This is a genomic window from Labilibaculum manganireducens (assembly GCF_002843385.1).
Lineage (GTDB): Bacteria > Bacteroidota > Bacteroidia > Bacteroidales > Marinifilaceae > Labilibaculum > Labilibaculum manganireducens.
The window spans coordinates 1-57671 of the sequence record NZ_MVDE01000024.1 but is presented as its reverse complement, the minus strand read 5'-3'; the positions used below and the strand labels follow the sequence as shown (position 1 = coordinate 57671).

At 36.5% G+C, this 57671-nt stretch carries 33 protein-coding genes and 7 tRNA genes (1 of these 40 running past the window's edge); 19 read left to right on the top strand and 21 right to left on the bottom strand.

The genetic code is table 11. From position 1 onward, the window contains the following. Positions 1 to 1034, top strand: the 3' portion of a protein-coding gene (locus BZG01_RS14825) for a PBP1 and LysM peptidoglycan-binding domain-containing protein (protein WP_101310620.1). The gene continues 907 nt to the left of window position 1, outside the view; the window shows 1034 of its 1941 coding nt (coding positions 908-1941); its start codon lies beyond the left edge, outside the window; its stop codon occupies positions 1032 to 1034. A 272-nt stretch (positions 1035 to 1306) separates the two neighbouring features. Further along, positions 1307 to 9928 carry a hemoblobin-interacting domain-containing protein gene (locus BZG01_RS14820; protein ID WP_101310619.1) on the top strand — a complete coding sequence of 2874 codons (8622 nt, stop codon included), beginning with the start codon at positions 1307 to 1309 and terminating at the stop codon, positions 9926 to 9928. A gap of 157 nt (positions 9929 to 10085) precedes the next feature. Here BZG01_RS14820 and rocD read toward each other — a convergent pair whose 3' ends face one another. From rocD to BZG01_RS14800, 4 genes are all read right to left on the bottom strand, one after another. After that, positions 10086 to 11318, bottom strand: a complete 1233-nt coding sequence (rocD, locus tag BZG01_RS14815; RefSeq protein ID WP_281256436.1) for an ornithine--oxo-acid transaminase — start codon at positions 11316 to 11318, stop codon at positions 10086 to 10088. Between the two features lie 226 nt (positions 11319 to 11544). Continuing rightward, the gene (locus BZG01_RS14810; protein ID WP_101310618.1) at positions 11545 to 13065 is read right to left on the bottom strand and encodes a PAS domain-containing hybrid sensor histidine kinase/response regulator; all 1521 of its coding nucleotides are present in this window, start codon (positions 13063 to 13065) and stop codon (positions 11545 to 11547) included. Between the two features lie 88 nt (positions 13066 to 13153). Then, a complete protein-coding gene (locus BZG01_RS14805; RefSeq protein ID WP_101310617.1) occupies positions 13154 to 15205 on the bottom strand; it encodes a vWA domain-containing protein in 2052 nt (683 codons plus the stop codon). A gap of 56 nt (positions 15206 to 15261) precedes the next feature. Then, positions 15262 to 17673, bottom strand: coding sequence for a TonB-dependent receptor (locus tag BZG01_RS14800; protein ID WP_101310616.1), 2412 nt, complete (start codon positions 17671 to 17673; stop codon positions 15262 to 15264). 184 nt (positions 17674 to 17857) lie between these two features. On the opposite strand from BZG01_RS14800, the gene BZG01_RS14795 reads away from it, so the two are divergent. From BZG01_RS14795 to BZG01_RS14780, 4 genes are all read left to right on the top strand, one after another. Continuing rightward, positions 17858 to 19090 (top strand): dipeptidase, encoded by a 1233-nt coding sequence (locus tag BZG01_RS14795; RefSeq protein ID WP_101310615.1) that lies wholly within the window; start codon positions 17858 to 17860, stop codon positions 19088 to 19090. Between the two features lie 78 nt (positions 19091 to 19168). Further along, a complete protein-coding gene (locus tag BZG01_RS14790; protein ID WP_218973123.1) occupies positions 19169 to 19594 on the top strand; it encodes an arsenate reductase/protein-tyrosine-phosphatase family protein in 426 nt (141 codons plus the stop codon). A gap of 467 nt (positions 19595 to 20061) precedes the next feature. Then, complete coding sequence (locus BZG01_RS14785; protein WP_101310613.1) at positions 20062 to 20502, top strand: hypothetical protein; 441 nt, start codon at positions 20062 to 20064, stop codon at positions 20500 to 20502. 200 nt (positions 20503 to 20702) lie between these two features. Then, positions 20703 to 21113 carry a secondary thiamine-phosphate synthase enzyme YjbQ gene (locus BZG01_RS14780; RefSeq protein ID WP_101310612.1) on the top strand — a complete coding sequence of 137 codons (411 nt, stop codon included), beginning with the start codon at positions 20703 to 20705 and terminating at the stop codon, positions 21111 to 21113. Between the two features lie 35 nt (positions 21114 to 21148). Here the strand turns inward: BZG01_RS14780 and BZG01_RS14775 are convergent, their stop codons facing one another. The 5 genes from BZG01_RS14775 to BZG01_RS14755 form a co-directional block, all read right to left on the bottom strand. Next, positions 21149 to 22921: an aminopeptidase P family protein gene (locus tag BZG01_RS14775; protein ID WP_101310611.1), complete on the bottom strand. Its 1773-nt coding sequence runs from the start codon at positions 22919 to 22921 to the stop codon at positions 21149 to 21151. Between the two features lie 152 nt (positions 22922 to 23073). Next, positions 23074 to 24135 carry a hypothetical protein gene (locus BZG01_RS14770; RefSeq protein WP_101310610.1) on the bottom strand — a complete coding sequence of 354 codons (1062 nt, stop codon included), beginning with the start codon at positions 24133 to 24135 and terminating at the stop codon, positions 23074 to 23076. 50 nt (positions 24136 to 24185) lie between these two features. Next, positions 24186 to 24731, bottom strand: a complete 546-nt coding sequence (locus tag BZG01_RS14765; RefSeq protein ID WP_101310609.1) for a hypothetical protein — start codon at positions 24729 to 24731, stop codon at positions 24186 to 24188. 114 nt (positions 24732 to 24845) lie between these two features. After that, positions 24846 to 25412, bottom strand: coding sequence for an RNA polymerase sigma factor (locus BZG01_RS14760; RefSeq protein ID WP_101310608.1), 567 nt, complete (start codon positions 25410 to 25412; stop codon positions 24846 to 24848). Positions 25413 to 25568: 156 nt separating this feature from the next. Next, a tRNA-Lys gene (locus tag BZG01_RS14755) sits at positions 25569 to 25641 on the bottom strand. A 176-nt stretch (positions 25642 to 25817) separates the two neighbouring features. Here BZG01_RS14755 and BZG01_RS14750 point away from each other — a divergent pair. Then, complete coding sequence (locus tag BZG01_RS14750) at positions 25818 to 27185, top strand: peroxiredoxin family protein (RefSeq protein WP_180327334.1); 1368 nt, start codon at positions 25818 to 25820, stop codon at positions 27183 to 27185. A gap of 30 nt (positions 27186 to 27215) precedes the next feature. Here the strand turns inward: BZG01_RS14750 and BZG01_RS14745 are convergent, their stop codons facing one another. Further along, on the bottom strand, positions 27216 to 31643 hold the full coding sequence (locus tag BZG01_RS14745) for a hybrid sensor histidine kinase/response regulator transcription factor (protein WP_101310606.1): 4428 nt from the start codon (positions 31641 to 31643) through the stop codon (positions 27216 to 27218). A gap of 295 nt (positions 31644 to 31938) precedes the next feature. On the opposite strand from BZG01_RS14745, the gene BZG01_RS14740 reads away from it, so the two are divergent. The 11 genes from BZG01_RS14740 (at position 31939) to BZG01_RS14690 (ending at position 50475) form a co-directional block, all read left to right on the top strand. Then, positions 31939 to 33537, top strand: a complete 1599-nt coding sequence (locus tag BZG01_RS14740) for a glycoside hydrolase family 28 protein (RefSeq protein WP_101310605.1) — start codon at positions 31939 to 31941, stop codon at positions 33535 to 33537. A 103-nt stretch (positions 33538 to 33640) separates the two neighbouring features. Next, positions 33641 to 34828 carry a glycoside hydrolase family 88/105 protein gene (locus BZG01_RS14735; protein WP_101310635.1) on the top strand — a complete coding sequence of 396 codons (1188 nt, stop codon included), beginning with the start codon at positions 33641 to 33643 and terminating at the stop codon, positions 34826 to 34828. Between the two features lie 278 nt (positions 34829 to 35106). Further along, positions 35107 to 38397: a SusC/RagA family TonB-linked outer membrane protein gene (locus BZG01_RS14730; protein ID WP_101310604.1), complete on the top strand. Its 3291-nt coding sequence runs from the start codon at positions 35107 to 35109 to the stop codon at positions 38395 to 38397. A 40-nt stretch (positions 38398 to 38437) separates the two neighbouring features. After that, positions 38438 to 40567, top strand: a complete 2130-nt coding sequence (locus BZG01_RS14725) for a RagB/SusD family nutrient uptake outer membrane protein (RefSeq protein WP_101310634.1) — start codon at positions 38438 to 38440, stop codon at positions 40565 to 40567. Between the two features lie 230 nt (positions 40568 to 40797). Then, positions 40798 to 41475, top strand: a complete 678-nt coding sequence (locus BZG01_RS14720; protein WP_101310603.1) for a LamG-like jellyroll fold domain-containing protein — start codon at positions 40798 to 40800, stop codon at positions 41473 to 41475. Positions 41476 to 41501: 26 nt separating this feature from the next. After that, positions 41502 to 43094, top strand: a complete 1593-nt coding sequence (locus BZG01_RS14715; RefSeq protein WP_101310602.1) for a pectate lyase — start codon at positions 41502 to 41504, stop codon at positions 43092 to 43094. 136 nt (positions 43095 to 43230) lie between these two features. Beyond that, positions 43231 to 44868 carry a glycoside hydrolase family 43 protein gene (locus tag BZG01_RS14710; protein WP_101310601.1) on the top strand — a complete coding sequence of 546 codons (1638 nt, stop codon included), beginning with the start codon at positions 43231 to 43233 and terminating at the stop codon, positions 44866 to 44868. A 258-nt stretch (positions 44869 to 45126) separates the two neighbouring features. Further along, a complete protein-coding gene (locus tag BZG01_RS14705) occupies positions 45127 to 45513 on the top strand; it encodes a cupin domain-containing protein (protein WP_101310600.1) in 387 nt (128 codons plus the stop codon). A gap of 29 nt (positions 45514 to 45542) precedes the next feature. Continuing rightward, complete coding sequence (locus BZG01_RS14700) at positions 45543 to 48020, top strand: glycoside hydrolase family 95 protein (protein WP_101310599.1); 2478 nt, start codon at positions 45543 to 45545, stop codon at positions 48018 to 48020. A gap of 193 nt (positions 48021 to 48213) precedes the next feature. Further along, positions 48214 to 49191: an alpha/beta hydrolase gene (locus BZG01_RS14695; RefSeq protein WP_180327333.1), complete on the top strand. Its 978-nt coding sequence runs from the start codon at positions 48214 to 48216 to the stop codon at positions 49189 to 49191. Positions 49192 to 49260: 69 nt separating this feature from the next. After that, positions 49261 to 50475 carry a pectinesterase family protein gene (locus tag BZG01_RS14690; RefSeq protein WP_101310597.1) on the top strand — a complete coding sequence of 405 codons (1215 nt, stop codon included), beginning with the start codon at positions 49261 to 49263 and terminating at the stop codon, positions 50473 to 50475. A gap of 155 nt (positions 50476 to 50630) precedes the next feature. On the opposite strand, the gene BZG01_RS14685 is transcribed toward BZG01_RS14690, so the two are convergent. Next, the gene (locus BZG01_RS14685) at positions 50631 to 52268 is read right to left on the bottom strand and encodes a UxaA family hydrolase (RefSeq protein ID WP_218973121.1); all 1638 of its coding nucleotides are present in this window, start codon (positions 52266 to 52268) and stop codon (positions 50631 to 50633) included. A 5-nt stretch (positions 52269 to 52273) separates the two neighbouring features. Beyond that, complete coding sequence (locus BZG01_RS14680) at positions 52274 to 53695, bottom strand: tagaturonate reductase (protein WP_101310595.1); 1422 nt, start codon at positions 53693 to 53695, stop codon at positions 52274 to 52276. Positions 53696 to 53878: 183 nt separating this feature from the next. Between BZG01_RS14680 and BZG01_RS14675 the strand changes: the two genes are divergently transcribed. Then, positions 53879 to 54913 (top strand): LacI family DNA-binding transcriptional regulator, encoded by a 1035-nt coding sequence (locus tag BZG01_RS14675; RefSeq protein WP_101310594.1) that lies wholly within the window; start codon positions 53879 to 53881, stop codon positions 54911 to 54913. Positions 54914 to 54988: 75 nt separating this feature from the next. Here BZG01_RS14675 and BZG01_RS14670 read toward each other — a convergent pair whose 3' ends face one another. The 9 genes from BZG01_RS14670 to BZG01_RS14635 form a co-directional block, all read right to left on the bottom strand. Beyond that, positions 54989 to 55549, bottom strand: coding sequence for a DUF2867 domain-containing protein (locus tag BZG01_RS14670; protein ID WP_101310593.1), 561 nt, complete (start codon positions 55547 to 55549; stop codon positions 54989 to 54991). A 287-nt stretch (positions 55550 to 55836) separates the two neighbouring features. Further along, positions 55837 to 56064: a Fic family protein gene (locus BZG01_RS14665; RefSeq protein ID WP_281256435.1), complete on the bottom strand. Its 228-nt coding sequence runs from the start codon at positions 56062 to 56064 to the stop codon at positions 55837 to 55839. A 57-nt stretch (positions 56065 to 56121) separates the two neighbouring features. Beyond that, a complete protein-coding gene (locus BZG01_RS22010) occupies positions 56122 to 56250 on the bottom strand; it encodes a hypothetical protein (RefSeq protein WP_281256434.1) in 129 nt (42 codons plus the stop codon). 364 nt (positions 56251 to 56614) lie between these two features. Continuing rightward, positions 56615 to 56687, bottom strand: a tRNA-Lys gene (locus tag BZG01_RS14660). A 35-nt stretch (positions 56688 to 56722) separates the two neighbouring features. Continuing rightward, positions 56723 to 56795: transfer RNA gene (locus BZG01_RS14655), tRNA-Lys, on the bottom strand. A 36-nt stretch (positions 56796 to 56831) separates the two neighbouring features. Beyond that, positions 56832 to 56904: transfer RNA gene (locus BZG01_RS14650), tRNA-Lys, on the bottom strand. A 35-nt stretch (positions 56905 to 56939) separates the two neighbouring features. Beyond that, a tRNA-Lys gene (locus tag BZG01_RS14645) sits at positions 56940 to 57012 on the bottom strand. 36 nt (positions 57013 to 57048) lie between these two features. Continuing rightward, positions 57049 to 57121: transfer RNA gene (locus tag BZG01_RS14640), tRNA-Lys, on the bottom strand. A gap of 35 nt (positions 57122 to 57156) precedes the next feature. After that, positions 57157 to 57229 (bottom strand) — tRNA-Lys (locus BZG01_RS14635). Between the last annotated feature and the right edge of the window lie 442 nt (positions 57230 to 57671).

The following is a 57671-nucleotide window of genomic DNA, read 5'->3' as shown; positions in this document are numbered from 1 at the left end:
TCATTCGTTTCTACCAAGGTATTCTTTTGGCTGTTGATTCTCTCCAAAAAGAGGGCTTATCGGTAGATCTTCATGTTTTTGATACCGAAAAAAGTCCTGAACGAGTTCAACGAATTATAGCTGGACTGCAGTATACTGAACTGGATTTTATGATAGGACCGGTATATCAAAATACATTCTCGATTGTGGCAGATTTTGCCCAAAAAAGACGAATCCCTGTTATTTCACCTCTTTCGCCAAAGAATTCAGAGCTCACAACAAATCCGTTCGTGATTCAATTGAATACTTCTATCCAGTCGATTTGTGGGAAGATATCCGATTTTGTTTGCTTCGAATTGGATACTAGAAATTTAGTCGTTGTTCATCCTGATCGTTATGAACATTTAAATGAATTCCAGTTGGTTACAGACATAGAACGGAATATGTTTGAAAAAGGAAAGTATTGGGAAAATGGTGATATGACTTATAAGAAGATTTCATTTGATGAATATGGACTTTTTGGAATTGAACGTATGCTGAGTGATACATGCGAAAATGTAATTTTGGTGCCTTCTACCAAACAGCCATATGTTGAAAATATCATTTCCAATTTAAATGTTTTAAGTCAGCGCTTTGATATTCGCTTAATGGGTTTTCCTGTATGGCAGCGATTTAATAGTTTGGATGCCGAGCTGTTCTACAATTTAAATCTAAGTGTAATAACTCCATACAATATTGATTATAAGGAGGCTAAAGTTGATTTGTTTGTTTCAGATTTTAGAGAGAAATTTAAATGTGAACCGAATGATTTTAGTTTTCGGGCATTTGATTTGTGTCGATATTTCTCCAAGGCTGTAAGTAGGTATGGGCATAGTTTTCCTGATCATTTGAATGAACTGAAATTGGATTTGTTACAATCAAATTACCATTTTAAAAGAGTAAATGCGTTTGGAGGACTCGAAAATCAGGGTGTTCATCTTGTAAATTATTCGCGGGATTTTAAGATAAGACATTCCATTCCTAAATTTCAAAATACTTTTAACGTATCAGAATAGGGTAATTAAATTTAAAATTGGGAGCCGAATCACTTAGATTCGGTTTTTTTTATCCGAATACGGATAAATCATCCACAATAGGATGTCTTTTTTTAATAGGGAGAAAAGTCGTGTATTTACTGACTTTTTTTTATTTGTTTGAGCTTTTATCCAATATCGTAGGTATGTGAGAATTTTCAGATTTGTCGTATAAGTCAGAATGTGAGCTTGTTGAGGGCTGTGGTACGCACTTTGGTTCTAACTATGTGTTAGTTATCTAAAGTCCTGTAATTATGAAAAAATATCTACTCTTGGGATTCCTATGGGTTACCTCAGTCATTATTGTACAAGCTCAAACTGCACCGCCAGTCTTAAATTCAGTATCGGGAGTTACGGTTGATAATCCTTTCACTTTGTTATTTACTGATGATGGTACATGGCAAAGTCTTATTTCTGAAATACGATATGGAGATGATGTTGTTGATCTGTCTGCTTACGATGCAGGTACAACTTCGGGAGAAATTGTTTTTACTCCTTCGGCAAGTGTTTATTTTCAAAATGACACAACCTTAAATATTACTATTGTAACAGATGGAACTTACTTTGATGGTGTATTTTCACAAACGATAGGCCATGGCGCTGCCACAAAATTTGTCATAACTACTCAGCCGGCTGCTCCGGCTTCCAATGGCGGAGTTTTGGGAACTCAGCCTGCTGTAAGCCTGCAGGATCAATTTAGTAATGCATGTACAAGCGATGGAACAAGTTCCGTGGGAGTTGTCGCCAGTGGGGCAAGTTGGATTTTGGGCGGAACAACGCCTCAAACAGCATCATCGGGAGTCGTGACTTTTTCTGGTTTAACAGGAAGTAGTGCTGTTGCTGTTACCGGAGCTGCAATCACTTTTTCGTTGGATGGATTTTCCTTGGTTTCCAATTCATTTGATATTCCTGTAAATGCTCATCCAGCACTTTCGGTGCCAACAGATGCTACTGTTGATTCTGATTTTAACATTACTTTTACGGATGATGCAACATGGCGAACCGGCATCAGTGAAATTCGATATGGCACCGATGTTCTTCCTGCTGGAGCCTATGATAAGACAAGTGCGGATGCGATCACCATTAAGCCGTCTCAGTCAGGATTTTTGCAGGTTTCAGGAACAAAGAATCTGACCATTGTATCCAGTGGATATGCAGATGCTGTTGAATCTTTGGAGATGAAGCATGGTGTTGCAACAAAGTTTGTTATAACTACTCAGCCGGCTGCTCCGGCTTCCAATGGCGGAGTTTTGGGAACACAGCCTGCTGTAAGCCTGCAGGATCAATTTAGTAATGCATGTACAAGCGATGGAACAAGTTCTGTGGGAGTTGTCGCCAGTGGGGCAAGTTGGATATTGGGCGGAACAACGCCTCAAACAGCATCATCGGGAGTCGTGACTTTTTCTGGTTTAACAGGGAGCAGCGCTGTTGCTGTTACCGGAGCTGCAATCACTTTTTCTTTGGATGGATTTTCCCTGATCTCCGATCCATTTGATATTCCAGTCAATGCTCATCCAGCACTTTCAGTGCCAACAGATGCTACTGTTGATTCTGATTTTGATATTACTTTTACAGATGATGCAACATGGAGAACCGGCATCAGTGAAATTCGATATGGCACCGATGTTCTTCCTGCTGGAGCCTATGATAAGACAAGTGCGGATGCGATCACCATTAAGCCGTCTCAGTCAGGATTTTTGCAAACTCCCGGAACAAAGAATCTGACCATTGTATCCAGTGGATATGCAGATGCTGTTGAATCTTTGGAAATTAAGCACGGCGCTGCAGCCAATATTGTAATGGTTACTCAACCAACAGCTCCGGCTTCCAATGGAGGTTTATTGGGAACACAGCCTGTGGTTAAATTGCAGGATCAGTATGGTAATGACTGTACGGGTGATGGTGCAACACAGGTAACTGCTGTTGCTGATGCTTCCGGAGATTGGATTTTGGGAGGGATAGGTACTACTGTTACTTCGGCAGGAGGAACTGCTTCGTTTTCCGGACTTACGGGAAGTAGTAATTTGGTTGTTAGTGGGGCATATTTGGTTTTTTCATCAGGGATTTTACCAACGCTTAATTCTGCTTCTTTTGATATTCCAGTGAATGCTCCTCCAACACTTACAGCAGCAACAGGAGCAACTGTTGATGATGTTTTTGAAATTTCATATACAGATGACTCAAGCTGGGAATCAAGTATTGATTCGATTCAATTTAATGGAACAACCATTTCGGCAAGTGCATATTCTTTAAATTCAACAACGAATAAAATTGTTTTTACACCTTCGGCAGATGTTTCACTGCAAACTGCTGTATCTGCCAGCTTGGATATTTTTGTTGACACTTACAGTCCCGCCAGTGTAACTCAAAATATAGGACATGGTGCAGCAACCAAAATTGTTGTACAAACAGAACCTGTACCGTCCGGTGTGAATGGAAGCTTATTTACAACACAGCCTGTTGTTGCTATTCAGGATCAATACAATAACATCTGTACTTCGAATAGCACTGTTTCCATTACTGCTGGTGAAAATGATCCAGTTAACTGGACTTTGGGTGGAACTCCAACGGGCACTGTTTCGTCTGGAGTATTAAATTACACCGACTTATCTGCCGGCAGCGATGCTGTAGTTACAGGAGCTTATATTTCTTTTACAGCATCCGGTTTAACAGGAGTAGCTTCGGCAACATTCAACCTGGGATTAAATTCACCTCCTGTATTATCAGCAGCTGCAGGTGTGACCGTTGATGGTGCATTTACGGTAACTTTTGTGGATGAAAACAGTTGGCAAAGTAAAATCAGTAGTATTAGCTATGATGGTGTTGAGATTGATGCTTCGGCCTACAATAAACTAACAAGTGGACAAATAATATTTGATCCGTCCTTATCAACTGCATTGCAAACTGCAGGAACACAAGATTTTGTTTTTATTGCTGCGGGATTCTCAAATGCAGCTTTATCACAAACGATCGGTCATGGTGTACCTACATCAATTAAAGTGAATGTTGAACCAACAGCACCAACAAGCAATGGTGGTTTATTGGTACAGCAACCAGTTGTTATTAGTCAGGATCAATATCTTAATCCATGCACTTTGGATAATGCAACAGCAATATCTGTTGTGAAGGGTGATGCGGGAAGCTGGTCATTGGGTGGCTCACCCAATCATACTTTAGCGGGAGGATCATTTACATATACAGATTTGTCGGCTACAAGTGATGCACCGGTTATTGGAGCCTATTTATCTTTTTCATCTGGTAGTTTTGCGGATGTTAATTCGGCAACTTTCGATATTCCTGTAAATGCTTCACCTGCTCTTTCTCCCGCAAATAATGCTACGGTTGATGGAGAATTTCAGATCACTTTTACAGATAATGCAACATGGAGGGGAAGTATAACTGATATTACATTTGATGGCAATTCTATTCCGGCAGCAGCCTATGATGCCACGAATGCTACCCGAATTATTTTTAAGCCTGTTGAATCAAATATATTACAAACTGCAGGCACAAAAGAAATCATTGTAATTTCCAGTGGATTTGCTAATGATACTTTAAGTCAGATGCTTGGGCATGGGGTTGCTGATGAGCTTTTCATGTTTACACAGCCAGTTGGTCCTTCGGGCAATGGAGGTCAGCTTACTGTCCAGCCAGTAGTTCAATTGCGGGATCAATACGCAAATATTTGTACTACGGATAATACAAGTACTATTTCGGAAACAACCAGCGGTGGAACATGGACGTTGGGAGGAACAAGTGGATTAACTGCCGGTTCAGGAGTATTTACTTATACAGATTTAACTGCAGGTAGTAGTGTTGAACTGACTACAGCCAGCATTACTTTTTCATCAGGAGCTTTAACCGATGTTGTATCTGCTGCATTTACAATTCCCTCTTTGGATTCATCACCAACACTGCTTGCTTCTTCAACAGCAACAGTAGATGCAGTTTTTGAAATAAGTTTTGGTGCAAATGCCACTTGGCAGCTTGCCATTGATTCGATTAAGTACAATGGGAATTTAATAGCAGCAAGTGCTTATGATAAAACTCAATCCGGGAAGATTATTTTCGATCCGGCATTAGATTCTGATTTACAGATTTCGGGAACAGCTGATATGATAGTTTATGCCGGAGGATATGAAAATGCCGGCGTATCTCAAGAAATTAAACACGGTGTTGCCAATGAAATAGTCGTAGTGCTTCAACCATCAGCTCCGGTTGAAAATGGAGCTTTATTGGCGAATCAACCAGTGTTAACACTTCGGGATCAGTATGCGAATGATTGTACGAGTGAAAATACAATTGAAATAACTGTGGCAAAAGGGGATGCAAATGTTTGGACTTTAGGAGGAACGTTGGTGAAAAAAGTAACCAATGGTTCAGTTAGTTTTACTGATCTGACAGCATCAAGTAATGCAGCTGTTACAGGAGCCTTTATTGCTTTTTCAACAACCGGATTAGCAACCGTAAATTCAAACACTTTTAACATTCCTGATTTAAGTGCTTCACCGGTATTAACTGCTGCAGATGCTGTTACCGTTGATTCAGATTTCGACATTACTTTTACTGATAATGCGGCCTGGAGAAGTCAGATTACTGAAATTAGATACGGAACTCAAGTGTTGCCGGCAGGAGCATACAATACTTCAACAGCAGGAGTAATAACATTTAAACCAGCTGAGTCAGCTGTTTTGCAGACTGCAGCCAGTGAATATATTTTTATTACTTCTACATCATTCCTGAAAGATTCTGTTCTGCAGGCAATTGGACATGGTGCAGCAAAATCTATTGCAATAACAACTCAACCACAACAACCTGCGAGAAATGCCGGTTTGCTGCAAACTCAACCAGGAATTAAAATACAAGATCAATATTTAAACGATTGTACTACGAACAGTGTACAAACAATTAATGCAAATGCAACAGGAGGAAGCTGGGTAGTAGAGGGAACTACTTCGTTAATGGTAACTAATGGGATTGTTGATTTTACCGATTTAACCGCCAGAAGTACGGATCTGGTATTTGATGCAACAATCACTTTTTCTGGCACAGGACTAACAAGCCAGGAGTCGGCGACATTTATTATTCCAGCACCTCTTATTGCTCCATCTCTTATTGCCTCAACAACTGCAACTGTTGATTCATTGTTTGATGTTACTTTTTCGGAAAATGCCGCCTGGCAGGGAGAAATTGATTCAATTTCTTACGGAGGAAACTTGCTGGCAACTGATGTCTATGACAAAAGTCAAGCAGGGAAACTAATTTTTGATCCTTCAAAAAGTACTGAATTGCAAGTGACTGGAACGAAAGAAGTTTTAGTTTATTCAAGAGGATATCAAAATACAGCAGTCAATCAGGAAATTAAACATGGTATTCCGGATACTGTTTTTATTGACAGACAGCCAACAGCACCCTTAGTGAATGGTGGTAATTTAGATACACAGCCAAGGGTTTCACTTCGGGATCAGTACAACAATAGTTGTTCAGGCAACAGTACATTTGAGATTTCTGTCGAAAATGGAGATGCACAGGCTTGGACATTAGGAGGAACTTTAACTCAAACTGTTTCATCAGGTGTGCTTACTTTTAGCGATTTAAGTGCTTCAAGTGAGACTGCAATTCCCGGAGCTTTTCTGAAATTTTCCGGTGCAGGAGTGGCTTCAGTGAACTCAGATCCTTTCGATATTGTAGAGCTGTTAAATCCGCCTACTATTAATCCTGCATTTCTTGTAACTGTTGATGCCGATTTTACATTAAACTTTTTTGCCATTGATGATGCATGGAAAAACAGCATTACGACCATCACCTACGAGGGAGATACCTTACCTTCTTCGGCTTATACGATAGATACGGAATCAATTACTTTTCATATTTCACAGGAAGCATTGCTGCAAAAAGCAGGAACATTCACTATTGCTATCCATTCTTTGGGTTATACGAATGTAATCGTGGAACAGGAGGTTGGGCACGGAGCAGTTGCAGGTATGGAGATAACCCAGCAACCCTTAGCTCCATTAACCAATGGTGATGCTCTTGATCAGCAACCTGTTTTGCAGTTTTTGGATCAGTATGCCAATGTATGCACTTCAGAAATTCAAAAGAGTATTGCTGTTGAAAAGAATGATACAGGAGACTGGAATTTGGCTGGAACTGTTGAGCAAACAGCAACAAATGGAATTGTTACATTTACTGATTTATCGGCCTACAGCACGGCTCCGGTAAGTGGTGCTGAATTGAAATTTATTGCTGCGGATTTAACTGCAGTTGTTTCTGCACCTTTTGATATTCCTGATGTTAGTAGTTCTCCGGTTCTAAGTGCTGCTATTGGTGCAACTGTTGATAATCCGTTTAAAATTACTTTTACTGAGGATTCTGTTTGGAGAAGCCGTATTAATGTAGTGACGGTTAACGACAGTGTATTGAGTGCTGCGAGTTATAATGCGGGTCAGGCCGGAGCGTTGGAGTTGATTCCTTCTGAATCGGAGTTTCTGCAAAAAAACGGATCGTTCCAGGTTATTGTGCAATCCCGTGGGTTTGCTCACGATACAGTTCAGCAGGAGATCAATCACGGTATAGCAGATAGTTTGCTGATCACAACTCAGCCATCAGATCCTGCAAATAATGGTGAATTATTATCGCAGCAACCTGTATTACAATTAAGTGATCAATACCTAAATAATTGTACTGCAGATAATCTTACGCAAGTAAATGTGGTTAAATATGATCAGAAAGCCTGGACTTTATCAGGAACTCTTCAAGCTCAATCGGTAAGTGGTGTAGTTAGTTTTACTGATTTAACTGCAACCAGTGAAATTGCTATCGACTCAGCTTACCTTCAGTTCTCATTTGATAAAGACACGGTGATTTCTGCTTTGTTTAAAATTCCTGTTCCGGTTATTGAGCTGACTGCAGCAGTAAATGTGACCGTGGATAATGAATTCACAATACAAGCAAGTGACAACGCCAGTTGGAGAGATTCAATATCGGCCATATCATTTGCAGGTGAAACTTTAGTTGATACTTCTTACTTGATCGAAGCCGGAGGTATTACTTTCTATCCAGATAGGGATTCGATATTACAGATTGCAAGAACAGACACATTAATTGTAATTGCCAATGGATATGCCAACGCTATAATTGAACAGGAAATTGGACATGGAATATCCACGGAGATGGTAATTGTGGATCAACCTATTGGTCCTGAGAATAATGGAGATACTCTCGCCAGACAACCCAAACTGCAGTTGATGGATCAATATAAAAACAATTGTGAAAAAGACAATGCAACTCAAATTTTGGCTTCTAAATATTCCAATGGTTTGGAGACAGACGTAGTGGATTTGTGGGATTTAGGTGGAACCAAAACCATAACTGCTGTTGGAGGTTTGGTAACTTATCTGAATTTGACTGCAACCAGTGAAAATCGGGTAGAAGGAGCGCGTTTGCTGTTTACTTCCGATGCATTGCCGAATGTTGTTTCTGATAGTTTTGATATTGTAATTCCACCACCGCCGGCTATTGTGGGAGCTGTTGATGCTACTATTGATGGAAGTTTCTTTGTGGAATTTACCGATAACAAAACATGGCGATCGCTGATTTTTGATATCCGATACGGAATAAGAAGTTTGGAGGGAAATTACGATATCTCTGAACCAGGGAAAATTACTTTTGATCCAACCGTGACTTCTATCCTTCAAAAATCAGGAGTTGATTCGATGTATATTTATTCGGGTAACTATGACACTGTGCGGTTTGAACAAACCATACATCACGGGAAATCGAAATACCTGGTAATTGTGAAAGAGCCATCTGCGCCACTCAAAAATGGAGAGCTGTTGCTCAGACAACCACAGCTTAAGTTGCAGGATCAGTTTCGAAATAATTGTGTTACCGATAATGAAACGCCTGTAGCTGTTAAAAAAGGTGACAATGGAGATTGGTCACTGGCGGGAACTTTTACTCAAATTGCTGTTGATGGTATGGTTAAGTATACAGATCTAACTGCAACAAGTGAAAGGGAGGTGGAAGGAGCGCGTTTGGTGTTTGAAGGTACAGGAATAATTCCTAAATTATCTCAGTCGTTTACAATTCCGGAACCGCAGGTCAATAGAGCAGGCGAAGCCAAAGCAAATCCTGAATTGGTTTGTTATGGTACCAGTTCAAGTATCACACTTGTTGGTTTTGATGGCCTTATTCAGTGGCAAAAGTACGATGAATTGAATGATATTTACGAAGATGTTGCCGGCGAAAATTCGGAAATTTTCATATCCGATGAAGTGGTACAAAATGCCAGATACAGAGCAATGGTTTCGAAAGATGGTTTTACAACTCAATACTCTAATTCTGTAAGTGTGAGTCCAATTGAGCCGCCTTTAGCCGATTTCACATTCAATATTGATTACAATCGGGTTGATTTTACAAACTTAAGTGTTAATGCAACAAATATAGTTTGGGATTTTGGTGATGGAATTATTAGCAGTGAATTTGAGCCAAGCCATTCCTTTGTTTTGGATAATGCAAATGGATCGGGATACGTGGTGAGCCTAACGGCCTCCAACGAAGCATGTCCTGATAGTAAAAAATCGCAACAGGTGTTCATTACAACTGGCATTGAGGATTTAATAGCAGAAACCGGAGTGGTGGTTTATCCAAATCCAAGTCGGGGAGAATTTTTCATCGAGATTTCAAATTCTGATCAGGATGGAATTTTGAGAATATTCGATCAGGCGGGGAAATTGGTTGCTGCCCGCAATATTGAGAATGGCCTTCGTGCAAATAGAATAGCTTTCGATCTGAAAAATCTGACGGGAGGTATCTATTTCTTAACCATTCAGTATCCTGATAAAGTTGTACGAACGAAACTGATTATTCAATAAAATAGAAACGGGCTTTCCAATTTGGAAAGCCCGCTTTTTTTAATCTAACAATCGGACCACTACTTGTCCGGTGATCGGACTACTGCTTGTCCAGTGATCGGACTACTGCTTGTCCGGTGATCGGAGTAATGCATAGAAAACTAATAGGTCAAATTGCTTATTCGAATTCAGCCATTGTTTTCTTAATGATATCAATAGCTTCTCTCAATTGTTCTTCGTTAATTGTCAATGGAGGAGCAAAACGGATAATATGACCATGAGTTGGTTTTGCAAGCATACCATTGTCGCGTAAGCGCATGCATACATCCCAAGCGGTTTTTCCATCTTTAGGCTTAATTACTATTGCGTTAAGCAATCCTTTTCCACGAACAAGTTCAATCATGTCTGATTTAACCGCTTGCAGTTCTTCACGGAATATTTTACCCATTGCTTCAGCATTTTCAGCTAATTTTTCTTCTTTAACAACGGTTAATGCCGCCATTGCTACTTCGCAGGCGATTGGGTTACCACCAAATGTAGAACCGTGCTCACCTGGTTTGATGCATAGCATGATTTCATCATCAGCTAATACTGCAGATACCGGCACAACACCACCTGAGATTGCTTTTCCAAGAATTAATACATCAGGACGAACACCTTCATGATCAACCGCTAATAATTTACCTGTTCTGGCAATACCGGTTTGAACTTCATCGGCAACAAATAGTACATTATTTGCTTTACAAAGATCTGATGCTTTTTTCAAGAAACCATCCTCAGGAACGTAAACTCCGGCTTCGCCTTGAATTGGTTCAACAAGGAATGCACATACATTTGGATCTTTCAATTCTTTTTCAAGAGCTTCAATGTCGTTGTAAGGAATTACAACAAAACCCGGCGTAAAAGGCCCAAAACCTTTGTATGAATCCGGATCGGTCGACATTGAAATTATAGTAATTGTACGTCCGTGGAAGTTCCCGTCGCATACAATAATTTTTGCTTCGTTGTCAGGAATACCTTTTACATCATATCCCCAGCGGCGCACTAATTTAAGTGCAGTTTCGTCGGCTTCGGCACCGGTATTCATTGGCAATACCTTGTCGTATCCAAAATATTTAGTTACAAATTCTTCGTATTTACCTAAGTTGTTGCTGTAAAAAGCGCGGGAGGTAAGAGTCAGTTTTTGAGCTTGTTCAATTAAAGCGTTCACAATCTTTGGATGACAGTGACCTTGATTAACGGCAGAATATGCAGACAAAAAATCAAAATATCTTTTCCCGTCAGTATCCCAAACATAAACACCTTCTCCACGTTCAAGAACTACTGGAAGTGGATGATAGTTGTGAGCACCAAATTTGGATTCCTTCTCCATGTAATCTTTCGCAGTCATGGATGTTGTTGCATTTGTCATAATTACAATGTTTAAAAGATTTGTTTGTTTGGATTGAGTTCTCGCAATCCAGTATGCCAAATTTGCAATTATTTTTTTATAAACCAATACTTTTGAGGTGTTTTTTAATCTCTCCAATAAAATTAATTTGAAAGAATACTCTTATCATAAGGTCATTTATTAAAATGTGTCTGATTTTATGATTAGGAGTTAGAGCTGTTCTCCCAATGAAAACAGTTAGTTTGATTTATGGGAGGAATTTTGCCATTGATTCCAGTAAATCTCCTTTTTTAATCGGTTTTGATAGGTGGTCGGAACAGCCTGCTTGAATTGATTTTTCTTTGTCCCCAATAAGTGCGTAGGCTGTTTGTGCAATAACAATTAGGTTAGGTCTTTTTTCTTTGATGATTGCAGTGGCCTCTAATCCATTGATTTGTGGTAGGTTAATATCCATTAATACAATGTTTATCTCAGGATTTTGCAGGCACGAATTAATTACTTCCTGTCCGTTTTTTGCCCATAGAATATTAATGTTTGTTCTTTGAAGATAAGCTTCAAGTATTTTAAAATTGGTGGTTTGATCTTCGGCAATAATAACGGTGTAGTTTTCCCAGTTGTAAGACTCCAGAGAGTGATCTTCTTCGTGCTGGTTGTCAGAAGTTAAGATGTTTGGAATTGTAAAGTTAATTGTTGTTCCTAAATTGTTTTCAGAAACAAACCAAATCTTTCCGCCTAGTAATTCCAGTTCCAATCGTGAAATATACATGCCTAAACCAGTGCCGCCATAATATTTTTGTCCTGATTCATCAACTTGTCTGAATCTTTTAAATACGCGGTTTTCATATTTGGAAGGAATACCAACTCCGGTATCGGTAACCGAAAAGTGAATTGTGTCTTTTATTATTTTGTAGGAACATGTAATGCTTCCTGTTTCTGTAAACTTTATTGCGTTGTGTATTAGGTTTTTAAATATACTTCTGATTTTAATCTGATCTGACTTTATCACATCGTTTGTGGAATCAAGATCAAAATTAAAAATTAGGTCAATATGTTCTTTGTTGTTTTCTTTCAGCAGGTTTAGGCTGTTCTCTTTTATGTCCAAAAGCATTTGGTTGAGATGAAAATTTCTCTTAATTGGTTTTGATACACGACTTTCAAGCATCGATACTTTTAATAGGTCTTCAATAATGCGCAGCAGTTGTAAGCCTGATGTTTTTATTGCGGTTGCAAATTTACTAACGTTGTCCTTTTCATTGCTTGTTTCCAATAGTTCAGAAAAACCAATAATCGAGTTTAAAGGTGTTCTTAGTTCATGGCTCATATTTGCCAAAAAAGAATTTTTTAGATTTTCGGCATCAAGAGCTTTGCTCCAGGCTTTTGCAATTTCAAACTCTTTTATTTTAGTTTCGGTAATATCTTGGAAAAGAACTTCTTCTATTAGGCCTTCCAGATTGTCATTATATACTTCTCCGGTTATTTTACCAAGTCTTAGTTCTCCATTTTTAAAAAATCGAAATTCAATCTCTATTGTTTGCTTTGCCATTTGCTGCAGTGAGACTAAAAAGAACTCGAGATCTTCAGGATGGATGTGTTTAATTAAATTTTGTCTGTTAGGTGTAAAGTTTGAGGTATCGTAGCCTAAAATAGAATAGGTGATGTTTGACCACCACATTTCATTTGAGTTATAAGTGTAGATCCAATAGCCAATACCTGCAATCCGATGAATTTTTTCTAGTTGCCTAATTTGTATAGAAGTATCAAGTTTCATGCTGATTAAATTAATTTAGTAATTATGTCAATGTTTGTACTGGTATTGTGTTTTGTAGTTGTTTGTTACGATGTGATATGCTGTAAGGTTATGATTGTTGTATTAAATTTATTCGATGCAACAAGCTTTCTGAAACAATAAGTAAAATACAAAGCAGAACAAAATGTTTCCAATATTGCTTTCCATTACTTTGTTCGTTATAAATGTCAGATAGTTTCATTTTTTCGGGAAAATTAAGCGAAATGGGCAATAATTGTGACTTTATTTGTGATTTTAGTTCATCTGGTGTGAAATATTCAGGATCTGATTCTGTTCTTGAGTAATTAAAAGAGCAGGAATATATTATTGAATCATTTCTGGATATCAAATAGTTATCGGCCAGAGTAATTTGTTCACGAGTGTAGAGAAGCGTTCCTTTATCAAAGTTATTTTCTTGATCGGGGATGATATCTGTCTGATTCTTTTTGTTGATGATATGAAACGATTCGTTGGATAAGTTATGCTCAAATGAATTGATTCTGACAGGCGTTTTGTTGCCCAAAGTGTAGTACAAAGAATGATTGTTACTACTGTTACGGGTTAAATTAATAACTGTAGGTACGAAAATTGGATGTGTAATTAAATTGGTCCATTCTGGGTTTAACTGCATGGTAAGCTGATAGAAATAACCGTTTCCATATTTTATTTTTAGTAATAGATTGTCGCCGGCCTGAGTCCGCCAAATATTCTCCGCTAAATTATTTTTTGACTGACCTAATTTGTAATGCTTGTAAATATCCGGTAGTCTGGCATCAGTCTTAATTTCTTTGAATACATTTTGGTAAAGCTCAGAGTTTAGTTCAATAATTGACAGCTTTTGTTTGCTTGAATCAATTTCTATTAATTGAGGAGCCGAAATTTCATCAAGGAATGCATTTACTGACTGATCAGGCTCACTGCTTGGAATAAACAGGACATGTCCTCCGTTAGACAGGTAATTTTTGATGGTTTGGCTGAAACCACTTTCAATTTCTTGAATTTCATTCAAAATAAGCAGTTGATAATTATCCAGATTTTCATTGAAAATACTGGATTTGTCATGGTTTTTAAATTCAAATGTTTCTGCGCCTGAAAATAATTTGTTCAGATATTTGTTGGGGTCATTCTGATTTATAGATACGATTTGAATCTTATCATTAATTGAATAAGAGAAATAGAATTTGTTGTCGTAGGTGATAGGAAAGTCACTGATTTCAACCATTCCCTGATAAATTCCTGATTTGTGATTTACATATTTCAGGCTGATAATTTTCTTTGAATTTTTATCAATATCAAAACTGGAAACCGATTTTGTACTGTCGTTGATACTTAGTTTAACAGGTATTTTTTGATAGTTTTGATTCGAAGTATTTACAACTCTGATAAAGAGTTCCTGACTTTGCTTTATTTGATGATAAGGCTTGTCAAACCAACAGGAATCAATTAGTAAATTATTTGATCGCTGTACCGAAAGAGGTAGGAAGGTGATAGAATTTGTACTGTCAACTTTTATGTTTTCAATATCGCTTTGCGTTTTTTGAAAATCGGAGAACACGTAGAGGTGGTAATTATTACCGGCATTATTAATTTGTATCTTCTTAATTTGTTCTGAAAGTAAAACGGGGATTGGCGAAGGGTTTATGTCCATAACCCTGGCTATCGCTTGTTGCTTGTTTAAATTTGAAGTGAAGGGGAAAAAATTATTACTGTAAATTCTAATTTTAGAATAGTTGGGGTAGCTGTTAATTAATTCGATAGCTTTATTTTTTGCTGCCTCTAATGCATTGCCACTTTCTGTTTCGGCATTCATACTAAATGAATTGTCGATATAAACCGTAAAGTATTCGTTTTGCTGCAGTCCCTTATTTTGATTGTTTTCGTTGGGGATGTAAGGTTGTGAAAAGGCAATAATAATGCAGGCCAAGGCAAGAAGTCTAAGCAGGAGAAGTAACCATTTTTTCACTTTCGACCGGCGCTTATTTTCAATATTCAGGTTTTTAAGAAACTTTAAATTGCTGAAATATATTTTCTTAAATCTCTTGAAATTAAAAAGATGTATAATAATAGGAAGTAGAAGGGCTAATAGAGCCCAAAGAACCTCTGGATGTAAAAAATGAAACATATTTAAGCTTTGTTTTTATCGTTACACTAAATTACTGATTGATGATAAGCTATTGGCTAGAATTTAGCAGTAAGCTTCAAGTTAATTTTTCTTGATGTAAGGTAATTTGGAATTGCATATTGATTCCCCGATACATCGTTAATCCATAAATAGGATATTGTATTATTTATATCCAAAACATTGAAAACTTCCAGACTTATCCACATCGATTTAAAATATTTTAATAAACCAGTTTTGTATTTGGTATTCTCATCGAGCAATATTTTCGAAAAACCCAAATCAATCCTTCTGTAATTAGGCATTCTAAAACTCTCACCATTCTTTCCTTTTTTAGGAGTCCAAACTGGTAGTTTTCCTCCGTAGAATAGACTTAAATGCATTTTATAGGATGGGTTGTTTGGTAAATAATCTTGAAAAAACATCGAGAAATTTACCCGTTCGTCTGTTGGTCTGGGTAAATAACCAAGTTCATCACCTATAATATCTTCTTCCGTTTTCATTATTGATAAACTCGCCCATGATTCAGTTCCCGGAACAAATTCACCATTAATTCTTACATCCAAACCTGTGGCATAACCTTTCGATTTTTTGTCACCATAGTATCGAATCCGAACATTTTCAATGTCATAAGGGGTTAATGATTTAAGATCTTTATAGTACAATTCGCTTGAGAATTTGAACGGGCGGTTCCAAGCTTTAAAGTAATATTCCTGACCTAAAACATAATGAATTGATTTTTGCAGATTCACATTGGTGCTAATCTGACCATTGTTAGTCAGCATTTCGCGGTACGACGGCGTTTGCTGGTAGTAACCGGTGGCAAAACGAAATTTAACTTTCTTTTCCCAGTTGGGAATGTAGTTGACAGATGCCCGGGGAGAGCAGAAGCTTTTAGTATTGTAATCCCAAAAATGATATCTCAGCCCTCCGGTTATCTGAAACTCTCCTTTGTTGTTTTGAAAAACATAGGTGCCTTGGGCAAATGAAGTGATGTGATTGCTGCTGATTTTATTAATTGCATTTTTCGTGTATGCAAGCGATACTTCAGAATCTGAAACGGGAATTGAATAACCTGCTGAATCCTGATATTGCCATTCGTTAATCTGATCATCAACTTCTTCATGTTTCCCGCCAATTCCCCATTGAATAAACAAATTATTTTTTTTGTGATCACCCTTTATATCAATTGTGCTCACTTTTTTACTCAGTTTATTTCTTGCGTGATCGATAAAAGTTCCTACACCCAGATTCTCTAAGCTTTCCGATGAACTTCCACCTTGCGATACAAATAAATCGCTGAGATAATATTGTCCCATAATATCGAAAGTTTCTTTTTCTGTAGTTTCATATCTGCTGGCTATAACACGGTACAAAGACTTGCTGTTCGGATGGAATTTTAATGTGAGTGCCTGAATATTAGTTTCGTATTTGTCCTTCTCCTTGCCATCGAAATAGATTTTAAGTTGTAGTGCCTCACTGATTGTTCCAAAAGATGTATTTCTGGTTTCAGGCTTAAAATTGTAATTGTTCCGGCTTAAACTTCCCCACAGATGCATGCTGAACGATGAGGAAAAACGATAATTTACCATTGCCTGAACATCTGTATAATTTGGTTTGTATTCCCCTTTTGTGTCCAAAGAATTTAGCAGATATGCATTTGTTTTGTATCGGATACCAGCTAAATAGGTTAGCTTGTTGTTTTTACTGCTGTTGGCAAAGTGAAAAGAACTCCCCAGCAAACTAGCTTCAGCAGAAGCTTCAAATTTATTTGGTGTTTTGTATTTTACATCCAAAACGGAAGAAAGCTTATCTCCGTATTTTGCATCATATCCTCCGGAAGAAAACTGAATGGATGAGACTAAATCGGGATTAATAACACTCAATCCTTCCTGCTGACCTGACCGAACCAAATTAGGACGGTAAATTTCTACCTCGTTAATGTATACAAGATTTTCATCGAAATTACCCCCTCGAACCGAATACTGAGAGCTTAATTCGTTATTGGAACTTACACCGGGCAGGGTTTTAATTATTTGTTCTACAGCACCATTTCCTGTTACAGGAAGTTGTTCCAGTTGCTTGGTGCTGATGCTAATGTTTTTATCCGTTATGGCTTTTTTTGAATCGACAGTAACCTCTCTTAACTGTTCCTGTTTTACCATTAATATAGGATTGAACAATTTTATTTCCCCAGGCTGTAATTGGAAATTTACCTCACTGTTTTGGTAACTAATGTGTGATATTTTTAAGGTAAATGTACTATTTGAGGGGACTTTAATGGAGTAATTTCCATTTGTATCGCTGATTGTAAATAGTGAAATCGGTTCAATTTGAATATGTGCGCCTGCAATTTCGTTCCGCTTGTTGTCAGTAATTTTTCCTTTAATAACAGCATTCTGCTGCGCTTTTAATTGTAAGGGAAGCAATAAGCAAAGTAAAAGAATTAATCGATATGTTGATTGAACCATAATGGTATACAGCCTGTTAAGTTCTGATGTCAGATAAAATATTGAGAATTACTAAAACACCAAGATACAAAGCAATTCTAAATAAAGGAATAGTTTCCATAAAATATAAAAAAATCAATATTCTACTTTTTTGTAGATTATGAGTTTATCTTTACAGATTATCTAACCCAAAATTGAATAAAATATGAAAAATATTTGTTGGACAGGTCTGTTTATTACCCTAATAACAGTTTTGTCATCCTGCGAAAGTCTGGATCAAAAAGCCACCAGGATTCACAATCATGCATTTACTGTTGATACCCATGTGGATACGCCGTATCAGTTGTTGGAAAAAGATTTTGATATTGCGGTTGCTCATCCTTATGTAAATGGAGGAAGTTGTGTTGATTTTCCGAGAATGAAAGAAGGTGGTTTGGATGGAATCTTTTTTGCTGCTTTTACTTTGCAAAGAGAAAGAACTCCGGAGAATATACTTGCTGCCCGTGCCAAAGCAGATGAATTGATAGATTCTGTTTATTCTGTTTGTCAGAAAAATAAGAATATAGCTGAGGTGGCATTGAGTGTTGAGGATGGTTATCGATTAGAGAAGGAAGGAAAAAGAGCTATCTATATTGGAATGGAGAATGGTTTTCCTTTGGGAAATGAAATTTCTGAAGTAGAAAGGTATTTTGAAAAAGGAGTTCGCTACATTACTTTGTGCCACACATCCAATAATGATATTTGTGATTCATCTACCGACAAAAATGGAGCTGAATTTAACGGATTGAGTGCTTTTGGAGAGCAAGTGGTTCCCAAAATGAATGATTTGGGAATAATAATTGATGTATCGCACATTTCGGACAGTTCATTTTTTGATGTTTTGAAACTTTCTAAAACTCCGGTTATCGCATCACATTCCTGCGCAAGAGCAGTATGCGATAATCCAAGAAACTTATCGGATAAGATGCTTAAGGCTTTGGCTAAAAATGGTGGTGTAATACAAATGTGCATTTTGGATGATTACGTTAAGGCTCCGGATACTACTACTATCGGCTATAAAAAGGAGATGGAACTACGGGTCAGGCATAAAAATTCAGGAAAAAGATCGATAGAGGAAGAAAATAAAATCTGGAACGAATGGCGTCAGATTCAAATTGATTATCCCAAGGATAAACCTACTGTGGCTGATGCTGTTAATCATATCGATCATATCGTGAATTTAATTGGAATTGATTATGTAGGAATAGGCACTGATTTTGATGGTGGAGGAGGCCTAAAAGATTGTGCCGATGTGAGCCAAATGATGAATATTACGAAAGAACTGTTGAGGAGAAACTATTCCGAAGAAGAAATTGCTAAAATTTGGGGTGGAAACTTTATGCGTGTTTTTAAGGAGGTAGAGGAATATGCCGGGAATAATAAAATGGCATTGAATTAGATTTCCTGCTGTTATGCAGCTTATTCTATTTGTGCACAAATTTTTAAATTTGTCATGAAAATATTAAAAAATTGAATGGTGAAGAAAGTATTGGTGTTAAGCGATAAAAATGTGGCCCGCTCGCAAATGGCTGAAAAGTGGCTGAACTATTATGGTAAAAGACATATAGAGGTATGGAGTGCAGGACTTGAAAAAGGATCTATTCAGGTATTGGCTCAAAAAGCAATGGCCGAAGCAATAATGGATATCCCTGAATATAAGTCGAAAGCACTTGATGAACTTAATCAGAATACTTTTGATTTTGTGTTGTGTTTCGATAAAGAAGTTGAAAATAAAGTTCCTGTACTCAATGGAAATCCTAAAGTTTTGTTGTTTGAACTGCCTGATCCAGCGAATGTGGAAGGAGAGGAAAATGTCAGATTACAAGCCTATAATGCAGTTTGCAATGCTGTAGATGATATCTGTTTTAGTTTTGTTCAGGATAATTTTCAGATTGTAGAATAGAATAGGACATTTTATTGATAAGTGATAAGAGTGTAGTTTTTTTGAATAGAGAAAGCGTAACGCAGATTTAAATATACAACGGGATTCAGAAATGAATCCCGTTTTTGTTTTCAGGCCTCCCTGTTTTGGCAGGTTTGGTTTCATCTCAACTTTATTTTTTATTTGTTGATTGTAGTTTTTGATGAGATTATTAATGAGTAGTATACGTGTAAGTTGTTGATTTGGTATTGTATGAATAGTGGTGGTGACTAATCTTTAATCTTGACAAGAGACTGTAAATTTCGTAAATTTAGATAAGATCAAATAAGAAGAACATACGCTTGTTAATCCTAAACGTGATATGATAGTTCATATTTATAATATGGTAAGAACCTTGTTCCATCAATTCAGATCACACTTCTCTTATACCTGCCCTTTACGAACTGTTTCAAACTAGTTTAAATTCTATTTATTAAAAGAAAACGAAAATGAAAAAAAACATTGGAGTTTGGTTAGATACCGAAAAAGCCTACATTATTACCATTGAGGATAATGGAGCCAGAGTTGATAAAATTGAATCAGAAATTGAATCCCGATTGCGTTTCAAGGGAGAAACAAAAGCTTATTCCCGTATGGGCAATCAGTTTATCAATCCTGCAACCAAAATAACACATAAAAGACGTCATCAATTGAAACATTATTTTGAAAGTATTACCGATCATTTATCCGACGCAGAAGAAATTTATCTGTTTGGTCCAGCCGAAACTAAGGTGCATCTTGCTAAACACATAAGCAAAGAGCCGGTTCTTAAAGACCGCATTCGTAAAATCGAGTCGGAAGATCATATGTCTGAAAAACAAATGATTGCCTGCGTTAAAAAAGTGTTCGATCAGAAGCCTATTAAGGTGAATGTTCGTATTCGTCATTAGTTGTTTAGTATAAGAATTATTAGGCAGTTCCTGTAATTGGATCGTTTAGAGCTCCGGTTATAGGAATCTGCTTTTTTTGAGGATTGTGCTGAATACACTATCTTGTGTTAAATTACAGTTGCCAATTTAATATCGGCAGTATCTTTATAAAAACGAATAGTTTAAAGGTTTTGATATTAATTTGGTACAATAACAAATCTATGATTCAACAATTGGAAATCACTTTACCGGCTTTTGGCAGGGGGTATCACCTTATCGATTCTGAGATTGCCGGGCACTTAAGCAATTTGCCAAAAACAGGAATCCTTCATTTATTTCTGAAACATACCTCAGTGGCCTTAAGTATAAATGAAAATGCCGATCCTTCGGTCCGTGATGATTTTGAATCGATCATGAACAAAATTGTGCCCGAAAACCAATCTTTCTATACTCATACTTTGGAAGGCTCAGACGATATGCCTGCACATGTGAAAACCTCGCTAATTGGTCAGGAACTTACAATTCCAATCACGAATCATCAGTTAAACATGGGAACCTGGCAAGGGATTTATCTTTGCGAGTTTAGAAATAGAGGTGGCAGAAGAAAGTTGGTTGTTACTATATATTCGTAAATGAAAAACGCCTCATAATTGAGGCGTTCCTTATTTTATATCGCTTTGGTTTTTTCTTTTAACCAGTTCTGATGACTTTCATCCAGTTCGGGAGACAATATATCGTAAACTTTCTGATGATAATTATTCAACCATTGTCTTTCTTCCGGAGTAAGAAGTTCGTAGATAATTCCTTTCGTTTCGAAATGGCACAAAGTGATCGTTTCAAAGCTTAGAAACTCACCAAATTGAGTGGTTTCTTCCTGACAGCATAGAATAAGATTTTCATGTCTGATGCCGTAGAATCCTTCGCGATAAAATCCTGGTTCATCAGAAGTTATCATTCCAGGTAATAAGGCCTGATCTTTAATTTCCTGTCGGATACTTTGCGGGCCTTCGTGAACATTCATAAAACATCCAACACCATGCCCGGTTCCGTGGCCGTAATTTTTACCTCTGTTCCATAATGCCTGACGAGCTAAAATATCCAGATTGCAGCCGCGCGTTCCTTTCGGAAATTTAGCCATTGCCAATTGAATCATTCCTTTTAAAACCAAAGTGAAATCAGTTTTTTCCTCTTCGTTTAGCTCGCCCATCGGAATGGTTCGGGTTATGTCTGTAGTACCATCCAAATATTGTCCGCCCGAATCAATAAGAAGCAGCCCTTCAGCTTTAATCTCCACATCCGATTCGGGTGTGGTAGAATAGTGAGGATGAGCACCGTGATCTTTGTACCCAACAATACTTCCAAAGCTTTCTCCTTTAAAATTTTTCTGAAGAGATCTGAATTCTTTCAGTTTACCCATTACCGTAAATTCGGTAATTTTAGTTTTGCCAATATTTTCTTCGAGCCAATAGTAGAATTGAGTAAGAGCAACTCCATCCTTCTTCATGGCATTTTTCATTCCGTCTGTTTCAACGTCATTTTTTATACTTTTCAGCAGTTGAGAAGGGTTTTCTCTTTCAACGATATTGGCACTTATCGAGTAAAATGCATTTAAATTGGTTCGGTTTACATCAAGCAGAACACTTGCAGATCCCGGAATTTTATCCAAGTCGTTAAATATCTGACCGTAATCTGCAATGTAAATCTCATCTTCGGTTAATTTTTGAATCAAATCATTGGAGATTTGATCTTCGCCCAAATAAAGAGTTGCCGATTCGATTCCTATTACGGCATAGGCCAAGGCAAGGGGATTGTAATCTATATCATTTCCTCTGATATTGAAGATCCAAGCCACGTCATCCAAGCTGCCCACAAAATGAAAATTGCATTCGCATTCTTTCATTTTTTTGCGGATTTGCAGCAATTTACTATATCTGGTTTGGCCGGAGTAGGAAACTTCATGATCGAAAATTGATTGGTTTGGCAATTTGGGACGACTTTCCCAGATTTCATTAACCAGATCGAATTCTTCAATGATATTAATGCCCAAATCACCTAATTTGTTTTTTAATTCTCTGGTTTGTGCCACAGAAAAACAAGTTCCGTCAAATCCAACATTCGGATTAATAGGTAGTTCGCCGGATAACCATTCGTTTTGAGTAGGAGTTCCTGCCGTTCCCATTTTAAAAAGCTCAATTCCACTTCCTGCTAATTGGGTCTCCGCTTGCAGAAAATATCTGGAATCTGTCCAAAGTCCAGCTTTTTCCTGGGTGATGATAAGTGTTCCTGCCGAGCCGGTAAATCCAGATAACCATTGACGGGTTGTCCATCTGTCTGGAACGTATTCACTCATATGAGGATCGGTACTGGTAATAATATAGGCATGAATATTTTTTTCATGCAATAAAGAACGCAAAGCGCTTACTCTCTCAGCAACAGTCATTTTTGGGTTTATAGTTGTTTACACGCTAAAATTACAATATTATGAATTATATCGGGTGAAAATCAGGTATATTTTTTACTGTTTTAGGTTCTTTTAATAAAAAAATCCCTCTTTGCCTGGCAAAGAGGGACGATGTATGACTTGTTGGTTAACTATTTAAGACTCACATTGCCGTACTGGCTGTTAATGATAACTTTTCCTTTTGGTGATGCAGACTTTCCTACAACAACTTTTAGTGAAGTTTCTGAGTTATTAACAATTTTTTGAATCACCTGAGCATCTTCAGGATAGCTTATGCCACAATATTTTGTTTCAGCGTCCAGTGTGTAGTTTGCTCCTTCTTCAATCGCAATTTTGCTGGCAACATATTGATTGTCAACTTTAATTGATTCAAATTCTTTAGAAACATTTTCAATTTTACAATTTCCGTAACGAAGATTCAATTCCAAATCCCGATTTACATTTTCAATTTTGAAATCGGAATATTGTCCCATTGTAACTATAAAAGTATTGGTGTTTACAATATCGAAAGCATCGTATTTACTATCAGCAAGAACGGTTTCATTGTTATCAAGATGTAATTTTGAGTAACGGCTAACCACAACCAAAGCCTTACTTGTACCAATATTCATTTTCGAATACTTAAGAGTTAATTTGGTTCGGTTGCACTCATTTATTGTTGCTTTAGCATAACTCAGATTAATAGTACTAACAGGTTTATCTTCCGGATAAAGAAAACTTTCGCCTTGAAGGTTTCCGTAGCTTAAATTAATATTTGCTTTCGCACGCAAAGTATTGATGTAAATGTTACCAAACTTATTTGAAATATCCAGCTTGACATATGCAGGCATAAATATTTCGTAATCGATACTGAATTTGTTACCTGTTTTGAATTGATGCGACATTTCGGTTACGGCGGTTATTTCATTCCCCGTTTTATTAAGTTTTATGTCGATACTCTTAAAGAGTAATTTGGCTTTTTCTTCACTCGAGGTTTCTAATGTGATGACAACATTAATGGATACGGAATCACGATCCCAATTTTTAATGTTAACATCGCCGTATTTGTTATTGATGCTGAATTCTGTGCCTTCTGCAGCAGAGAATACTTCTTTAATCTGTTTCTCGAAGTCATCTAATGCAAAGGCATTTGTTGTAAAAGCAAGAAGTACAACAAATAAGAGAGCGGAAAATTTGAATTTTAATGTCTTCATAGTCTTTTTATTTAGGGTGTATTTTTTTGTATTTTGTGATATTGTCTTAATTATACTGCTGTATTCAGGTTGTTTCTGTTTTGTTTTTTAATCAGATATAATTGTTCGATTATACGATTTAAAATACTCGTCTTCACCTGATAATATTCAATCATTGCCTGAATAATTCTATCGTCATCGGGATGCAATTTAAGTTCCTTTTTTAGCTGTGAATATCGTTCATCCATATCTTTTAATTCTTCACTCAGTATGCTTTGGTGCTGTTTCTTATCAAAACTGCCAAGTTGTTTAAGCATACCTAGCTGATTGTTGATGTTTGCAGTGTAAAATGCTTCAACTTCCTTGTATTCAGGTGATACTGCTCCCAAGCCTAAACGATCGCCCTGAATATTTCGAATCTGATATCCAACCAGTCCCGAAAAGATTACAAAAGTAATTATTACAGCCACTTTTAAAAAGTTTGGGATGCTTTCGAATGCATTTCTTTTCTTTTGATGGTTTAGTTTTTCAAGAAAATTTTCGAAATGACCATCCTGTGGTTCATAATCATCGAATTGATCTTTATGATCTCGTAAAATTTTTTCTAAGTCTTTCATACTTACAAATTTTCATTGATTGTAGTATGTAACCTTCTTTTCATTTTTATCTTCTTCAATTAATTAAGCTCAAAAATTGAGAGCTATTAATGTTTATAAAAGTAAGAGAAGGGTTCATAGCATTTTTTGGTTTTCTTTTTCCGAAATTATCTGAATCAGTTTTTTCTTTGCTCTTAGGAATTGTGATCGGGAAGTGGAGGAGGTAATGTTAAGAATACTTCCTATTTCTTCATGATCGTAGCCTTCAATTAAATACAGGTTCAGGATAATTCGATAGCCTGTTGGCAGCAGGTCTATTCCTTTTTTTAATATAGCAATTTGTTCTTCTGAATATTCAATGTTATGGTTATCTACTTCCTCTGATAATTTATACAGCTCACTGTCGATAGGAAATAATTCCACTTTTTTCTTTTTTAAACTATCCAAAGAACGGTTTACCACTATTCTTTTTAACCATGCACCAAAACTAACCTCTCCCTTGTATTTTTTAATGTTTCGGAATGCAGCAAGAAATGATTCCTGCATGATATCTTCAGCTTCCGCAACATCCTTTACTATCCGTAAAGATGAGTTATACATTGCTTTGTAGTATAACTTGTAGATTTTGAATTGGGCTTTGGGGTCATTTTTTCCGCAAAGCTCAATTAGGTCCTGGTGAATGTTCTTGTACAATGAGCTCATTAATCAATTTCTATTCTAATGACGAATGCGGAAATCATGCGTTGCATGTATATTGAAATTATTCCATTAAATATAAGCAAAATGTTTAAAGAAAGCAGGCTTTTGTTTATCGCTGTAAAATAGAAAAACCATCAAACTTATTTGACGGTTTATTTGTGATCCCTCTGGGGCTCGAACCCAGGACCCCATCATTAAAAGTGATGTGCTCTACCAGCTGAGCTAAGGAATCTTTTTATTTAGGATATTAAATTTACAATAAAATTTTAGAACGGGAAAAATTCATTTTAATTCAATGGTTAATCAAATTTGTTAATTAAATGGATGGGTTTGGCTATCCATAACAAGAATATGTACCTTTACGACACACTTTGGTACTTATATCATATAAACAGGAGCATGAGATTCATGAATAATAAAATTCTTGCATTTGTATTTTTGTTGATTTCGCAGACTGTATTTGGACAAATACAACTTAAATTAACTGTGCAGATGCCCGATTGTAAGCAGGAACAATTTCTGCTGGTGAGAGGCGATGAAGGTGGTTCATTTGTAGTGGGACAGGCAAAAGTAGGTGATAATGGAATCCTTTCTTTTTCGTGGGAAGGTAATTACGGTTTTTACAGACTTGCCGGTGAATTAGGAAATATTGATTTTCTGATTTCAAATCCTGACTTTCATTTTTCGCTGGATGGCAAGCCAGTGCTTGGAGAGCTTCGTTTTCCGGATAAGGATGAAAATAATCAGTTCCATTATTACCTCTCAGAATTTAATGTATTGAATCAAAAAATTGGAACTTTGAGGGAAACTCTGGTGAATTTAAATGAGAAAGATTCTTCCTATAAAGAATTGCACGCTCAATTTAAGCTGGTGCAAAAAGAGAAGAAGATATTATTGAAAGAATTATGGAGATCTCATATTGATTCATGGCCGGCGCGCATGGCTCTGGCCAAACAACAGTTGGAACCGGATTTAAAATTAAAAGGGAAGAATTACGATGACTATTATCAAAAGCATTTTTTTGATTATTTTGCCTTTTCAGATTCAGTATTGCAAGCTACACCTGTCTATTATGAAAAAATAGGGAAATACTTAAAAGCTAATTATATTGAAGATCTGATAAAAGCGGAAAATTATACGAAGATAAATGATGTGATAAGTAATCTGTTTTGGCTAACAGAACTGGATCCAAGCTCACAAAAATATCTGGCGAACTATTTAATGAACCGATACCCGGAACAAAAGCTTCCTGAAATATATCATTTGATTGTTGATGCATATAAGGTTCTGAATACCTGCGAATATGTAATGGGGAATAAAATCATACAAAACCGAATGCAAAATTCGCATGCAAATAACACAGGTTGGTTGGTTCCCGATGTAGAATTAAATCATTGCCTTGATGGCAAAATACAATCATTATCTGATGTTAACAGTGATTTAACGCTGCTGATAATTTGGTCGGGGAGTTGTGTTCACAGCAGAGAAATGCTGGAACGCATTAAGGATTTGTATCCTGAATATCATGAGTTGGGTTTAGAGGTTGTTGCCGTATCCTTAGATAGTGACCTTGGCTTTTGGAACGAAATGGTTTCGCAAAACTATTACCCTTGGATAAATGCCTGCGATACCGATGGATTAAACGGTACAACTGCAAATCTGTTTAATATTTACGTTACACCCAGCATGTTTCTAATCGATCCATCCTTAAAAACTGCAGCTGTACCTCAAACCTTCTTTCAATTGGAAAAAGAATTGGGCGAGTTTTTTAAGTAAATCCATCTTAGTTCTGTTTTGAATTATGAATTATTCTGTCCCTTCTGATTTGGATTTATTAATTTTCTTTAGTTTACTTGGCGGATAACCATATTGGGAGCTAAATTGTTTCGAGAAATATTTTACATCAGTATAGCCTATTTTATGGGCAACTTCGGAAACCGAAAAGCCTTTTTCTAAAAACTGCATGGCAATTTTCAGTTTAATTTCCCTAATAAATTCCAGAGGACTTAGTCCTGTTAAACCTTTAATTTTATTGTAAAATACAGTTCGGCTTACACAACAAAAGCCAGAGAGACTGTCAACACTTAATTCTGTTGCGTAATTTGTCTCTATGTATGTAACTAACTGTTTCAAAAAGTCTTCGTCTTTTGAGTTAACCTTTAATGTTTTTGGATCAATGGTTTTATTATCCCGGTATTTTGAAATAACCAATTTTCTTTGAGTAATCAATGTTTTTAGAACAGCCTTTAAGTAAGCCATTTGAAGCGGTTTTGTGATGTAAGCTTCTGCTCCCGTTTCAAAACCAGTAATTTTATCTTGTACATCTACTTTTGCGGTCATCATAACAATTGGTATGTGACAAGTAGTAAAATTTTCTTTTAACAGTCGTGTCATCTCAATGCCATCCATTTCCGGCATCATGATATCCGTAATAATAACATCGGGATTATGAATTTGTGCCAATCGAAGCCCTTCTTTTCCGTTATTTGCAACAATACATGAATACAGTGAAGACAGAGAATCTTTGGTATATGCCAAAATCTCTTCATTATCTTCAACAATAAGTATCACCTGATCATTTGTATTATCAGCACTGGTTTCTGTAACATTATTATCATCTTCTATTTCTACATGATGATAAATTGGTTGCTGGGATTCGTCGCTTATTGCCTGTATGTTAGGCGACTGCATTAATTTTTCTTTATCCAAAGGCATCGAAAAACAAAAAACGCTGCCTTCTCCCACTGTAGATGACAGTTCAATACTTCCATGATGCAGAACGGCCAGTTCGTGAGCTAATGACAATCCTATTCCTGTACCCGCGAAATCGTGGTTGCTGAGTATAGTGTATCGATTAAATATTTCGGAGATGTTCTTTTCCGGAATTCCAGGGCCTTCATCAGTAACAAAAACTTCAGCTTTATTTTTGGATGAATTAATTTTCACACTAACAATTACTTTTTTCCCTTTTGGTGTAAATTTGATAGCATTTGAAATTAGATTGTAAATTATTGAATCTAATTTTGACCGGTCTCCCCAAATGTTAATTGGTGTGCTTGAATTTTGAAATGAATAAAAAATTTGTTTGTGATTTGCTAAGGGGATGAAACTTTCAAAAATGTCTTTTGTGAATTCGTTCAGGTCTACTTCCTGTATTTTTAATTGCATTTTATTGTTCTGAACTTTTCTGAAGTCTAGTAATTGATTGACAAGCTGCAACATGCGTTTTGCATTTTTACGAATAATCCGCAGCTTTTTAGTTGGAGCAGCATCCAGATTGTCTTGCTGCAACAGGTCTTCAATAGGTCCTAGAATTAGTGTGAGAGGAGTTCGTATTTCGTGTGAAATATTTGTGAAGAACCTTAGTTTTAGTTCATTAATAGTTTTTTCAATGGTTAAATCATTGCGAAACTTATTCATTCGTTTAATTATATATCTACTGAAAATGATTAAACCAATAGAGAATAACAAATAAGCAAAAAATGCGAGTTTGGTTTGCCACCAAGCCGGTGAAATGATTATTCTTAATACACGCTCATTTTCATTCCAAAAACCGGTTCTGGTTGTGCTTTTCACCTTAAACTTATATTCCCCGGGAGCGAGGTTTGTATAAGTTGCTTTGGTTTGATTGCCAACATAATTCCAATCAGTATCAAAATTCTCCAGTAGATAGGCGTATTGATTTTTTTTCGGATCGGATAGGTTAAGAGCTGAATATTCAATACTGAAACTTGATTGACTGCTTAGTAATGTTATATCGTTCGTATATGAGATATTCTTTTTTAATGGAGATTTTGGTGCGCCAACAATTACATCTTTATTAAACAGCTGAAAATTAGTAAGTTCGATAAAGTTGGTCTGTTTAGATGGTTTTATTAACCCGGGCCGAACAACTTCTATTCCGTTTGAACCGCCAAATAGAATTCTTCCATCGGCTAACGTATAACAAGTATTTTCTGCGAAATTATTGAAAGCCAGTCCATTCGATTCATTATAGATTTGAATGCTTTTATTTGATTCGTCGTAGCGGCTTAATCCGTTTTCAGAACTAAACCACAAATGGTTTGAATTGTCTTCTTTAATTCCAAATATCACATCATTTGAGAGTCCTGACTCTGATGTTACGGATGAAAATTGAATTGTATCAACAATGGGTAAGCTTAGTTTATTAACACCTCCGCCAAAAGTGCCAAACCATACTTGTTTTTTAGAATCTTCAAAAACCTCAACTACATCATTGTAATTAATACTGTTTGGCTTCTCGGCAGAATAATAAAAGTTTTGAAAGATGATATTGTTTTGTTTCAGGTCATTGGCTTTTACCAGATTCAAACCAAATGAGGTGGCGACCCAAAGGTTGGAATCAGAATCACTGTAGATACATCTTACTAAATCGCTTGATAATTGACTGTTGCTTGTTGAATAGGATTGGAAGACTAAAGGCCTGGAATGATCGGTATTGGTTTTGCAGATTCCATTTCCAAATGTACCAATCCATATATTTCCCCTTTGATCCTGAGAAATCGAATAAATATTATTGCCTGCTAATGAGGTAGAATCCTTTGGATTATTCAGATATGAATTGAACTTGATTTTAGTATACTCTGCCGGATTATTTGGAATTGGAGTTTGGCTTATTAATAAACCTTTTCCTTTAGTTCCCAACCATAAATAATTCTGATGGTCGATAAAAATGCTATATATATTATCCTTATAAGGATCATTTTTTGTTGGGTGAAAGGACTGAATTGTGCTCAGTTTTTTTAAACTAGGTGAGTAGATATGCAAATCACCAGCTTTGGTACCAAACCAAATATAACCGTTTTTATCCTGACAAATGGAACGGACAACATTATCAGTAATTTGATTAAATTCAGGAATTGGTAGAATTTGTGTGAAAGCAGGATCCCGTTTAATTATTTTTTCAAGACCACCTTTGTATTGACCGGTTCCAAGCCACATCTGCCCGGATAAATCTTCCGTTATGCAGTGTACAATACTCGACGAGATGGAATTGGGATTTGAAGGATTGTTTTGATAGTGAATAAACTTGTCTTTTTCACTATTATAATATGTTAAAGCTCCTCCGTGCAGCCCAATCCATAAATTTGAATCCAGATCTTCATAAAACACATGTCGCTCCAGATCTGTTATAACTCTCTGGTTTTTAGTTGTCAGTTCGTAATATTTCGACTTAAGTGTGCTTAGTTCAATTTTGGTAATTCCAAATTCTGTTGCTGTTATCCAGACATTGTCTTTTTTATCAAAATAAACATTCAAAATTTCATCGCCATGAATTTTTAGTTTGGTCCATTTATTAGAGTCAGGGTTAAATGCTAATACACCCTTATTTACGAAAGTCGCTAAGATTATTCCATCTTTTGATTGATATAGATTGGAAATTTGATTTGACTCAAAGCCAGAGGTGTTGGACATGTCCAGAAATCTGAACGATGATTCATTTTTGTTGTACTTGATTATGCCGTGATTATCGGTACCAAGCCAAATCTCATCATTTAGTTCGATAGCCGAATTAAAGGAATAATTGATAAAAAGATGTTGAAAATTAAATATTCCGGCATTAAGATCCTTTTTTGTAAGAAGATTAACCCCCTTTTTTGTGCCCACCCAAACTGAAGAATCCTTACCCGAAACAATGAAGCGAACTTCTTTGTTTGTAATGCTGTATCTTCCTTTATCGCTGTGTTTTGATTGAGTGTAATTATTTAATTTGGAATTGTATTTTAAATAAAGGACACCTTCGTTTGTGGTACCTACCCAAATTTCTTCAGGAGAATACTGTAAAAAACAAGTTGCCATAGATTTTTTGGTACTTTTAATTTCAACGTATTCAGGTATGGTTTTAAATAATTCTAATTCCGGGTTCAGGTAATGATAGTATCCATCATAGGTTTTCATCCAGATAAAACCTTGGTAATCTTCCCATAGATCTATAACCCTATTGTTTGTAAAAACATTACTATCCCCTTTCTTGCTCTTGTAAATTTTAAATCGATAACCATCATAACGATTTAAACCATTCATTGTTCCAATCCATAAAAATCCTTTTCTGTCGCATAGTAAACTGGATATAGTATTTTGAGAAAGTCCATTTTCTGAATTAAAATGTTCAAACCTATAAATATCTTGAGATAAAGTACAAAGACTTTGCAAAAGAGAGAGGATTATAATTGTCAGTATTCTTAGTTGATGCATATGTTTTTTCTTATTCATACAAATATAATAATTTAATGAGTTTTTTTACATTTTTTAAGATTTAGGCAATAATTTCAATTTCATAATAGATTGATAGTGAGTGTGTAGATGATTTGTCTCCGTTGCGGTCTGATGATTTGACACCGTATTTTAGATAAAATGTAATCTATAAGTTTAAATAAAAGAACATATTTTGCAAACGTTGTAAATGCCCAATGTTTAGTCGCTCTGATAGAGAGGAAAAAGTTAAAGCTGACTATTGCAGGTCGTTTATAAATTGTATTTGAAATTAGTAAGTATTAAATTAATAAGTATGAAATTATTTTGTGTTTTTCTTCTTTTCGTTTCTCAATTAACTTTTGGGCAGAATAGTGTTGTGGATTTAAAAGATGCAGGTGCGGATAGTAAGGGTTTGGTAAACTGCTCGCCTATTATTAATAAAATTGTTGCAGAATTGAGTGAACAGGGAGGTGGAGAGATTTATATTCCATCAGGAGTTTATTTAAGCGGGCCAATAGAATTAAAAAGTAATATAACCCTTAATATAGGATCGGGAGCTGTTCTTAAATTTTCAGATGATTTTGATGCGTACCTTCCAATGATTGATTCAAGATGGGAAGGAGTTCGGGTGAGGAATTTTAAATCCTGTATTTATTCTCATAATGCAAATAATGTTACAATTAAGGGACGGGGCCTGATAGATGGCAATGGTAAGAAATGGTGGGATTTATGGTCACGCATAAGAGAAGGAGAGAAAACCAATACCAAATGGGAAGCAATATTTAAAAAGGAAAATGCAGAGATGCTTAAAACGAATGAATATCTGCAAAGCATGGGGAGTTTTTTGCGACCACCTTTATTTATGCCATATAATTGTACCAATGTAAGGGTAGAAGGGGTAACATTTACAAATCCACCCTTTTGGACCTTGATGCCTGTTTTTTCAGAAAATGTTACTATTGATGGAATTACAATATTGAATCCGGGAGACTCACCTAATACAGATGGAATTGATCCCTCATCATGCAGAAATGTAAGAATCAGTAACAGCCACATTAGTGTTGGTGATGACTGTATCGTAATTAAATCAGGCCGTGATGCTGATGGCCGTGATGCGAACAGACCAACAGAAAATATTACAATTTCAAATTGTACCATGCTTAACGGGCATGGAGGTGTTGTAATTGGCAGCGAAATGTCTGGCAGCGTGCGTAGGGTTGCTATTTCAAATTGCGTGTTTGAGGGAACCGACAGAGGTATCCGTATTAAAACCATGAGAGGAAGAGGTGGTGTTGTTGAGGATGTTCGGGTTTCAAATGTTATTATGCACAACATGTTAAGAGAAGGTGTGATGATTAATATGCATTATCATGAAACACCGGAGGAACCGGTTTCAGACCGAACTCCGGCTATTCGGAATGTGTATCTGTCAAATATTAGAATGACTAATGCTAATAAAGGCATTGCTATTTATGGATTGAAAGAACGTTCGGCTGAGCAAATAAGCTTTAACGATATTCAGATAGATGCGAAAACAGGTGTTACAGGTGATTACGCTTCTAATATTGATATGAAAAATATTCGCCTTTCTGTGAGTAATGGAAATGCAATTGAATTTAATCATTCGGAAAAAATACAGATCAGCGATCTAACCGTTTATAGTTTGTCCGCCGATGCATCGGTGATAAAGTTGGATAATTGCTCTGATATATTGGTTAATAATTGTTTTCAACCAACAGAATTGCCTGTTTTTATTGAAGGCAATCAGTCGGTAACAAATCTATTTGTAATAAATAATATTCTTTCAGGTGTAGATTTATTGGTTGAAGGTGATGTGCCGTTTTTGACAGAAAAAGGGAATATCATTAAGAGTGATATGGAAAAGAATACGCAAACTGCTGTGAAAAAATAAAACACTTATGAAACGTCCATGACAGGGATATTTTGACACACAGGGGGATGATTATTTCAGCATGGTAAGTTCCATATGGCAAATAAAAACAAATTATAATCATATGAAAAACATTTCATTTATAATCATCTTATTGGTTTTTGCCAGTTGTAAGTCTAAGCCATCTGCAACGGGAAATAATCAAAAGGAAGAGGTGCAAAAATGGTCAGTAAAAATGGCCGATGAGGTGATGAGGGAATCGGATAGCCTTATTCATTATTTAAATCCTAAAACTGTAAAATGGCAATACGATATTGCTTTTTTAGGACAGGCGATCGATCATTTAGGAGACATTGATTCAAAATATTCCCGTTATATGGAAGATTATGTGAATTATTTTGTCCAGGAAGATGGCGGTGTAAAAGGCTATAAAATAGAGGAGTATAATATTGACCGTATAAATCCAGCTAAGAATATTATTACTCTTTACAAAAGAACTGGTGAAGAAAAGTACCGCAAAGCACTTTACTCATTTGTAGAGCAAATGCAAAATCATCCAAAAACCAAAAGTGGTGGCTTTTGGCATAAGAAAGTCTATCCGAATCAAATGTGGTTGGATGGGATATATATGGCTTCTCCATTTTTAGCTCAATATGCAAAGGAATTCAATACTCCGGAACTATTTGATGAGGTATGCTTACAGATTGAATTAATCTATGAAAAAACTTTAGATGAAAAGACTGGCTTGTTATATCACGCTTATGATGAAAGTCGTGAACAGCGATGGAGTAATAAAGTAACAGGCTGTGCACCTAATTTTTGGAGCAGATCTATGGGGTGGTACGTTATGGCTATTGTTGATGTTTTAGATTATTTGCCTGAGAATCACAAGGATCGGGATAAGCTTATTGCGCTTCTTCAAAATAGTTGTGAAGCCTTGCTGAAGGTACGCGATAAAGATAGTGGGTTATGGTATCAGGTTCTTGATCAGGGTAACCGGGAGGGGAATTATCTGGAAGGTTCTGGTTCTGCAATGTTTTGCTACGCGTTTGCCAAAGGGGTATCCAAGGGATATCTTGATAAAGGATATCAGGACATAGCCAATTCTGTATTCGATTCTATTATTAAAAACCTTATTAGTACGGATGAAAATGGAAGAATAAAGATGAAGGATATTTGTGGAGGTTGCGGTTTGGGTGGCAATCCATACAGAGATGGTTCTTTTGAATATTATATTAGAGAGAAGAGGGTTGTAAATGATCCTAAAGGAATTGCACCTTTTATTTTGGCTGCAATTGAACTGAATAAATAACTGTGATTTTCACTTGTCTATGTCAATATTTAGACTGGGAAACAAGAGTATATGTGTATTATGAAAAAAAACGAACCTTAAACTGTTCGTTAGACCGTTGGCGCAAACGTTAGAGATTGACATAAAGAGCGTGGCAGGCAACCTGCAAAAAATGTTCTGATGTTTATTAAACTTAATTTGAGTAGGAATTGATAGCTCAAAAATGCTGTGAATATGAAATTTCTAATCTTAATCAAATATATTAAAGTGTATTCTAATTTTTTACTAAACTTATCTAAATGAAGAAAAATCTGAATAAAATTAGCAAACTTTTTATGCTGGGCTTTTTTGTGCTGCTATTTTGCAGTCTTGATAGCTATGGACAAAAAGTAACAGGAAAGGTTACTGATGGAACAAATTTTCCATTACCAGGAGTAACTGTTACAGTAAAAGGCAACCAAAGCCTTGGTACAATTACAGGTATTGATGGAATTTATTCAATAGAATTACCAAATGCTCAATCAGATGTACTTGTAGTTTCTTTTATCGGAATGGAGACACAAGAAATTCCAGTATCTGGAAGATCTGAAATTAATGTAGTGATGCAGGAAGCATTTACACAATTGGAAGAAATTGTGGCTATTGGTTATGGGGTTGTTAAAAAGAAAGATCTTACGGGGGCTGTAGCTTCGGTTAAAGGTGAAGATTTAGCAGCTATCTCTGTACCAGATGTTGCTCAGGCATTACAAGGTCGTTTGTTGGGGGTAAATGTGGTTAGTCAGGATGGGCGTCCTGGTGCTGACGTATCTATCAAAATTCGTGGAGGAGGTTCTATTACTCAATCCAACGATCCTCTATTTGTTGTTGATGGTTTTCCAGTAAGTTCTATTTCTGAAATTCCTGCAGATCAAATTGAATCTATTGATGTGTTAAAGGATGCATCTTCAACAGCAATTTATGGTGCCCGTGGAGCAAATGGTGTTATTCTGGTTACTACAAAAAAAGGTAAAGCAGGAAAGCTTCAAGTAACTTATAGCGGGTACACACAGGTTAAAAGTGTAGCAAAATCACTTGAAACTTTATCTGCACAGGAATATGTGAATCATACATGGGCTTATGCTACTGCTTACGGTGCTAGTTATGGAAGCGGAATAGCTGAATATTTCGGGTTAGGAAGTGCCAATGGTAATCATTATGCTGATTACGCTAATGTAAAGGCTCATAACTACACCGATGATGCCTTACGTACTGCATTTACTCAAAGTCATACTATTAGTTTGTCTGGTGGAACTGAAAAAACAAAAGTATTTGCTTCTGTTGGATATTTAAATGATGAAGGTATCAAGATTAATTCAGGTTATGAGCGTTCAAATGCTTCTTTCAAAATTGATCAGGAATTAGCTGAAAATTTAAAAGTAGATTTTGATCTTCGTTATTCAGAATCAGAATTAAGTGGAAAAGAAGGTAATACCAATGGTAGAGGGTCTCTAATTTCTTCAGCTTACTGGTTTCGTCCAATTGACAATCCATTAGGTGGTGTTGATTATACCGATGTTTCTTCCAGTTTTGGTAATGGTGATGCAAACATCGATGAAAGTAGTAATCCTATTGGTTTAATTAATGATATTACAAATATTACAAAATCACAAAACTTACGTGGATTTGCTGGATTAACATGGGAGATCATAAAAGGACTTAAAGCTCGTAGTGAGGTAGGATTTACCAGAGTTAATGATGAAAGTAATTACTACGAAGATGGATTGACCAATGGATATAAAACTGCAACCATAAAAAGAAAAGGCGCGGAAAGTTTTCGTTCAGTTACAACTCTGAATTATGAATTTAATTTAGGAGAATCAAATAAATTGTCTTTTTTGTTGGGTAATGAAATTTTAAAATCGAAATCTACTACTTTAGAAGTTAAAGGTAAGGGATATCCTGAAAATTTTGATTATAAGACAACAACAGGTTTAATTCAAACAGGTGAAACTTTAACTCCACTAAACACTGTTGGAACTCCTTCACATTCATTGTCTTTCTTTGGTCGTGCAAACTACTCATTAAAAGACAGATATCTTTTTACAGCTACAGTTCGTGCTGACGGTTCATCTAAATTTGCTTCAAACAATCGATGGGGATATTTCCCGGCAGTAGCTGCTGCATGGCGTATCTCTGATGAGCCTATGTTGGAAAGCACAAGGGATTGGTTAGATAACCTTAAATTAAGAGTATCTTATGGTGCTTCGGGCAGCGATAATATCAGCTCTTCATTATGGAAAGAAACATGGGAAAGTGGTAGCAGCAGTGATATTCATTATCCTATTAACGGTAGTATTGGATCTTATTACAAGCCATCAGGTCTTTATCCTAATCCAGACTTAAAATGGGAAACAACTGTTTCCAGAAACTTAGGTATTGACTATGGAATGTTCAACAACCGTATTTATGGGGTTGCTGAAGTTTATTGGAACACAACTAAAGACTTATTAATGGCTGTTCCAGTTGACAATACAACAGGATATTCTTACCAATACCAAAATTTTGGACAAACCTCAAATAAAGGGGTCGAGCTTTCTGTTGGAGTCGATATTATTCGTTCTGATGATTGGGATTTTGGAGTAAATCTTATCTACAACTATAACAAAAACAATATTGATAATCTTAAAAACACTGATCAATATCAATATGCTTCTAATTGGGCTTCGTCAGCTACTAAGCCTGCGTATGATTATGCACTTATTGAAGGCAAATCAGTAGGAGTGATTCGTGGTTATGTAAGTGAAGGATTCTATAAGGTTGATGATTTTAACTATGCAAATGGTATTTATACACTAAAAGACGGAATTGCTGATTTTGATACAGGTTTTACAGGAAGTTATCCAAATCCGTTTAATGTTGCCGATGGTCAGAATGCTTTCCCAGGTGCTGTTAAATTGAAAGATGTAGATAAAAGTGGAACTGTTGATGCTGAGGATTATACAGAATTGGGAGAAGCAACACCAAAACATACAGGGTCAATTAACTTAAATTTAAGATATAAAAATTTTGATTTAGGTGCTAATATGAACTGGGTTTTGGGTGGAAAAATCTACAATGCCGCAGCTTTGGTAAGTAGTTATGGAAATAAAGATGCTAGTATTGGTGCGAACCGTTTAGCCTTTGTAAAAGACGCTTATAAAGTTTATGACGTTAATTCTTCTGGAGATTTGGCAGCTGTAACTGATCCTGCTGCATTAAAAGCATTAAATGCAAATGCTAAATATGCTCTACCTTACAATGAGAATGGTGTAACCTATTCTACATTTGTTGAAGATGCATCTTATTTGCGTTTACAAACAGTAACATTGGGATATAATGTTCCAAAGTTGGCCTCTCAAAAAATAGGAATTGAAAGAATCCGTGTATACTTCACAGGTAATAATTTATTTACAATAACAGGTTATTCAGGAGTAGATCCAGAGGTGAATACAACTCCAAAGAGTGCAGGCAGCGCTTTTAGCAGTTTGAAAATATTCCCAACAACTAATATGGACTGGGGTGCATATCCCCGTGCAAAAACTTTCACTTTAGGAGTAAATGTTACTTTCTAATATGAGGAATATTATTGTTAATTTGATAATTAAATTAGGTATGAAAAAAATATTAATTATAGCAATTATTGGTGTATTCACCTTATCGCTTAATTCCTGCGAAGAATTTTTAGATACATCTTCTCCTTCGGTTGTAGATTCTGAATTTGTATTTTCAGGAGCTACTTCTGCAAAGGGAGCTTTACTGAATGCATACGAAAAATGGAGAGGTAATGCATATGTGCACTCTAATGGTCTTTTTTACGATCTTGCAGTTGTCGGTTCTGATGTTGAACATCATCCGGAAACATTTTCATCACAAACACGTCACGTTCCTGAATATTTCTATCCAGGAGGAACTTCAAGTTTTGACATTTCATTTACGGATAGTGAAAAAGCTTGGACAGCTCTTTATGGGATTGTGTCAGTAACGAACTCTTTGATTGAGGCGTTTGAAGGAACAAGTGATTTTGAGGCAATGATGAGTAGTGGAGAAGTGACTGAATTGTCGGATATATACGGACAAGCTGTTGCACTGAGAGCTACTGCATATTTTGAATTGTGTCGCTTTTATGGTGATGTACCTCACGTACTTTCTGTAAGTGATACAGAGAAAAAAGGTCTTGTTTCTCGTGATGAAATTTATGAATATCACATCAACCAATTGATGAAGGTAGAGCCTTATATGTACCGAGTTGGTGAGGGAGGAAACAATGCTGATGTAATGACCCGAACTTATGTACAGGGATTAATCGGACGTATGTGCCTTTATGCCGGAGGTTATGCTACCCGTCGTACTGATCTTGGAAGTGATTTCTACAAAAAATTGGATGGAAGTGTAATTTCATTTGAGACTATGGGAACTGAAAAGGATGGAGCAGTTTATTCCCGTCGTTCTAACTGGCAGGATTATTTCAATATTGCTAAAACATATCTGACTAAATGTGTAGAAAATTCTGGTTCTGCTTATTTAATTACAAGTGATCCACGTTCTGCCGGAGGAGCTGGACAAGAATTTGGGAATCCATTCCAATACGTATTTCAGATGATGATGACTGGCGAACAACTATCGAAAGAGTCTATCTATGAGATTCCGGAAGAGTATGGTTACTATTCAGAACGTCCTTATGCATTTGGTCGTCCTTCGGATGGTGGTAGTTCAAAAGCTTTCCCTGGAAAAAGTTATGCTCAGTCACGTTTCCAGGCACATTATTATTATGGTTCTTTCGATCCTAAAGATTTGCGACGTGATGTTACTGTAGCAGTAACAGCAAGTAAAGGAGATGGTACTGAAAAAATGATTGACTGGATTCCTGGTTCGAAATCACACGGTGGAATTGCTAATAATAAATGGGATGAGAACCGTATGACTAGTCCATATGTTGCGAAATCACGTAAATCTGGAATTAATTGCCCATACATGCGTGTATCAGATGTTATCTTGATGCTTGCTGAGGTTGAGGCAGCTTTAGGTAATGATGGTCCTGCGAGAACAGAATTAGAGAAAGTACACAATCGTGCATTTACATCACCTGCAGATGCCGATTTAAACGGTTTTATTGCAAAAGCTGGCAGCGTTTACAATGCTGTTTTGGAAGAACGTAAATTAGAATTTGGCGGAGAAGGAATGCGTCGTTATGATCTTATTCGTACTGGTAAACTACCTAAAGCAATAGTAGATAACAGAGAATTGATGACTACTATTATTAGTGGTTTAGAGGCTAATGGATATTATCAATTTGAGAATGGCAACCAAATGCCAATGTATATTTGGACTAAAATGGTTGATGCAAAAGCAACTCATGGTTATCGTTTGACTACGCAATGTGTAGACGAAACAGATCCTGTATTATTCCCTGGTTGGAGAGGACAATATGACGATTGGCAAAGTCTTGCAACTGAGATTGGCAAAACTGTTAATGGACCAGAAACTAACGTAGCTATCAAAGGATTGTTCAATTATATCGCACCTGGAAGCGCTGAAGCATTGGCTCTTGAGGCTGATGGATATGTTCAAACAAACTGGGGGGCTGATATTGTAGCTAATGCTGCAGATTACTCAACAGATCTTTTTAAAGGTTATAGTGATGCTGACTATAGCGCAGGAAATCCTCCGGTTTATATGGTTCCATTGAATTCTACGATTTTAGAGAATTCAGGAATAAGCAATGGTTATGGATTTAATCAGTAAGAATGCTTTAAATTCTTAATAAGAAATAGGATAATCCGTCGATTCGTTGACGGATTATCTTTGCTTTTTATCTCTGAATTTAGGTGAATGGTAACAAAGTACGAAGCTAATCTCTGTTATTTAAATAGAGATTGTAATATAAGTTCTCAAATTGGATAAACACTATTTATTACTTCCCTTTAAAAGGAATTTGCAATGAATTTTGTTGAGTTCAATAAAAAAACAGACAAATGAAGATTACTCCAATATTGCTAGTCTTGTTTTTTATGTATTTCCCCTTCTCTGGGAATGGTCAAAACTCAGAAAAAAAATCCACAGTAAAATTTCATACAGAGTGGTTAGTGGCTGATTTGTTGCAACAGAACTCAAAACAGATAAAGATACTTGGTCAGCCAAAACTGGTTGATTCTCCTTATGGAAAAGCTGTTTCCTTTAATGGAAGTAGTGATGCTCTTATTTTACAGGAAATGCCTCTTAAATCGATGAAGGAATTTACCGTAGAAATGATTTTTTGTCCGGATATAAATGCTTCTTTCGAACAGCGGATTCTTCATATTGGTGAGGTCTTAGGTAATAGAATGTTGCTGGAAATCCGTGCAGTTACGGATATCTGGTATTTCGATGGTTTTGCGGCTTCCGGAAATGACAAAAAAGCCTTAATTAACGAACAACTTACTCATCAGCTTGGACAATGGTATCATGTTGCTTTAGTTGTGAGGCCTAATAGCTTGACAACTTTTGTCAATGGAAAAAAGGAATTGTCCGAGTCGTTTTCTTATCAACCAATCGAGACTGGCAACTGCTCAATTGGTGTTCGTTTGAATAAACGGTCTTGGTTTAAAGGAATGATTTACAAAATTAGAATAGTTCCACAACAACTTAACCCCGATGATTTTATGATTTATTAGCTAAGCTTGCTACAAATGTAAATACGATGAAATCTACTAAAACTCAACTGTTAATTTTTTTACTTTTAGCTTTCGTTCCGAAGCTGAAAGCTCAATCTGAAATTTCAAAGGAACAAATTTGTGAAACGATGCTGAAAGCCACTCAATTTATGGTTGAAGAGGTGAGTACAAATGGAGGCTATGTTTGGTATTATTTGCCCGATTTATCTCGTCGATGGGGCGAGATGGAAGCTTATAAAACCATGATTTGGCTTCAATATCCTGGAACAATTAGCATTGGACACTTATTTTTAGATGCTTATAGAACCACGAAAAACGAATATTATTATCAAGCTGCCCAACAAGTTGCAACAGCTATTATTTGGGGGCAAAGTAACGAAGGTGGCTGGAATTATATGATCGATTTTGCCGGAGACCGCTCTTTAAAGAAATGGTATAGTACTGTTGGTAAAAATGGGTGGAGACTTGAAGAATTCCAGCATTATTACGGCAATTCTACTTTTGACGATGATATTACATCTGATGCAGCAAGGTTTTTATTGAGAATCTATCTTGCAAAATTGGATCCAGTCTATAAACCTGCTCTTGATAAAGCAATTGACTTTATCTTAAAAAGTCAGTATGCATCAGGTGGATGGCCACAACGGTATCCGTTAAAATATGACTTCAATAAACAGGGTCATCCTGATTATAGTTCGTTTTACACATTTAACGACGATGTAATTTGGGAAAATGTTCATTTTTTGATTCAAAGCTATCTGACTTTGGGGGAAGAACGGTTTTTGGAACCGATTCGACGGGGTATGGATTTTTATCTGATTTCTCAAGATGCTTGCGGAGCTTGGGGACAGCAGCTTAATTTGAATATGGAAACAGAAGGAGCCCGAACTTATGAGCCGGCAGCTTTTTTGCCATCAACAACATGCAAAAATGCAATGCTTCTACTGAAATTTTATCAATATACGGGAGATAAAAAATTTATTTCCCGTGTTCCTGATGCAATTCGTTGGTTGGAGAGTACACGACTTCCCGAAAATCAGATAGAAACCTATAGAACCCATCCAACTTTTGTAGAAGTAGGAACTAATAAGCCAATATATGTGCATCGGAAAGGATCAAATGTGAAATTTGGAACGTACTACCTTGATAATGATGATAAAAAGTTATTGGCTCATTATTACGGTAAATGTCGTATTCAACTTGATGAACTCAAGTCTGAATATAAAAGTCTTAATGAGCTTGATATAGATAAAGTGACAAAAGATTCGCCTCTAAAGGAGGCTTGTTTTATGGAAAATGATACACCTCAACGATTCTATGATCTAAACCGTAATGTATTTAATGGCGTTGCTTCGGAAGCTGAGGTAAAAAATATTATTTCCTCCCTTGATCAGAAAAATAGGTGGTTGGTGAAACATGCTTTTATTAGCCATCCTTACATTGGGGACGGTCAGGATCAAAATCAAAGTGATGAGTATTCAACAACACGTGTGGGTGATGAAACAGATACGTCTACCTATCCTGATTCTTCTGACAAATTGTATATTTCGACTAAAGAGTACATCCAGAATATGAATGTTCTGATTAATTACTTAAAATCTGATCAGTCTCGAAAATAAAGCTGTATATAAACAATAGACAGGAAAAATTGCTTTGTCAGTACTTATGATAACTATGATTTTAACAGATTTGGAGCGCTGAGAAAGGTTTATATACATTAGATAAAAGAAATTGAAACTAAAAAAGTATTGAAAAATGAAAAGTAAATTGATTTGTGTACTTGCAGCTGTTTATTTGTTGGTTTCGGCTTGTTCTGAGTCAACCATATCTCCTGATTACAAGGGAGTTCAAGTAACACTCAAAAGTGCTGATAATGGAGATGGTACCTATACCAATCCAATTATTCAGGCTGATTACTCCGATCCTGATGCCATTAGAGTGGGCGATGATTTTTTCATGACAGCTTCTAGTTTCGGATGTGCACCAGGATTGCCTGTTCTTCATTCCCGTGATTTGGTAAATTGGCAACTGATAGCTTATGCCTCACCCAAAGTAATGCCCAAAGCTCATTATAATAAAATACAACATGGTAATGGCATATGGGCTCCATCCTTGCGTTACCACAATGGAACATTTTATATTTTTTACGGCGATCCCGATTTTGGAATTTTCATGTTGAAATCTGAAAAGGCAGAGGGGCCTTGGAGCGAACCACTCTTAATTAAAGAAGCCAAAGGATGGATTGATTCCTGCCCGTTTTGGGATGAAGACGGACAAGCTTATTTGGTACATGGTTACGCAGGTTCAAGAGCAGGTATTAAAAGTATTTTAGCTGTTAACCGAATGAAACCAGATGGAACTGCATTGTTGGACGATGGCATTTTGGTTTTCGATGGTCATGATGGAAATGGTACTGTTGAGGGACCTAAATTCTATAAAAAGAATGGATATTATTATATTTTTGCTCCCGCAGGTGGAGTTTCTACAGGCTGGCAATTGGTGCTTCGTTCTAAAAACATTACAGGGCCCTATGAGTCAAAGATAGTTATGAGTCAAGGCAAAACAGAAATTAACGGACCTCATCAGGGAGCTTGGGTTAGTTTGGCTGACGGTGAAGATTGGTTCCTTCATTTTCAGGATCAGGAAGCATACGGACGTGTTGTGCATTTGCAGCCAATGAATTGGAAAGACAATTGGCCTGTGATTGGTGATGATGCTGACGGCGATGGAACAGGAGAACCTGTTATTACTTATCGTAAGCCTGATGTTAAACAAACAGAGATGATTTCTCCTGAAAGTATGAATGATGAATTTAATGGTGATGCACCTTCTTTGTTATGGCAATGGCATGCCAATCCTGGTCTCGATTGGGGAAAAAGCTTTCCTGGAAAAGGTGTTTTCAGAATGTATTGTCAGTCGTCTTCTGAAGGATCTGTAAATTTATGGGATGTACCTTCATTGTTTCTTCAGAAATGGCCGGCTGTTTCTTTTGAGGCTGTTGCAAAAGTAAAATTATCACTTTTGAATGAAGGTGAGAGATTTGGATTGATAGTAATGGGACAGGATTATGCCTCAGTAGTTGTAGAGAATAAAAATGGAGAATTGGTTTTGAATGAGATTACTTGTTTGAATGCACGCAAAGGATCGGAGGAGAATTATACAGGTGATTTTCAGTCTGTATCTTCCGATTTGTTTTTGAAAGTTAAAGTTGAGGTGGGAGGAATTTGTCATTTTTCATATTCCGAAAATGGATTGGATTACAAGTCGGTTGGTTTACCTTTCACAGCCAATACCGGAAGATGGATTGGTAGTAAAATTGGTTTCTTTGCTCAACGCATGAATAAAGTAAACGATTCAGGTTATGTGGATATTGATAGGTTTACTATGAATTAACATTCGTCTTTATTGAACTAAAGCATCTATAAAATTAATTTAAAAATAAGGTATGAAACGTCCATGACAGGCAATTGTGACCGAAGAAGAATGATTATTTGTTCATGGTAAGTTCTCCCGAAACAAGTTCGGGACAGGCTATATGGCAAATAAAAACAAATTATAAACATATGAAACGTCCATGTATAAAGCTTTCTACACACAGGGAGATGATTATATGGTAAGTTCCATATGACAAAAACTTAAAATTATAAACATATGAAACGTAATAGTGAGAAGTTTATTTTGACAGAAGAATTAGAATGGGAAGATTTAGGAGCTGGTGTTTCCCGTCAGTTTTTAGGCTATGACAATCAAATTATGATGGTGAAAGTGAAATTTGAGAAAGGAGCTGTTGGTGCACCTCACCAGCATTTCCACACACAAACAACCTGTTGCGCAAGTGGTCAGTTTGAGTTTATTATTGGTGGTGAGAAAAAGGTGATTGGCGTAGGTGACGGCGTATATATTGAGCCGAATATGTTACATGGAGCAGTATGTCTGGAAGCGGGTGTATTAATAGATGTATTCAGTCCGGTTCGGGAAGATTTTCTATCGGGTAGTGGAGTATCTTATTTAGGTGTTGACAGCAGGCATAAAAAGTAGGACTTTGCATACAAAATAACAAGAAATATATGATTTTAAGAGTAATTTTATTCGCCAGTATTCTGACAATTACAGGTTGTACATCCAATTCAATTAATAATGAAAATTTCACCGAAAGCAAATTAAAACTATGGTATATTAAGCCGGCAAAGATATGGGAGGAAGCTTTGCCCATTGGTAATGGCAGGTTAGGTGCTATGGTATATGGTGGAACTGTTGAAGAAACCATTCAGTTTAATGAAGAAACAGTTTGGGCAGGAGAACCGGGAAATAATATTTTACCTGCGGTTAAAGATTATTTACCTGAAATTCGCCAACTCATCTTTGAAGGAAAATATAAGGAAGCTCAACAACTAGCCGACAAATACCTGCCTCGTAGAACAAAGGAGGATAATAATTACGGCATGTGTTACCAGCCTGTTGGAAATTTGCAAATAGTATTTCCAGACAACCATGATATAACTGATTATTATCGGGATTTAGACATTTCAAAAGCTGTTGCGAGTGTTGAATATAAGACCAAGGGCGTAACTTATCGGCGCGAGGTAATTTCATCTCTTGCAGATAATATTATTGCTGTTGAAATAACAGCTGATAAGCCATCCTCTGTTTCGTGTACTTTATCAGTTAATAGTCCTCATGAAAAATATAGTATAAAATGCAATAATAATGCTATTTGGCTGCAAGGTACAAGCAGCGATTATGAGAATAAAAAAGGAAAAGTAAAATTTACTTCCATCATAAAACCAAAGATAACAGGAGGAGAACTAAAATCTACTGATAGTACCTTAGTTATAACTAATGCAGATAAACTGGTTATCTATTTGTCCGTGGGGACAAATTTTAAAAATTACAAGGATATTTCAGGAAATGCTGAATTAAAAGCGAAAAGTATTTTAGATGCTGCATTTACAAAAGATTTTGCCCAATTAAAACAAGCCCATACGAATTTGTATAAGAAATTTTTCGACAGGGTTAAAATAAATGTAGGGATTACCGATTCTATTAAAAATCCAACTGACGTTCGATTGGAACAATTCAATACGGGGAACGATCCTCAATTAGTAGCTTTATATTATCAATTTGGTAGATACCTTTTAATTTCAAGCTCGCAACCCGGAACACAGGCTGCCAATCTGCAAGGTCTTTGGAATAATAAAATAAAACCGCCCTGGGATAGTAAGTATACCGTAAATATAAATACGGAAATGAATTACTGGCTTGCAGAACCAACAAACCTTTCGGAAATGCACGAACCTTTGTTTGATCTTATTGATGATATTTCAGAAACAGGTAAACAATCGTCTTCTTATATGTATGGTACCAGAGGTTGGAATATTCACCATAATACAGATATATGGCGAATTTCAGGAGTTGTTGATGGAGGTTATTATGGTTTATGGCCAATGGGAGGTGCGTGGTTAAGTCAGCACTTATGGTACCACTACATGTATTCAGGTGACGTTGATTTTTTAAAGAAAAAATACACTGTATTAAAAGGTGTTTCATTGTTTTATAAAGATATATTGGTTGAAGAACCGGAACATCATTGGCTGGTTGTGTGTCCTTCCATATCGCCTGAAAATTCACATCATTCCGGTACAACCATTGCAGGGGGGACAACAATGGACAATCAATTGGTTTACGATGTATTCAATAATGTCATTGAGGCATCAGATATACTTGATATCGATCATGAATATGCAGACAGTCTTCGTTCATTATTTAACAAGTTAGCGCCCATGCAAATTGGCAAATGGGGGCAACTTCAGGAATGGATGCACGATTGGGACAAACAGGATGATAGACACCGACACATTTCCCATTTATATGGGCTTTATCCATCCAACCAAATATCACCTTTTGAAACACCGGAGTTATTGGCAGCGGCAAAAACTTCGCTTCTTGCACGCGGGGATGAATCTACAGGATGGTCTATGGGATGGAAAGTGAACCTCTGGGCAAGGTTTCTTGATGGTAATCATGCCTTAAAATTAATAGCTGACCAATTACGTCCATCCATTCAGGAAGATGGAAGCCAACAAGGAGGAACCTATCCAAATTTATTTGATGCCCATCCTCCATTTCAGATAGATGGAAATTTTGGTTGTACTTCAGGCATTTCAGAAATGTTATTACAAAGCCATGACGGTGCTATTCATTTATTACCGGCCTTACCTGATACTTGGGATAAAGGAGCAATAACCGGCCTTAAATCCCGTGGAGGTTTTATTGTAAGTATGAATTGGAAAAATGGTCAGCTAACAAATGCTGTCATTGAATCTACAATAAACGGCAATTGCCGTATTCGTTCTTATACCCCATTACAGGGGAAGCATTTAATTGAAGCGCAAGGGGACAATCCAAATCATTTCTTCTCAACAAGAACAAATCCAAAAACAAAAAATCATTCAGGTGAATCGATTCAAAAGCAAATTGTTAGAAAAGTTTATGAATACGATATTAATATGAATGTTGGAGACATAATTAATATCAGCTCGAAATGATGCCATTATAATACAATTTACCAATATAAAAGTGACGACTATTTAAAGATGAAACCTGTATTTATCTGATTGTAATTGAATCATATGTGTTAGGGTGTTGCGATTTGTTTTTGCTTATCGTAAATAAAATATCTGCTGTTTTATTTTTAAATAGAACCACGTTTAATATGTTTTACAAATTAAAATGACAGGAATGATGAAATACAAAACAATTCTTTTTTTACTGATTTTGCTCCCAATAATGGGTTGGGGGCAAAATGAATTTCCTAAGGACACTTCGTTTTCGGTATATTCTGCAGGGAAAAAAATAAAGAAGGATTTTCCAGAAGCTTTACCGGTTAAAGAAATTGTTTCCAATGAGTTTCTATCATTACCGAATCAAGTTTACCGGATAAGACCAAACAGAAAGCTTCGCATGGATGTTTTTCTTCCGAACAGAGATTGCGGGCAGAAACGACCGGTTGTTATGATGATTCATGGTGGTGGTTGGCGGTCTGGTAATAAATCGCATTTGGTTCCAATGGCGCAGCAGTTGGCTGCTGATGGTTATGTAACAGCCTCGGTTGAGTATCGTTTGTCAATTGAAGCTATATACCCGGCTGCTGTTTATGACTTGAAGGAGGCCATTCGGTTTTTAAAACACAATAGTGATTTATATGGCATAGACACAACGAAAATAGCGGTATTGGGTTGCTCATCGGGAGCCACACTTGCAAGTTTTATGGCTGCTACAGCAGGAATAACAAAGTTTGATGATCCTGAATCGGTTTATTCGAACTACTCGTCAAGAGTACAGGCCTTGGTGAATGTAGATGGCGTTGTTGACTATACAGACCCAAATGAAAGCCGAAAAATAACTAATCCCAATAAGCCATCGGCTGCAAGTCTGTTTTTTGGAGTTACTTACCAGGAAAATCCGAAACTATGGGAGGAAGCATCTCCAATTAATTACGTGGATGAAAATATGCCCGCAACATTGTATATAAACAGTGCATTGCCACGTTTTCATGCCGGAAGAGATTCTTTGTTTCATATCCTCGATAGGAATAAAACGTATCACGAAGTACATACAATTGAAAATACACCTCATCCCTTTTGGCTTTTTCATCCATGGTTCGAAGAAGCACATGACTGCATTCTTAATTTTCTTAACACTGTTTTTGAAGGATAAGAAGATCGCTGTTTTTCGGTGTACTTAGAAGCTAATGACAAAATTTATAAATGATTTAAAATAGAATAAATGAAATATATCTGGATCATTGCATTGTTGACAGTTTTTACAAACTGTGCTATTGCAGACAATAAGGGTGATATTGTAGTTGCTGCTGACGGAACAGGAGATTACATCTCTCTGACAGAGGCAATTGATCATTTGCCATTTTACAATTATCAGCGTTTGGTGATTTTTGTAAAGAATGGTGTGTACAAGGAGAAGATAAGAATAGAACAGGATTATCTGACCATTCGCGGAGAAAGCCGTGACAGTACCATTATTCAATATGCTCAGCTAAGAGAAGATTGGCAAAAGAACAGAGATTATATTGGCCCTGCGGTTATCAACATTCATGCTGATGATATTATTTTAGATAATCTCACCATAAAAAACACTCAACCCAAGTTGGGGCCTCATGCGTTTACCATTTATGGTACAGGAACACGAACGATTATAACAAATTGCAATGTAACCAGCAATGGCGGTGATACGGTTTCTCTTTGGAATTATAAGGAAGGAATGTATTATCACGACAACTGTAGTTTTGAAGGTGGTGTTGATTTTGTTTGTCCCCGTGGATGGTGTTATATTTCCAATTCAAGTTTTAAAGAGTTGATGAATACCGCAGCCGTGTGGCATGCTGCAACTACAAATGAAAATCAAAAAATGGTGTTGAATCATTGTGAATTTATGGGAGTGGATAGCTTCTATTTAGCCCGGCATCATTATGATGCTCAGTTTTATTTTTTGAATTGCAATTTTCCTGCAGAAATGAGGGATAAATCTATTCTTCACGTTTCTTATCCGGATAAACCGGAAAAAAACAGACCTTACCTGTATGGTGACAGATACAATTTTTACAATTGTGATCGCAAAGAAGGTAATTATTCATGGTTCGCCAACAATATTGATTCCAGCTCGGCAGCTAAAATAACTCCGGAATGGACATTCGGTCAGAAATGGAATCCTGAAGATACTTCTTCTATTAAAGTAGTTAAAGCGGAATATGAAAACCAATCTCTTTTTTTATGGTTCGATGAAATTGTAATGCCGGTTGGCGATTTAAAAATTCAAACAAAAAGCGGTAAAATTTTCTCCTATTTTAATGGAGTTGGACGGGAACGTTTGGAATTTAAAGGAGAGAATACTTTAACTGAGGAAGAAGTAAAAAAGGAATTTGAGTTGGTAAGTGGAAATATTCAAAACATCAAAGCAACAGTAAAGCCCCGAACATTTAAATAGCAGCAATTTAATTTAAAAATAAAATTCAGTTTAGTTGTTGTAATTGAAAAAACCCGATTGTTCATGCAAAATGCATTGGCAATCGGGTGTGGTATCGCAAAATTATTACGATTGAGTATTACGGGTTTATAATAAACGATTTAAGCTGGTAAATCCTACAATGACACACCTCTTTTCCAGGGAATAAAATCTTCCTGATTCAATTGATCCGCTTTGCATTCAATTTCTCCGCTGGCAACTTTTATAATGTGCTCCAACATGCTTTCTCCCAACTCGTCTAAAGTTTGAGTACCATCAATAACAACACCAGCGTTGATATCGATAATGTCCGACATTTTTTTCGATAGCTCAGTATTCGAAGAAACTTTTAGCACAGGAGCAACAGGATTACCCGTAGGCGTTCCCAAACCTGTAGTAAACAAAACTACATTAGCACCCGATCCAACCAATCCGGTTGTCGATTCAACATCGTTACCTGGTGTGCACAGCAAACTAAGACCATCATGTTTTACGTATTCGGTATAGTCCAGCACATCATTAATAGGAGAGGAACCTCCCTTTTTTGAAGCACCAGCCGATTTCATTGCATCGGTAATCAGCCCGTCTTTAATATTGCCGGGAGAAGGATTCATATCAAAACCAGATCCTGCATTTATTGCTGCTTGTGCATAATCACGCATGATTGTAATGAATTTTTCAGCGTGCTCAGGATTTTCGGTTCTGCTCATCAATTCTTGTTCAACGCCGCACAATTCAGGAAACTCCGATAGAATTGCCTTACCGCCTAAGGCAGTAATTAAATCAGCAACCCGTCCCAAAGCAGGATTGGCCGAGATACCAGAAAATCCATCAGATCCTCCGCATTCCAACCCAATGGTTAATTTTGAAAGAGGAGCTGGTTTGCGTTCAATTTTATTGGCTTCAACCAAACCTTTAAAGGTTTCTTTAATGGCTTTTTCAAGCATTACGGCTTCATTGCCAATTGTTTGCTGATCAAAAATTAAGATCGGTTTGTCAAGGTTCGGATCCAGGTTTTTAATAGCAGCTTGTAAAATGCTTATTTGCGCATTCTGACAACCCAAACTCAATACGGTAGCTCCAGCCACATTTGGATTTTTTAAATAACCTGCCAGTAATCTGCACAAGCTATCGCTGTCCTCACGGGTACCACCACAGCCACCTTCATGGGTGATGAATTTGATGTTTATCTGATCGAAAACCTGTTTTTGATCAACATCCTCTTCTTTAGCCAATGACAATCCTTCGAAAGAAACGCCGGATTGATAACCGGCAGCCATATCCTGAACTAAATTTTCGTATGGATTGGTCTTTTTCTTACCCAAAACTTTTTCAAAAGCTTTTTTCAGGGTTAAAACATTTCTGTTTTCGCAAAATACCAAAGGCAGAACCAACCAGTTATTGGCCGTGCCAACTTGTCCGTCAGCCCGGTGATAACCCATGAAAGTTTTATCTTTGAACCGCTCTACATTTGGTGCAGTCCAATGAAACTCGCTTGTTTTATTTGGATCGTATTCTGTTGCCTTGTGTTCTGTATTATTTACGGTAATTGCCTCGCCGCTTTTGATTGCTTTGCTGGCTGTACCTACAACCAAACCGTACATAAACATTTCATCGCCAACAGCAAGATCATGAATTGAAAATTTATGTTTCGCCTTAATATCTTCCTGTAAAGTGATATTAATATCATTAACACAAATTACTTCACCTTTTGCAAGGTTTGTAAGAGCAACGGCAAGATTGTCGCTGCTGTTTATCGTGATTGCTTTATTCATGATTGTTAAAATTTAAAGTTGCTGATTGCTGCATCTTTATTCAATTTTTCAAACTGACTGGTCATCATTTCTGTTAAACCGTTAATTTGATTTAAATCAGTATCCCAGAATGAAACTTCGCCCAATACTTTACGGATGATAGCTTCCGGAGTTTCAGTTGTGACTGAAAGAGCAGAGAAGAAGGCAATTACTTCATCATTATCTTGAATGGTAAACGATTCAGATAGATAAAGCTTAATTAAGTAGGTAAATGCCAGCACCAATCCTTCCGGTAATTTGTTGTTTGTGTTCAAATAGTCAAGTAATGAAGGCAATACACGTACTTTGTATTTCGATATTGAGTTTAGGGCGATAGATTTTAACTCATGATGAATGTATGGATTCATGAATCGTTCCAAAACCTCTGTTGCATACAATTCCAATTCTGCTTTTGGCAGATTTATAGTTGGTGCAATTTCATTGAAAATGATGTGACGGACAAATTCACCTACATTATCGCTTTCAACCGATTCGCGAACTGTTTCAATACTGTTTAGCAAAGCAACCGGAACCATTGATGTGTGAGCACCATTCAGAATACGAACTTTTCGGGTGCGGTAAGGCGATAAATCTTTTGTATAGATCACATTCAAGCCACATTTGTCAGCAGGAAAAGCTTTTTGAATTTCTTCACATCCTTCAATTACCCACAAGTGGAAAATTTCAGAGGATACCACTAAATTGTCATCAAAACCGATTGATTTTTTAATTTCGTCAATTTCGTCTTTTGGATATCCTGGAACAATACGGTCTACTAAAGTATTTGCAAAATAATTGGATTTGTCAACCCATTGAGTAAACTCTTCCGATAAATCCCATAATTTGGCATAGTCTAAAATTGCTTTTTTAAGCTTCTCACCATTTTTGTCGATCAATTCAACAGGAATAAATTTCAATCCTTTGGCAGTATCTCCATTAAAATGATTGAATCGGCTCAAAAGCAACTGTGTCAATTTTCCAGGATAGGTGGAAGCCAATTCGCCTTCTTTAGGACAGTCGTCTGCTTTAAAAACAATACCAGCTTCGGTTGTGTTCGAAATCACCAATTCCAATTCATTCAGAATCGCCAAATCATCGTATTCTTTCTTTTGTTCGAATGGGTTGATTGCTTTTTGAACGCAAGAGATTAGCCTGGTTTCGCTGATTGCCTTTCCGTCTTTTAGTCCGCGGTAAATATGGTGATATAGATTATCTTGTTTTCTTAGAAGATCAGTCATACCAAATTCGATTGGTTGAACAATAGCCACACCCGAATTGTAATTGTGTTCTTTGTTCATGATGTCAATCATCCAATCAACAAAGGCACGTAAAAAGTTTCCTTCTCCAAATTGAAGAATTTTAATTGGTAATTCTTGTGATGGTACTGTTTCTCTATTTAACTGTCTCATAACTTAATTTTTTAAAATAAATGTGAAGAAATTGCGATTCAATTTATTTGCGGTAACGTTACCGCATATTTTAGTAAAAAAACCTTTACGAATAAAGGATATATTTTGCGTGTACGTTAACACTTTGCGACAAATATAGTATATTGTGCTTACATTTGCATAATAAACAGAAGTTTTTTTTAGATGGTGAATCGAATTACAATTAAGGAAATAGCCCGAAAAGCAGATGTATCAATTGGTACAGTCGATAGAGTTTTGCACAATAGGGGACGTGTGGCAGAAGCAACCCGCGATAAAGTGCTCAAAATTGCTAAAGAAGGGAATTATTCCTCAAATGTAATGGCGCGTCATTTAAAGCTAAATAAGACCTATCGGATTTCGGTAATTTTGCCTGAGGAAAACAACTACTGGCTGATGCTTAAAGAGGGCATAGAAGAAGGCTGTGCAGAATTTGCACAAATGGGTTTTACAGCCGGTTATTGTTTTGTGTCCAACGATGGTTCTCAGGCAATGCAGCTGAATCAGATATTGGATTCCGATGCAGATGGTTTTATTATTGCTCCGTCGGCATTTCATCAGCAAACCGATTTGCTGTGCAAATTAAGGGAAAAAGGAAAACCATATGTGTTTGTTGATTCAAACATTATTGATGCAGGACAGCTCACTTTTATTGGTCAGGATTCGTACCGAAGCGGCGTTTTGGGCGCTAGCCTGCTGCACGATAAATATTTGTCGGATTACGAGATTTACATCACCACCTTCAGCGAATCGGATATTAAAGAGCAAATCATTAAAAACAGAATAGAAGGTTTTCGAAGCTATTTCGACGAAAATGAGATTAAGCATGCGAATATTCATGAGGTAAACCTTGAAAAAGATCAGATTACTGCCGATGATTTCTTGAACGTACTCTTGAAACATGAAAATCCGGTTCATCTTTTTATTCCCAATTCAAAAACCTATAAGCTGGCCGAGCAGTTAATTCAGTTCAAAGAAACAAATCGGTTACGGGTTGTAGGTTACGATTTACTGCAATCAAATTTACGATTGCTAAATTGCGGAGCTATCGATTATCTGATTCATCAAAAGCCTAAAATGCAAGGCTATTTAGGCATGCAGTCTTTGTACAAAAACATTGTTTTAAAAACAGATGTGCCTTTGCATCAATTCATGCCATTGGATATTATCAACAAAGAGAATGTAATGTATTGTCAGTAGAGGTGTTGCGTGTTGCGTGCTGCGGTTTTATGGTTTTGGTCTTCCTCATTAAAGTTGCCTGCAATTAAAAATGCTTTATAAGCTTGTGGGTTTACAAATTTCCTTTTCTATCTTCCGAATCATTTTTTTCAACGTTCTTTTTACAATAAGTTGATGAAATGGCTTGACTGGGAAAAAATAAAGCCGGCCAAATAAATTTTTAAATTCAACTCCCGTTGTTAATGTAATCCTCTGTTTTATAGTACCATCATTTATATTCTCAAGCAATAATGAAAATCGAAAGCTTAGGTGTTTATCATCCTCACCCATAATAAGTTCATTTTCTGTTCTGGTATAAAGTTTAAAGATATCGAGTTGCTCACCAGGCTCAAACGTAAAACTATCTGTGTCCCTTTGTTCGGCAGTAAGCTGAGAAGCTGTTTTTAACCCAAACATTCCTACTATTTTATCTCTGAATGACATTAAGTTATCAGCCCATTTGGGACTGCTGTTGAAGAATAATTTTCCGATACTAATTATGTCATAATCCAATTCGTGGCTCATAAAATCGCTTTGAAAACTATCAATATAGTGGAATATGGTCTTGTTTTCATTCAGAATTGATTGGTCGGGAATCTTTGTCTGTTTTTTGATCATTTATTTCGGTATAATGCGGTTGTTTTTTATGACCGCCAATGTTTTGTTAAGGTTCTTGCGTGCTTTCAAAGAGTAATTTCATCAGCGTGACTGGTAAGCAATCCGGATAAATTTACTTATTTGTATTTTGTGAAGCCCAATTTTAAATTACGAACATCGCTAAATAGCTTAGGGGAGTTGCATTCAGTCTTTTAACTGTTTGGTCTATTAATAAATCCAGTTCGGGAAGTTCTCTGTCAGGCTAATAGCTTGGTAGTAACCTGCTTGGCTGTGGCACGTCTTTACTTTCAAAAGTATGTATTCACAGCAAACTCAAACTGATTAATAAAGATTTCTTTAAAACTCGAAATATTATTCTGCTCATAGAACAGCAACATTGCTTTTTTATAGTCAATAGAATCTACAGTTCTAAAAGATAACGGACAATATTTCTCATTTATTAAAATAGCATTACTTACAATTCGGGCAGTTCTCTTGTTTCCATCCATAAACGGCTGAATATAGGAAATCAGCACCAATATCTAGTACCTTTCCCTTGTCCTATTGCTGATAAATATTTTTCATTTATTAATTTAGACAAAATTCTTTTTCAGTGTTGCATAGCTTACCGAAATATCCACATTCTCATGCACCTCTTTTGAAGAACTTGCTCCAACTTTCTTAATATAGGAGATTATCTGCTGGTCTCTTGAATCAATCATTGCAATAATTTTAGCTCATAAATCTACATTTTAAAGCTCACAATCGCTAATATTTGAGCTGTATTTCTCCAAAAAATGAGCTGCAATGAACTTGCTCAGGTTCAGGGGTGCTTTCAAAGAGTAATTTTTGTTGTTGTATGGTAGGGACATTGCATACAAAGGTTTCATTTTTGTTTGGCACACCTTAGCCTGCAGTATCTGCCTTTTGTCTTTTTGTTTGGAACAATTGCCCGGGAAATTGTATGTTTTTGCTTTGTTACCTGCTGCTGTGCACGGTCTACATTTTGAATAGTAAAAAGACACAAGTGCAGCATTTTCTTTTTGGATATAAAAAAACCACCAAATGCAATTTGGTGGTTTTTTGTGATCCCTCTGGGGTTCGAACCCAGGACCCCATCATTAAAAGTGATGTGCTCTACCAGCTGAGCTAAGGAATCCTCCTTATTTTTTTGAAGACTTTGGTTGTCTTTAGTGATCCCTCTGGGGTTCGAACCCAGGACCCCATCATTAAAAGTGATGTGCTCTACCAGCTGAGCTAAGGAATCCTCCTTATTTTTTTGAAGACTTTTGGTTGTCTTTAGTGATCCCTCTGGGGTTCGAACCCAGGACCCCATCATTAAAAGTGATGTGCTCTACCAGCTGAGCTAAGGAATCCTCCTTATTTTTTTGAAGACTTTGGTTGTCTTTAGTGATCCCTCTGGGGTTCGAACCCAGGACCCCATCATTAAAAGTGATGTGCTCTACCAGCTGAGCTAAGGAATCCTCCTTATTTTTTTGAAGACTTTTGGTTGTCTTTAGTGATCCCTCTGGGGTTCGAACCCAGGACCCCATCATTAAAAGTGATGTGCTCTACCAGCTGAGCTAAGGAATCCTCCTTATTTTTTTTGAAGACTTTGGTTGTCTTTGTGATCCCTCTGGGGTTCGAACCCAGGACCCCATCATTAAAAGTGATGTGCTCTACCAGCTGAGCTAAGGAATCAGATAAACTTCGTTTTTTAAAGCGATGCAAATATAGAGTGATTAAATGGAAATCGCAAACTGAAAATGGCAGAAATATCTATATTTCCCAAGAGGAAGTGAGGTTGGTTAGCTTTATTGTATTGGTTCGTAATTTGATAGTGGAAAGAAATAATGGTGAGAAAAAAGATCATTTTTTTTTAATAGTCCTAAAATCCTTATGATAATGGCCTGTTTTTTGTTCTGAGGAACCGTTTTAGTAAAGGAATGAATTGGAATATATTTCGGTATCATTAGTCGCCAAACCTGATTTTATGCTTTAAATATTTCAATACATTAGAGGTTATATCGATTAAAAAAACCATGAGATAACACATATTTACTTATTATTGTTTCTACGACAAACCAATAATAAGGTGTACCCCATGGAGTATTCAAAGATAAAGAATAAACCTAAAGTTTTG

Coding starts and splice junctions, on each gene's coding strand:
- BZG01_RS14820 (WP_101310619.1), top strand. CDS start 1,307: ATGAAAAAATATCTACTCTTGGGATTCCTATGGGTTACCTCAGTCATT.
- rocD (WP_281256436.1), bottom strand. CDS start 11,318: ATGACAAATGCAACAACATCCATGACTGCGAAAGATTACATGGAGAAG.
- BZG01_RS14810 (WP_101310618.1), bottom strand. CDS start 13,065: ATGAAACTTGATACTTCTATACAAATTAGGCAACTAGAAAAAATTCAT.
- BZG01_RS14805 (WP_101310617.1), bottom strand. CDS start 15,205: ATGTTTCATTTTTTACATCCAGAGGTTCTTTGGGCTCTATTAGCCCTT.
- BZG01_RS14800 (WP_101310616.1), bottom strand. CDS start 17,673: ATGGTTCAATCAACATATCGATTAATTCTTTTACTTTGCTTATTGCTT.
- BZG01_RS14795 (WP_101310615.1), top strand. CDS start 17,858: ATGAAAAATATTTGTTGGACAGGTCTGTTTATTACCCTAATAACAGTT.
- BZG01_RS14785 (WP_101310613.1), top strand. CDS start 20,062: ATGAAAAAAAACATTGGAGTTTGGTTAGATACCGAAAAAGCCTACATT.
- BZG01_RS14780 (WP_101310612.1), top strand. CDS start 20,703: ATGATTCAACAATTGGAAATCACTTTACCGGCTTTTGGCAGGGGGTAT.
- BZG01_RS14775 (WP_101310611.1), bottom strand. CDS start 22,921: ATGACTGTTGCTGAGAGAGTAAGCGCTTTGCGTTCTTTATTGCATGAA.
- BZG01_RS14770 (WP_101310610.1), bottom strand. CDS start 24,135: ATGAAGACATTAAAATTCAAATTTTCCGCTCTCTTATTTGTTGTACTT.
- BZG01_RS14765 (WP_101310609.1), bottom strand. CDS start 24,731: ATGAAAGACTTAGAAAAAATTTTACGAGATCATAAAGATCAATTCGAT.
- BZG01_RS14760 (WP_101310608.1), bottom strand. CDS start 25,412: ATGAGCTCATTGTACAAGAACATTCACCAGGACCTAATTGAGCTTTGC.
- BZG01_RS14750 (WP_180327334.1), top strand. CDS start 25,818: ATGAATAATAAAATTCTTGCATTTGTATTTTTGTTGATTTCGCAGACT.
- BZG01_RS14745 (WP_101310606.1), bottom strand. CDS start 31,643: ATGAATAAGAAAAAACATATGCATCAACTAAGAATACTGACAATTATA.
- BZG01_RS14740 (WP_101310605.1), top strand. CDS start 31,939: ATGAAATTATTTTGTGTTTTTCTTCTTTTCGTTTCTCAATTAACTTTT.
- BZG01_RS14735 (WP_101310635.1), top strand. CDS start 33,641: ATGAAAAACATTTCATTTATAATCATCTTATTGGTTTTTGCCAGTTGT.
- BZG01_RS14730 (WP_101310604.1), top strand. CDS start 35,107: ATGAAGAAAAATCTGAATAAAATTAGCAAACTTTTTATGCTGGGCTTT.
- BZG01_RS14725 (WP_101310634.1), top strand. CDS start 38,438: ATGAAAAAAATATTAATTATAGCAATTATTGGTGTATTCACCTTATCG.
- BZG01_RS14720 (WP_101310603.1), top strand. CDS start 40,798: ATGAAGATTACTCCAATATTGCTAGTCTTGTTTTTTATGTATTTCCCC.
- BZG01_RS14715 (WP_101310602.1), top strand. CDS start 41,502: ATGAAATCTACTAAAACTCAACTGTTAATTTTTTTACTTTTAGCTTTC.
- BZG01_RS14710 (WP_101310601.1), top strand. CDS start 43,231: ATGAAAAGTAAATTGATTTGTGTACTTGCAGCTGTTTATTTGTTGGTT.
- BZG01_RS14705 (WP_101310600.1), top strand. CDS start 45,127: ATGAAACGTAATAGTGAGAAGTTTATTTTGACAGAAGAATTAGAATGG.
- BZG01_RS14700 (WP_101310599.1), top strand. CDS start 45,543: ATGATTTTAAGAGTAATTTTATTCGCCAGTATTCTGACAATTACAGGT.
- BZG01_RS14695 (WP_180327333.1), top strand. CDS start 48,214: ATGATGAAATACAAAACAATTCTTTTTTTACTGATTTTGCTCCCAATA.
- BZG01_RS14690 (WP_101310597.1), top strand. CDS start 49,261: ATGAAATATATCTGGATCATTGCATTGTTGACAGTTTTTACAAACTGT.
- BZG01_RS14685 (WP_218973121.1), bottom strand. CDS start 52,268: ATGAATAAAGCAATCACGATAAACAGCAGCGACAATCTTGCCGTTGCT.
- BZG01_RS14680 (WP_101310595.1), bottom strand. CDS start 53,695: ATGAGACAGTTAAATAGAGAAACAGTACCATCACAAGAATTACCAATT.
- BZG01_RS14675 (WP_101310594.1), top strand. CDS start 53,879: ATGGTGAATCGAATTACAATTAAGGAAATAGCCCGAAAAGCAGATGTA.
- BZG01_RS14670 (WP_101310593.1), bottom strand. CDS start 55,549: ATGATCAAAAAACAGACAAAGATTCCCGACCAATCAATTCTGAATGAA.
- BZG01_RS22010 (WP_281256434.1), bottom strand. CDS start 56,250: ATGATTGATTCAAGAGACCAGCAGATAATCTCCTATATTAAGAAAGTT.